The organism is Couchioplanes azureus, assembly GCF_014648355.1.
Classification (GTDB): domain Bacteria; phylum Actinomycetota; class Actinomycetes; order Mycobacteriales; family Micromonosporaceae; genus Actinoplanes; species Actinoplanes azureus.
In genome coordinates this window covers 171169-228839 of sequence record NZ_BMQY01000005.1, presented here as the reverse complement: position 1 = coordinate 228839, position 57671 = coordinate 171169, and the positions used below count along the sequence as shown (strand labels likewise).

Here is a 57671-nt window from a genome sequence, read left to right as displayed (position 1 = left end):
CGTACATGAGCTGCCAGAGCTGGCCGTTGCCGCCGACGGTGAAGTTGCCGCAGCGCTCGCACTCGGAGCTCTCGCCCACGGCGATCGAGTTGCGGCCGCCCAGCGTGTTGCGCGTCGAGCCGTAGCCCACGATCGGCGAGTCCGCGAACCCGTCCATGGCCCGCTCGACGAGGAACGAGCGCACGCCGTTGGACTTGCCGTTGTCCAGCCGGGCGTCGACCACGTCGCCCAGTGGGGTGGCGAGCAGGGCGAGGACGAGCCCGGCGGCGGCCAGCACGACCGCGCCGATGATCCACAAGCGACCCATGAGGACGTAGCGAGCCGCCACGTAGCAGACGACGACCCCGATGCCGATCCAGAGTCCCCGGTTGAGGGAGACGACCGCGGGCACGATGGCGACCGCGAGGCAGAGCACCGCGAACACCTTGTGGCGGGTACGGCGGGTCGCCCAGGCGGCCACCACGAGCCAGCCCATCAGCAGGCAGAAGTTGTTGCCCCAGGTGTTGGTGTAGCCCCAGGGCGCCGCCGGGCGGGGCTTCTCGCCGCCGACCAGGTCCATGATCTGCGCCGCGTACGGGTGCACCAGCGACTGCACGAAGCCCTTGCCGCGTACGCCGCTCGGCAGCAGCCACTCCACGGGCGAGGTGAACTCGAACCGTCCCGCGACGATGCCCAGCAGCCCGCCGGCCACCGTCACCACGAACAGCCAGCCGAGCAGCTTCACCAGGCGCCGGCGGGGCAGCTCCTCCTCGGTCAGGTTGCCGGTGTAGACGAGCAGGACGGTGAGCGACGCGTACATACAGAGCCGGTAGACGACCGCGACCAGGCGGTCGCTCGCGTGCTCGACCACCGTCCCGGCCGGGTCGGCGCCGAGCGCGGCGATGCTGATGAGCACCGCCGCCAGGAACAGCGCCCACCAGCCGAACCCGGGTGGCAGCCGCAGCGGGCGCCCGGCGGCCCGGCGGCGCACCAGCAGCACCAGCATCGGCACGGCCATGATCGGGAAGATCAGTACGCCGAGGCCCAGCGCCCACCACAGGGGATAGAGCGCGAGCACGCCGGCGACCGGCCACGCCGGTAGCCAGATGGGCCGCTGCGGTGCCGTGCCGTGTGCCGCCCGCTGCCTCGCGCCCGGGACGACCAGGGTCACTTGTCGTCCGGCTTCTCGGTGGTCCGGGCCGGGGTGGGGGAGGGCTTGGGGGTCAGGTCGATCACCGCGGTGACGTCGTCGGTGCCCTCACCCTGCCGCGGCGGCCGGACGGGGCCACCCTGTGCCAGGCGCAACGGCTGGGTGCGGTCCCCGTCGACGACCGCGTCCTCGGCCGGCTTCTGCGCGCTCAGCGCCACCACCGGCAGGTTCTCCTCGGCGGCCGACCGCTTCACGGTGGTGAGCTGGGGCAGCACCACGGCACCGAGCAGCGGCGTGCCGACCCGGCTGAGCTGTTCGGCCGCGTCGAGCAGGGCGGGCCGCTTGGCCCGGCGCAGCTCGACCGCGAGGATGGCGGCGTCGGCGAGGCTGGCCAGGCTCTGCGCGTCGGCGCTGCTGCTGGTCGACGGGGCCTCGACGACGACGTAGCCGGTCTGCCGGCGCAGGGCCTCCAGCGTGTCCCGCAGCCGCTGCGACTGCATCAGGCCCGCCGCGGTCGCGGCGCCGCCGGTCGTGATGACCCGCAGCGACGGGATCCGCGGGGTGCGCTGCAGCGCCTGGGCGAGCCCGATGCGGCCGGCGAGCAGGTCGGACAGGCCGGGCATGGCGGAGACCCCGAGCATGCGGGCCAGCGGCGCGGCGTCGACGACGCTGTCCGGCAGGTGCGCCCCGACGAGGACCACGTCGCTGCCGGTACGGGCCAGCGCGGCGGCCAGGTTGGCGGCGACGAGCGTGGTGGCCGAACCGCGGCTGGCGCCGGTGACGACGATGATCTGGTCGCCCGCGTTCAGGCTGGCCAGGATCTCGTTGCGGAGGCGGTTGAAGACCCGTCCCCCGGGCCCGTACGGCTGCAGCACGTCGTCGAAGTGCGGTGTGGTGCGCTCGTCCAGCGCGGCCAGCACCGGGATGCGGCCGCGGTCGCGGACGTCGGCGGCGGTCCGCAGCCGGCGGTCGAAGCGCTCCCGGACGAACGCCAGGCCGAGCCCGGCGAGCAGGCCGATCATCGCGCCCGCGGCGATGTTGAGCATCGCGTTCGGGCTGGTGGGCTCCTCCGGCTCGCGGGCGTCGCTGATGATGCTGCCCGCGCCGACGGTGGCCGTGGTCAGCTCGTTGAGCTTGCCGGTCAGGTTGTTGAACTGGTTCTGCGAGTTGTTCCGCAGGCTCTCCAGGTTGCTGCGCTCGGAGCTGCCGCTCGCCGCCTTCGCCAGCCGGTTGTTGAGGCTCGTCAGGGTGGTGGTGAGCTGCTTGACCTTGAGGTTGAGCGTCTTGATCCGCTGGTCCAGCACGGAGCGGGCGCTCTCCTCGCGGTTGCGCAGGTACGCCTCCGCGAACGCGTGCGAGCCGGCCTGCGCGTCCTTCGGGTTGTCGGCCTCGAAGCGGATCACCAGCACCGTGGTGTTGGCCGGTACCTCGACCGAGACGCTCTTGGCCAGCTCGATGGGCGAGACGGGGGAGCGCAGCAGCGCCGCCGCCTTCGCCGCGACCGCGCCGGAGCCGACGAGCTGGGCCTCGGTGTCGAGGTTGATGGTGCCCTTGGTGCGGCCGCCGGCGGCGTTGGTGTCCTGGTCGACGGCCTGCACCAGCACCGATGTGGAGGACTCGTAGACCCTCGGCAGGGCCTGGGTGACGGCCGCGCCGATCCCGAGGCCGGCGCCGGTGGCAGCCACCACGACCCACCAGTGCCGGCGGAACACCCCCAGGTAGTGGGAGAGGTCGGCGGACACCGGGCGAGTCGCTTCCATCGGTACGGCGGCCCTTTCGCAGGCGGAGTTGTCGGCAATCGGGCGTTTCGCCCCCGAGGGGTAAACGGCCCGTACGCCGATGCGTAACTACTCCGCCGGGACCGGTTACTTCATCTCGGGCTCCACCCAGCCACTCTCGACCAGATAGGCCAGCACGAGGTCGACGGCCTCCGGCACGGTCATGTCCGTGGTGTCGACGACCAGCTCGGCGTCGGTGGGTACCTCGTACGGGTCGTCGACGCCGGTCATGCCGCGCAGCTGACCGGCCCGGGCGCGGGCGTAGAGGCCCTTGCGGTCGCGCTGCTCGCACACCTCCAGCGGCGTGGCCACGTGTACGAGCACGAAGCCGGCCCCGGCGTCGGCGGCCATCTGCCGCACGGCCGCACGGGCGTCCGCGTACGGGGCGATCGGGCACGCGACCGCCATCCCGCGGTGGCGCGCCACCTCGGCCGCCACCCAGCCGATGCGTCGCACGTTGCGGTCCCGGTCGGCCCGGCTGAACCCCAGCCCGGCCGAGAGCTCGCGGCGCACCACGTCGCCGTCGAGGAACGTGATGGTCCGCTCGCCGCTCTCCCGCAGGGTGTCGGCCAGCCCGCGGGCGATCGTGGACTTGCCGGAGCCCGAGAAGCCGGTGAAGAAGACGACCAGGCCCCGGTGCCGGCGCGGCGGGCGGACCCGGGCCAGCTCCTTGGCGACGGCGGGCGGGGTGTGCCACTCGGGCAGCGGGAAGCCCCGGTCCAGCAGGTCCTCGATCTCCGCGGCGGACATCGCCAGCCGGCGGTTGCGCGGCGGGATGTCCTCGCGCCAGCGCCACTGGCCGTCGCGGTTGTCGTACGCCAGCTCGCGGGGCACCAGCACCCGCAGCCCGCCGCCGGAGAGCATCTCGCCGGTGGACAGCACATGGGTGACGCCGTACGCGGCGGCGACCCGCGCGCGCAGCAACGCGTCGCGCATCTCGTCGCCGCGGGTCATCAGCGGGACCGCGACGATGGTCGCGGGCGGCATCCGGTCGCGGGCCGCGAAGACGGCGCGGACCAGTGCCTCCGGCGGCAGCCCGTCGGGGCCCGGGCCGGTGACCGGGATGAAGATCAGCAGGTGCGCGGCGAGGGTGCGGGCGGCGTGCGCGATCTGCGCGAGCTGGGGCCGGTGCAGCGGGCGGTCCGCGATGACGCCGAGGACGCGCCCGGGCGGCAGCAGCGCCTTGACCTCCTCGGGGGTGCGGCGCAGTCGCTGGAACGGGCCGTGCCCGCCGTCGCCCATCCGGCGTACGGCGCCGCCGACCGCGTACCGTCCCTCGGTCGTGGGCCAGGCGTCGGCGATCTCGATGGCGGCGACCGGCGCGCCCTCCGGGTCGGTGAGCACGACCGTGCGCCGCGACGGGTCGTCGAGGTCCAGGCCGGCGGCAAGCTCGGCGGGAATCTCCAGCGTGACGGCGACCGGCCACGAGGAGCCGTCGGTGAGGCGGCCCTGCCGGCGCACGGACTGCAGGTCGGCGCGGCCGAGGAAGCCGGTCAGCGGCGTGTACGCCCCGGCCAGCAGCAGCTCGAGGTCGGCGAGTTCGTGCGCGCGCGGCGTGTACGTCGGCGCGTCACGCATGACGTCCTCGGGCAGCACAGAACCGTCGTTCACCTAAAACTCCCCCTGCCGTGACTTGAGGACAGTTTCGCAGCCGGACTCCCCGGGGTCGAGCGGGGCTCGGGGTCCGTCCGTTCTCGACGGTCGGCGCGGGTCGGCGCCGTCGGGTAGTCGACAAAAGGGATTTTAATGCCGATACTGGGCGATCGTGAGACGTGGACCGCGCCGCAGCCGCTTCCTGCACCTCGCCGCCATCACGACCGTCTTCAGCATCTCGGTCGTGGCCACCCTCTCCTGGGCGTGGACCGGGGGCGTCGACCAGCTCGGCCTGCCCTACGGCCCCGACCCGGTGGTGCTTCCCGGGCCGGCCGCGACCTCGGCGCCGGGCGCGTCGCGGGGGGTGCCGTCGCCCGCCGAGCCGGGAGTGCCGATGCTGCCCGGGGCGCCGCCCGCGTCCGGGGCGCCGTCGCTGCCGCCGTCGGCGTCGCCCTCGGCCGCCGGGGCCGCGCGCGGCGCTCCCGCGGCGCCGGCGCCGGCCGGATCCTGCCGTACGGGCAAGAAGCTCGTCCCCACCTGCGGGGTGCTCTGGGGTGTGGCGCCCGGAGCCTTCACGGACATGCGTGGCGAGCAGGCGCTGGCGCGTTTCGAGGAGAAGACCGAGCGGCACCAGGACGTCTTCCACGCGTACCACCGGGGCAACAACCAGCTCTTCCCGACCAAGGAGGAGATGGCGATCGCCCGCGAGCCGGGTCGCGAGCGGATCCTCTTCCTCAACTGGAAGCCGCGCGGCGCGTCCTGGGCCAAGATCGCCAAGGGCGACAAGGCGACGGACAAGTTCCTGGACAAGCTCGCCGCCCACATCAAGAAGGAGTTCCCGGAGGAGTTCTTCTTCACCGTCCACCACGAGGCCGAGGACAACGTCAAGGAGAAGGCGGGCTCCGGCTACACGGCGGCCGACTACTCGCGCATGTTCCGCTACGTCGTGGAACGGCTGCGCGCGGACGGGGTCGACAACCTCGTGACGGTGCTGGTGCACATGGCGTACGTGCCACACACCAGCCAGAAGTGGTTCGACGACATGTACCCGGGCGACGACGTGGTGGACTGGATCGGCTTCGACACGTACGCCTACAGCGACCCGGGCTACGGCCACGGCGACTTCGCGGAGCTGCTCAACCGCCAGTCCTCGGCCCGGCCCACCTGGCCCGGCTTCTACAACTGGGCGGTCGGGCGGCATCCGGGCAAGCCGCTGATGGTGGCAGAGTGGGGCGTGTGGTCGTCGAAGAAGAACCCGGGCCACAAGGCGGCGTTCTACACCGAGGTCGGCCGGCAGATCCGGCGCTTCCCGAGGATCCGCGCGATGGTGCACTTCGACACGCCGCACAACCAGGAGGGGCGGGAGTCGTCGGTGGATGCGACGCCGGAGTCGCTGGCGGCGTACCGCAAGCTGGGCAAGTTGCCGATCTTCCAGGTGGACGTCGTCACCAACCTCTCCTGAAGGGCGGTTTGTCCGGGTCGGGAAAGTCCTGCCGCGCGCCTGCGGGCGGGCCGACAATGGTGCTCATCCACCCGCTGTTCGCGCCGGGGCCGCTCCGGCGGCCACGGAAAGTCGGCGGCGCGGTTTCCACGGCGGGGTCCGGCGGCCTAGTACCGAGGTGATGAAGATGCGCGAAGGGAGCCCGGCAATGAGGCACGCCGACATGGCTGAGCAGGACGACCCGGGCGACATGTCCGCGGCCGACGCGCTCCGGTTCCTGACTCCGGACCTGCGTGACTTCCTCGCCGACCTCTACGGTGCGCCGGTGTCGATCGCCCAGGCCGCGGTGCAGTTGCTCCCCTTCGGCTCGCGCTCGGCCCTGTTGTCGACGGGCCTGGCGACCGCGGACGGCAGCGGCAGCGGGCCCGCCGGGGAGACCGGGCTGCGGCTGACCACCCTGGGGCTCGAGGTGATCGCCGAGGCGGCGATGCCGGCCGAGCCCGAGGAGGTCGACCGCCTCACCTCGCTGGCGGAGTCGATCGTCGCCGAGCACAACTCCTGCCGCTGAGTCAGGCGGCCAACGCCGCGGCCAGATAGGCCCGCAGCCGGCGCAGCGCCTTGCCCACCCCGGCATGGCTGAGCCCGAGAGCGTCGCCGGTGGTCCGGTTGCTGGGCGCCTCCCCGGTTCGCTGGATGTGGTCGAGCAGGTAGGTCGCCACCTTGACGGCGGTGACGTCCCCGTCGAGGCGGGCCCGCCGCATGGCCCGGCGCAGCACGTCGACCGTGGCCAGGCGGTCCAGGCGGGCCGCCGCCTCGGCGTCCGACAGCGCGGCCGCGGTGCCGTCCAGCTCCGCGGTGCCCCCTACCTTTCTGACCAGGGCGAAGCCGTTGTGCATGGCGATCCGCAGCAGGTACCCGGTGGGATTGCCGTCCGTGCTCAGCAGGCCGCGGCGGGCCGCGTCGAGGAACCTGGTGATCGCGTCCGAGGCGAGATCCTCGATGTCGCCGGGCCCCAGCTGTGCCGAGAACCGGCGCGCCAGGTAGTCGCGCAGCGCGGCGAAGCCCTCCTGGAAGCTTTCCGCCGGGACCTCGCCACTCTCGTCCAGCAAGGCGCGTACCAGGCGCAGGAGCGGATCGTCCGGCGCCGTCACCGTGGTCCTCGCGCCCGGCGCGACTCCAGCAGGCTGTAGAAGTCCGTCAGGGCGTCCTCGACGGACTCCTTGGTGAGCGGGCGGGCCGGCGTCCGCAGCCTGAGGGCGATCGCCGCCGGCAGCGGTGGTCTGCCGTCGAGCTCGGCCACGTCGAGGTAGTACGTGACGATGCGGAACTCGAGCTCCCGGCCGGCCGTCACGAGGTCCCGCATTCCCGCACGGATCTCCGCCGCGTCGAACTGGCCGTGGAAGACCGTCTCGGCGAACAGGTCGTCGTACTCGTGGCTGCCGGCCGGGATCGTGCCGGCCTCCTTGAGCCAGGCGAGCGCGGCCCGGTTGGCGTCGGCCCGCAGGCCCCGGACCGGTTCGCCGGCGGCGTCGCGCAACGGGCCGCTGTGCCACCGGTCGAGGACGTCGGTCACCAGCGCCTCGATGGACGCGTCGTCGATCCGGTCCGGGAAGCGGTCGCGCACGTGGGCGCAGATCTCCCGGAGGAGACGCTCCGCGGCCTCGGAGCTGAGGGATTTCCAGGCCGGACCCGGTGGCTGCCCGGCGTGGCGGCCCGACGCGTGTCGTTGATCCACCATCGCGAGTCCACCTCGACCCGTTATCTCGCTTAAGCCCGGCTTCTAGTTATTCATAGGCAAGCGCCGAGTCTACGGTGAGTTGTAGGGTCTGAACCTGAGATCATGTAAACCGCGGAGCAGGTCATGTCCCTTGTCCTGGCAATGGTGACGGCGGCGGTCTTCGCGGTGTTCGGGTTTCCCTTCAGCTCCTACCAGTTCTGGCACAGCTGGAGCCGCAAGGGCTTCTTCGCCGGATTCGCGTGCTACCTGGTCCTCGCGGGCGCCGGCGGTGGCTTCGTCGGCTGGCTCCCCGCGCAGCTGGGCATCCTCACGCCCACCCAGAACGATCTGATCAATGGCGTGATCTTCGGAGTCGCCGGATCGCTCGCCGTCCGCGCCGACTTCGGCGGCCGGAGCGGGGGCGGCCCGGCGGAGAGCCGCCGGGCCGCCTCACTGATCGGCAAGGGCATCGACTGGACCGCCGCGATGCTCGACCAGGTGGCCCGCCGGAGCATCGAGAACTGGGCGAAGAAGCTCTCCGACGGGCAACTGCTGGAGGTCACGCTCGACCTCGTCTACGGGATCGGCGACGCCTCTCCCGTCGCCGTGCCGGGCAAGACGAAACAGACGACGCTCAAGGCGATCACGGAGGCCATGGCGGCGCTCAGCAGCGAGCAGCCCGGCCAGCGCGCCGAGGCCCGGGCCCGCCTGACCCAGTTCTGCCTGCACTACCTCTGCGCCCGGCGCGCCCCCAAGCCGATCGGCGACACGGCCGGCGCGCGGGCCGGTGAGGCCGGAGTCCGGGGCCGGGCGGACGGTGCGGGACAGAGCGCCGGTTAGCTCGTCTCGCCGGCCACCGAGAACGACCGGAGGCGGTCCACCGAGGCGACCGCGCAGCCCAGCACGAAGATCGCACCCATGACCACCGCCACCGGCAGCGACACCTTGCCGGTGAGCAGCTCGGTCGGGGTGATCTTGTCGGCGATCGTGATGACGTACTGCTGGATGGACAGGACCCGGCTGCCGCTCACGAAGCGGCCCAGCAGCCCCTCCCACACCAGGATGTAGACCAGGCCCAGCAGGACCGGGCGCCGGGTCAGCAGGCTCATCAGCACGAACACCGACGAGTACGCGAAGGCGCCCACCGCCGCGGCCGCGGCGAGCGCGCCACCCAGCGCCGGGGAGTCGGCCAGCCAGCCGGCGACGAACAGCGGGATCGCGGCCGTCGCCGCGGCCACCACGACCGCCACGCCGAGCTTCGCCACGATGATGTCCCGCCGGGGCAGCGGCTTGGTCAGGATGTGCACGATCGTGCCGTCGTCCACCTCGGAGCCGAGCACGCCCGTGCCCACGATCAGCGACACGACCGGCAGCAGCACCGCCAGGCCGAGCCCGACGAGCACCGGCATGCCCCACTCCCGCGGCTCGACGCCGTACGTGCGGCAGATCCAGGCCAGGCCGACCAGCAGCAGCGGCAGCGGCAGGAGAAGCAGGACCCGCCGGCGGCCGAAGAGGCCCCGGGCGGTGATCCACGCGACCGTCGACATGTCAGGCCTCCAGCAGGTAGGAGAAGACGCTCTCCAGGGATTCGTCGGACGGGATCAGTTTGCGCAGCCGGATGCCCGAGTCCAGGGCGATGCGCGGCAGGGCGCGGGTGAAGCTGCCGTAGTCGCCGGCCCGGACCGTCATCCCGGTCGCATCGATCTCCACGCCGGTGACCGACTTCTCCGCGATGAGGGCGACCGCCAGGCGGCGGTCGTCCGACGACTGCACCGCGAAGACGTGCGGGCGGTTCGTCATCAGGCGGCGGATCTTGCGGTAGTCGCCGGAGGCCGCCAGCCGGCCCGCCACGATCACCTGGACCGTGCCGGAGACCTGCTCGACCTCCTCGAGGATGTGCGAGCTGAACAGGATGGTGTGGCCGCGGTCGCCCAGCTGGTGCAGCAGCGTCATCATGTGCATGCGCTGCCTCGGGTCCATGCCGTTGAACGGCTCGTCCAGCAGCAGCACCCGCGGCTCGTGCACCAGCGCCGCCGCCACCCGGGTGCGCTGGCGCATGCCCTTGGAGTAGGTCTCGATGCGGCGGTCCGCGGCCGGCGCCATCTCGACCATGTTCAGCGCCCACTCGGTCGCCGCCGCCGGGTCGGGCAGCTTCTGCATCTTCGCCGACGCGAGCACGAACTCGCGGGCGGTCAGGAAGCCGTGCACGGCCTCGCGCTCCGCCACCAGGCCGAGCTTGCGGTAGACCGACGGGTTGCGCCAGGTCGACTCGCCGTCGAGGGTCAGCGTCCCCTTCGAGGGGGCGAGGAAGCCCGCCATCATGTGCAGCACGGTCGTCTTGCCGGCGCCGTTCGGGCCGAGCAGGCCGGTCACGCCCGGCTCCAGGGTCATGCTGATGTCGTTGACGGCCACGACGTTGCCGTACCAGCGTGACACGTTCTTCAGGTCCACTGTGGTCACAGCGCGGCCACCCTCCGGTAGCGGGCGAGCAGGAGCAGCAGGCACGTCGCGATCAGCGTGACCGCCTCGATGGCGTACACCGGGCCGTAGCTGCCGATGTTGAGGCCCGTGTTGGCGGCCGGCACGAGCCACTGGCCGACGCCGCTCACCAGCGACATCGGGCTGACCAGGCCGGCCATCTCCTGCGCGGCCCGCGACGGCAGGATCATCATCACGCCGACGATCGGCGTGGTCATCAGGAACACCGCGACGATGCCGCCGGCCGCGAACGCCCGCTTGCCGGTCAGCGACGCGATGAGCAGGCCGATGCCGGTGAACACCAGCGCCCACAGCAGGCTGTAGCCCCAGCCGGGAAGCAGGTCGCCGAGCTCCTTCCAGACGTCCGACATCCCGTTCTTGGCGGTGAGGGCGGCACCCAGGAAGATGATGAACTGCGGTACGGCCAACAGCGCCCAGACCGCGGTCACCATCGCGGCGACCTTGGCGCCCACGTAGTCCGCGGCACGCAACGGGCGGCTGAAATAGAGCGGCAGCACCCCGGAGCGCATGTCCCGCGAGACCAGCTCCGGCGCGACGATGGCGACGAAGAAGATGATCAGCCAGCTCATCGAGTCGGCGAACTGGATGTAGTTGAGCGGCAGCAGCCCGGTCTGGGCCCGGACGGCGGCGAGGATCACCGCGACCAGGGTGACGATGGCGACCACCAGCCACGGGAAGATCTTCGCCTTGGCCGAGCGGCCGAGCCCGTACGCGGCCCGCAGCCCGTGCACGTAGATGGCACCGAGCACCGCGCCGCGGCCCAGCCTCGGGCCGGTGTAGCGCTGGTAGCCGATGTCATGGATGACGCTGGCCTCAGACATCTGCGGTCTCCCTGGGTGCGAAGAGCTCGGCCACCCGGTGGCGTCGCTGGTCGAGACGGTGCAACGGCAGGTCGAGGTCCGCCACGGCGCGCAGGATGCGGTCGTACGTGTCCTCGTGGTCCAGCGGCACGAGCAGCATGCGCCCGTCCACCCGGGGCGTCATGCCGAGGCCGGTCAGCGCGGCGGCGAGCTCCTCCATGCCCTCGGCGACCTCGACCGCGAGCACGTCGCTGGCCTCGGTCATGGCCGAGATGCGGTCGGCCCGCAGCAGTCGGCCGCCCTCGATCGCGACCAGCGAGTCGCAGATCCGCTCGACCTCGCCGAGCAGGTGCGAGCAGACCACGACCGAGATGCCGAACTCGGTGCCGATCCGGTGCACCAGCGCGAGCATGGCGTCCCGCCCGGCCGGGTCGAGGCCGTTGGTGGGCTCGTCGAGCAGCAGCAGGTCGGGGTCGTGCACCAGCGCCTGCGCCAGCTTGACCCGCTGCTTCATGCCGGTCGAGTAGCCACCGATCTGGCGGTAGCGCTCCTCGTAGAGGCCGACGTGCCGCAGGGCCTCGGAGGCGCGCTCGCGCGCGGCCGTCCGCGGCAGGCCGCTGATCCGGCCCAGGTGGGTGACGAACTCGGCGGCGGAGACGTCCGGCGGCAGCGCCTCGTGCTCCGGCATGTAGCCGACCTTCGCCCGGACCCGGTCCGGGTCGACCGTCGGGTCGATGCCGAACACCCGCACCTGCCCGGCGGAGGGCGGGATCAGGCCGAGCAGAATCTTGATGAAGGTCGACTTGCCGGCGCCGTTGGCGCCGACCAGGCCGATGATCCCCGGCTCGACGGAGACGCTCAGCTCGTGCAGGGCCGTCACCCGCCCGCCGTACGTCTTGGTCAACCCTTGGGTTTCGATGAGACTCACGGCTGACAGCCTAGGGAGACCTGTCATCTCCGCGGATCAGGTGTTCACCCCGAGTCACCCCTGAGACGGGCCTATGTCCCAGGGTGAACACCGCCCTGACCAGGCCCTCCTCAGCCGGTGTTGCGCATGCCGGCGGCGATGCCGTTCACCGTGGTGAGCAGCGCCCGCTCCAGCGCCGTCGAGTCCGACGGCACCCGGCGCGTGCCCGGTGCGGTGGCGGGCTGACGGCCGGCGTCGCCGAGGTCGCGGTACTGCCGCAGCAGGGCCACCTGGAGGTGGTGCAGCGGCTCCAGATACGTGTCGCGGACCCCCAGCGTGCGCGACAGCTCCGGCTGCGCGGCGAGCAGTCGCTCCCGCCCGGTGACGGCCAGGACCTCGCGCACCGTCTTGTCGTACTCCTGCTCGATGGTGGCGAAGATGGGCTGAAGACCCTCCGGCACCAGCGTCTCGACGTAGCGCCGGGCGATGGTGAGGTCGGTCTTGGTCAGCATCATCTCCACGTTCGAGACGAAGGTGCGGAAGAACTGCCAGTCGGCGTACATCTCCCGCAGGACGTCGGCGCCGCCGGCCTCGCGGACCGCGGCCAGGCCGGTGCCGACGCCGAACCAGCCGGGGACGATCTGCCGGGTCTGGGTCCAGCCGAAGACCCACGGGATCGCCCGCAGGCCGCCCAGCCCGGCGTCCGCGTTCGGGCGCTTCGCCGGGCGCGAACCGATGTTGAGCGCGCCGAGCAGCTCGGTCGGGGTCGCCGCCCAGAAGTACGCCGGCAGGTCGGGATTCTCCACCAGCGACCGGTACCGCCGGAATGCCGCCTCCGAGGCGGTGTCCATGGCCGCGTCCCACCGGGACAGCGACTGCGGGTCCACCGACGGCTCCGTGTGCAGCAGGGTCGCCTGGAGCACCGCGGCCACGGTCAGCTCCAGGTTCTCCCGGGCCAGCGCGGGCAGCGTGTACTTGTCCGAGATGACCTCGCCCTGCTCGGTCACCTTGATGGCGCCGTCGAGGGTGCCGTACGGCTGGGCCAGGATCGCCTCGTGGGTGGGACCGCCGCCCCGCCCGACCGTGCCGCCGCGGCCGTGGAAGAGGCGCAGGCGTACCCCGTGCCGGGCCGCCACGTCGCGCAGCGCCCGCTGCGCCTTGTGGATCGACCACTGGCTGGTGGTGATGCCGGCCTCCTTGTTGCTGTCGGAGTAGCCGAGCATGACCTCCTGCAGGTCGCCGCGCGCCCGGACGATCTCCCGGTAGGCCGGCAGGGACAGCATCTCGTCGAGCAGGTCACCGCCCGCGTCCAGCTCCGCCGGGGTCTCCAGCAGCGGCACGATGCCGATCCGCGCCCGCGAGGTGTGGATGTCGATCAGGCCGGCCTCGCGGGCCAGGACCGCCGCGGCGAGCACGTCGTCGACGCCGAGGGTCATCGAGATGATGTACGACTCGATCACGTCGGCGCCGAAGCGGTCCTGCGACTCGCGGATGGTGGTGAAGACGTCGAAGGTCTTGCGGGCGGAGTCGGTGAGCGGGATGTCCCCCGCCGCCAGCGGGCGCCGCCCGGTCAGCTCGGTGCTGAGCAGCTTGGTGCGCTCCTCGCGGCTCAGCGCGTGGTAGTCGTCCACCTCGCCGACCCGCGCGTACATCTGGGCCAGCACCTCGTGGTGGCGCTCCGCGTGCTCACGGACGTCGAGGGTGGCGAGCTGGAGGCCGAACGCGGAGGCCGTCCGGATGGCCGACGCGACCGTGCCGATCGCGGTGAGCTGCCCGGAGTTGCGGGCCAGGGACGCCCGGATCAGCTCCAGGTCGGCGATGAGCTCGTCGCTGCCCAGGTAGTCGCGGCCCGGCACGTGGGCGGTGCCGTGCTGCAGCCGCCGGCGGGTGTTGGCCAGCTTCGCCTTCACACACCGGACCTTGAGACGGTACGGCTCCTCGGCGTTCACCCGCCGGAAGCGCGGCGCCACCTCGGGCAGCGCGTCCAGGTCGGCCGCCAGGCTCGCCGACAGGTCCAGGGAGACCCCGCGCAGCCGCCGGGACACCGAGATCTCGTCGATGAGCGCGTCCATCGCCGCCTCGGTGGCCTGGATGCCGTGCTCGTGCTGGATGATCAGCACCTCGCGGGTGACCGCGGGCGTGACGAACGGGTTGCCGTCGCGATCGCCGCCGATCCACGAGCCGAAGGTCAGCGGCCGCGCCGTGGGCGCGGTCTCGACACCGAGCTGGCGCAGCGTCTCGGCGAGGTCGTCGAGGACCTGCGGCGCGGCCTCGGCGTAGAGGTCCTTGAGGTAGTAGACGGCGTTACGGGCCTCGTCCGTCGGGTCCGGCCGGTCCAGGCGCAGCTCGTCCGTCTGCCACAGCAGGTCGATGAGCTCGGCGAAACGGCGCGTCGACCCGGTCGTGTCGGTGGCGCCGTAGAGGATGGCGGCCGCGGCCTCGGCGTCCAGGGAGTCGGCGAGCTGGCGCAGCTTCGACAGGATCGAGCGCCGGGCCGCCTCGGTCGGGTGGGCGGTGAAGACCGGGCGTACGGCGAGCCGGCGGGCGGCCGCGGCGATCTCGTCGGCGGGCACGCCCTTCTCGGCGATCCGCTTCGCGGCCTGGTCCAGCCAGCCGCCGTCGCGGGCGCGGCGGCGCTGCAGGTCGCGCGCCCGGTGCACCTGCTCGGTGATGTTCGCCAGGTGGAAGTAGGTGGAGAACGCCCGGGCCAGCTTGGTGCCGGTCATGACGTCCATCGCGGCGAGGCGCTCGGCCGCGGCCGGTGCGTCCGTGCGCACCAGGGCCCGGACCTCCTCGACGAGGTCGAGCAGCGGCTTGCCCTCCTGCCGGGCCAGGGTCTGGCCGAGAAGCCGGCCGATGCGGCGGATGTCGGCGCGCAGGGCGGCGTCGGGGCCGTCGGGGTCGATCTGGCCGTGCTGGTCTGTCACCGGGGCGCTCCTTGGGCATGGCGTGCGGCGGACAGCGCTGTCCCGATATCCGCGATCGTATCCGGGCCCTGCTCCGGCTGTGTGGTTTGGGGCAAGTCTCATACCGCCTTACGCCGGCTTCACGTCGTTGGGACTTTCCTGAGCGGCACATGAGCCTCTGGGGAGGAAAAGCATGACAAGAAGGACTCGGTTGCTGACGGTGGGGGCCGTGACGGCAGCCGTCGCCCTCGCCGGCGCGGGCGTGGGCGTCGCCAGGGCGGCGGCCGACCCGCCGCCGCTGGCGTTCACCCTCGCGACGCCGGACGTCACGGTGGAGCGCTACGTCTGGGACGGGGAGGCCTCTCTCTATCTGGACCTGGGCGTCAACCTCATCGCGGGCAAAGACCCGTTCGAGATCCGGGCGACCCGCAAGTCGTACGCCGACCCGATCAAGGCCCAGCAGTACGTCGTCAAGAACGGCAAGCGGACGGCGGTGAGCCTGCCGGCCGGGATGGTCACCGACTGGAACGGGCTCAAGGACTTCACCACGGTCACCATCAAGAACGCCGCCGGCGCCCAGGTGGCGACATACCGGACCGACTTCTGCCCGAACTCCGCCAGCTCGGCGCGGACCCGGCGCGACGCCCCGGCGGAGAGCCCCTATCCGCGCGGCTGCTCCGGCGGCAACCCGTTCAACCTGGGTGCGGTCTGGGGAATCCAGGCCGGCTGGAACGCCGAGGTGGGCAGCAACCCGCAGGGCGAGCCCCTGGACCTGGCCGACGGCAAGTACACGGCGACCGTCACGCTGAACCCCCGGTACCGCGACCAGTTCAAGATCGATCCGAAGACCGCCACGCAGAAGATCAAGCTGACCGTACGCACGATCCGGGGCGGCGAGGGCGCCGCCCAGCTCACCCGGGCGAAGCTCAAGGCCGCGAAGGCCGGCGAGGACACCTCGCCGCAGGCCGCCCTCGCGGAGCACGGCGAGCACGCCGGCGAGGGCGACCCGAACCTGCAGATCTCGGCGTACAAGCCGGGCTTCCGGCCCCCGGCGAAGGCGCCGAAGGCGGTCAAGGCGTCGCGCATCGCCCCGGGCCCGCGTCCCGACCTGCGCTCGCTGCCCGCCTGGGGCATCTCCCTGTCGCAGGAGGGCAGGAAGTGGTTCGTCAACTTCGGCGCCACGGTCTGGAACGCCGGCACGTCACCCCTGCTGGTCGACGGCTTCCGGCGCACCGGCACCGAGCTGATGGACGCGTACCAGTACTTCTTCGACGCCAAGGGCAAGGAAGTCGGCTCGGTCGCGGCCGGCACGATGGAATGGGACCCGCGCGAGGGGCACCGGCACTGGCACTTCACCGACTTCGCGCAGTACAACCTGCTCCGGGCGGACAAGAAGCTGGCCGTCCGCAGCGGCAAGGAAGCCTTCTGCCTGGCCAACACGGACGCCATCGACTACACCATCCCGAACGCCAAGTGGCGCCCGGAGAACACCGACCTCTCCAGCTCCTGCGGCCAGAACACGGCCGTCGCGGTGCGCGAGGTGCTCGACGTCGGCAGCGGTGACACGTACACACAGGACCGGCCGGGCCAGTCCTTCGAGATCACCGACCTGCCCAACGGCACGTACTACATCGAGGTCAAGGCCAACCCGGACGGCAAGCTGGCCGAGCTGAACCCGAAGAACAACACCGCACTGCGAGAGATCAGGCTGGGCGGCACGCCCACCAAGCGCACCCTCAAGGTGCCCTCGGTCCACGGCCTGGACTGAAACCCCGGCGGTAGCCTCGGACCGAAGACGCGGCCGGCCACCGGCCGGCCGCCCTTCGCTCCGACCGTCAGCGGGAGCGTGACAGCGGCACCTCGCATACGCGTCCCGCCTCGTCGACGCCCGCAAGACTCTCGTCCAGCATCGGCGGCTGCTGGTCGCCACCGGCTGGCTTGCGCTCTTGCGCGCCACATTGCACATCGATCTGCGACAGGTGGCCGCCGCCGATGCGTACCTGTCCATCGCCGCGGAGCTCGCCGACCAGGCCGAGCATCGCGAGATCGCCGCCTGGTGTCTGGAGACGAAGGCGTGGGCGGTCCTGACGGCAGGTGACCACCGGCAAGCCGTCGTTCTGTCCCCGCACGCGCAGCAAGTCGCTCCTCGGGACGGCTCGGCCTTCGTGCAGGCGGCGGCGCAGGAGGGAAGGGCATGGGCGCGCCTCGGTGACCGGGCCGTGACCCGGCGGATCCTCGACCGGGTCGAGCGGCTCGCCGGCCATCGACGCCGACCGGAGCATCCGAGCACCACTACCAGTACGACCCCGCCAAGGCTCGCGCGTACACGGCGACGACGCTGGCCTGGGCGGGCGACCCGGCCGCCGAGGCGGTCGCCCGGGAGGTCGTCGCCGAGCTGGAGCGCGAAGGCGCCCGGCCACGGCGGGTGGCATCCGCCAGGCTCGACCTCGGCCTGGCGTTGCTCGCCCCCGGGAAACCGGACGAGGCGGCCGCCGTGGCCGCCGCCGCGATCGGCTCCGGCCGCATCGTGCCGTCGAACTGGTGGAGGGCATCGGAGGTCGTCGCCGGCGTCCAGCAGGCGGGCGTCGCCGAGGCGCGCGACCTCCGCGAGCAGTACGAGGCGTTCCGGCCGAGCGAGCCGGCGTAAGCCGCCTCGCCGCGGTCAGCGGGTGAGGCCGAGGGCGTACTCGGGCCACCACTGACCCGCCGGCGGTGCGCCGTTGCCGCAGGCGCCGTCGGACTCTCCCGGTCGTTTGATCCACAGGTACGCGTCCGCGAGCGGCACACCGGTGCGGGTGGTCGGCGGGTCGCCGAGTGCCCGGCCGGGTGGGTTGCACCAGTGCTGGTTGCCGGCGCCCTTGCGGGCCGGGCCGTTGCCGTTGCGGCTGGTGTCCACGATGTAGTGTGCGCCGCCGAGGAGGGCGGACAGCCGGTTGCCGTACGCGACGTTGTCGGCCGTGGTCTCGAAGTTTGCGACGTTCAGCGAGAAGCCCGAGGCCTTGGCGATTCCGGAGCTGCGCAGCGCGGCGAGCATCCGGGACGGGTCGGTGATCCAGGTGGGGTTGCCCGCGTCCAGGTAGACGAGGACTCCCGGGTTGGCGCGGAGCGCGCCGACCGCCTCGGCGAGCAGGGCGTAGCGTTCCTGGGCCGCCCGGGCGCCGAGGCAGCCCTCGACGGCCTGGGGGATCGCGTCCGGTTCCAGCACGATCAGCGCCCGGTGCCCCTGCAGGGCGGTTGCTATCGCGCGTACCCACGTCCGGTAGGCCGTCGCGTCGGCGGCGCCGCCCGCGGACTGGCCGGAGCAGTCGCGGTCCGGGATGTGGTAGAGCGTCAGGACCGGGAGCCGGCCGGCCGCGGTCGCCGCGGTCACCAGCTGCCGGGCCCGGTCGGCGTAGCCGGCCCGGTCGTCGGCGAACCAGGTGGCGACCGGCTGGTCGGCGATCCGCCGGATGCGGGCGGCGTCGGCCTGGCGTCCCGCGCCCTCCCAGGCCCGGACCTGTTCGGCGGCCGCGCCGTTCGGGTCGACGTAGAGCGGCTGACCGGCGAGGCGGCTGCCGTCACCACCGGCCCCCGACGGTGCCGGCGCGCTCTCGGCGGTGGGACCGCTGACGACGGGGGAGTCCTCGTCGCGCGACGACAGCACCACGATGGCGGTGATGACGAGGACCAGCGACAGCCCGGCCGCGGCCAGCGGCCACAGGCCGCGCGACAACAAGCCGCGCGCCAACAGGCCGCGCGGCCTGGCATGCCGCGACATCAACGCACCAGCATCCAGCGGCCCACGGACGGCAACCCCCGGTCGTCGATGAGGAAGAGCATGTACCAGCCGGAGGGTACCAAGCCCTTGGCCTTCGGTACCGACAGGGCCAGGCCGCCCGCGGCCGGCGTGATGTCGAGCGCCACCGAGCGCTGGTCCACGTCGGTGACGTGGGTGACCGCACTGGGCCGCACCAGCCGGGCGGCGCGGATGCGGGCGGCGTCCGGGGTCGCCACGCCGAAGGTGGTGCCGCGCTGCACCGCGTCCGGGTTCCGGCCGATCGTGGGCCGCTCGCCCTTGAACAGGTACGGCGGGGAGTAGACCTCGATGCGCTGCTCGAACGTGCCGGGGTTGCGCCCGCTCGGGTCGTAGAGCGGGTCGGAGCCCATCGTGATGACCCGCCCGTCGGGCAGCAGGAGCGCCTCCGAGTGGTAGTTGCGGCCGATGGTGGAGTCCGCCGCGGTCTCGAACCGTCCGCTGGCCGGACGGTAGATCTGGGCGTTGAACAGGTCGCTGCGGGTCTGGTCGCCGTACCGGCCGCCGCGGTATCCGGAGGAGCCGCCGGTGGTGAACACGGTGTCGTCGGGCAGCAGCACGGTGCTCAGGTAGCGCGCCGGCTTCGGCAGGTCCGGGCCGGTCTCGTAGGCCGGCTTCGGCGCGTCGAGGTCCGCGATGGCGGTCCGTGCCGTCGACACCGGGGACTCGCCGACCTCGCCGCCGCCGAAGATCATCACTCGCTGGTCCTGGGCCGGCGGTAGCAGCACCGACGAGCTGGTCTCCGTCATGCGTGCGTCCTCGAGACCCGGGACGACCCGGAAGGTGTTGTTCGTCAGGTTCCACAGGCCGGGCGTACGCCCCTCGGTGTCCGAGCCGTAGCCCGCGTTGGAGCCGGAGAAGAACAGCTTGCCGTCCGCCATGAGGTGCAGGGCCGGGTACGTCGGGAAGACCCGCTTGAGCTCCGGCGCGTCCACCCAGCGGCGCTGGTCCTTGACGTAGCGCTCGTTGTGCCCGGGCAGCATCCGGCCGAACTCGTCCAGGCCGGAGACCGCGAGCACGTCGCCGTTGGGCAGCTCCGCCAGCGTCGGGTACCAGCGACTCTTCACCATGTCGCCGGTGCGGACGTAGCGTTCGGTGCGCGGGTCGAACTCGTACGAGGTCTTGTCGCCGCCGTACTCCTGCTTCTCCCGGGTGATCTTGTCCGAGAGGCCGTAGATGTTCCGCTGGTCGTCGCCGGTGAGCCCGGCGACCGTGTACTGCGCCGGGTGGTCCACCACGGAACTGTCGCCGGGCTGCACGGCGTCCACCCACACCTCCGCCTCCCCGGCGTGGGTCATGACCTTGTCGCCGTGCTTCATCGCCGTCGCGGCCGGCACGGTCAGGTCGTCCCGGGTGCGGTAGGTGGTGCCGTCCTTGGCGAGCAGCAACGTGCCCTTCGGGAAGGTGCGCGGCCCGCCGGTCGCCGACTCGTTCTTGATCTTCATGACCCCGGCGGCGTGGGTCATGTCCTTCTCCAGCACCTCGTACGACTTGGTGCCGCCGGCGATCAGCAGGTTGCCGTTGGGCAGGAAGGTGTGCCCGGCGCAGAAGACGTCGGTGGGGGTGGGCACCTCGGAGAAGGAGTCCTTCGCGGGGTCGTACAGCACCGTACGGAAGGTGCCGGCCTCGAAGTTCTCCCGGTTGTTGCCGCTGCCCGCGATGATCAGCACCTTGCCGGTGTGCAGCAGCGCCGCGTGGATGGCGTTGACCCGGAAGCCCTGCGGCACGGGCAGGCGCGACCAGTGGCCGTACTTCTCCTTGTAGGACTGCCGGTTGATGGTGAAGTCGTGATAGGCGTCGGCGCCGAACGCGACCATCGGCCGGTTCACGAACACGAGCACGCTCAGGACCACCAGGGCGATCCCGGCGCTGAGCAGGCGGCGGGCCGTCGAGGGGCGGGGGCGGGGCTTCATGCGTAGGACTCCACGGGTGCTTCGATCTCGCTGTCCGCTACGGGCGCGAAGACGGGTACGGGTGCGGGCGGCGGCGCCGACGGAACCACGGCCCGGCGGCGCTGCCATTCCTGTGCGGCCCAGATGGCCGGCGGGGTGAGGCAGATGACCAGGTTGAGGCTCGGCCACACCCACATCGCGCCGTTGACGTGGCCGCCGATCGGCGCGGAGACGAGCAGGGCGACGTAGAACGCGGCCCAGCGCAGGCTCTGCCGGAAGGTGAGCAGCCGGTCGGGGCTGGCCGAGTCGCCCTTGGGCGTCACCACGAAACCGGTGCGCCGGCGCAGGACCGCACCGATGAACGAGGAGACGTAGATCGGCGTGGACAATGTGGACACCAGCATGCCCGCCAGCCCGGACGAACCGGCCTCCTCGTGCGGGCTGACGTTGTGCCGGCGGTTCCAGATGTAGAGGCCCACCTGGAAGATGGCCGCGTCGACGTAGAGCATCAGCCACACCTCCTGCGGCACCATGACGCCCTTGGCGCCGAGCACCATGTAGCAGGCGGCGTTGACGGCGCCGAGGATCCAGGCGAGCGCGGTGAGCGGGTAGTACGACATCAGCAGCATGTAGTGCAGGCCCCGGCGGAACCCGAGCTTCCAGGCGAGCTTCCCGAAGGACGTCACGGCGACCTCGTCGGTGCCGCGCGACCAGCGGTCCTGCTGGCTGAAGTAGTCGGTCCACGAGGAGGGGCCCTCGCCGACCGCGAGCACGTCCGGCGTGTAGACCGAGCGCCACCGCCGGCCGGACTCCGGGTTCTTGGCGCTGTGCACCACCAGGCTCGTGGCCATGTCCTCGGTGATCGAGTCCTGCAGGCCGCCGATGCTGCGCAGGGCCGCGATCCGTACGGCGTTGTTGGTGCCGACCAGCATCGAGATGCCGAGCCGGTTGCCGGCGCGCTGGAGCAGCGAGTGGAACAGGTACTGCTGCGACTCGGCCCAGCGGGTCACCACGTTGTCGTAGTTGCCGTAGATCTGCGGGCCGACCACGAAGGCGACGTCCGGGTCGCGGAAGTAGCCGAGCAGCCGCTCGCAGAAGTTGGGCAGCGGCACGTGGTCCGGGTCGACCGAGACGAAGACGTCGTAGTCGTCACCCTGCGCGTCGACCCAGGCGTTGTAGTTGCCGTGCTTGGTCTTCGCCTTGAAGGCGCCCGCCGGGGTGTTGTACTCCGCCTTGCCCTTGCGCGAGAAGTGCTTCACGCCGATCCGCGCGCACATCCGCCGGACCTCGTCGTCGTCGCCCTCGTCGAGCAGCCAGACGTCGAACGGGCCGGAGTGCCGGATGGCCCGGGCGGCGCGCAGGGTGCGTTCCACCATGGCGATCGGCTCCTTGCCAGGCACGATCGTGGTGAGGAACGCGACGCGCAGGCGAGCGTCCGGGACCATCGGCACCGGGTCGCGGGCCCACAGCGTGGCCAGGCACAGGGTCACGACGTTGACGAGCCGGAACAGCTCGATGAGCGCGGTCGCCGCGATCATGAAGACGGTGGCCGCGTAGAGCCACGTGTGCATCCCGCGGTCGGGAAGCTCGATCGAGGTGATCAGCCAGGCGAAGAACGTGCCCTCGAACGCGAACGCGAACAGGGTGATGAGCAGCGTGGTGAACGGGCGGCGCCGGGCCAGCGGCCGCATCCGCACCTGCTGGGGCTCGTCGGCGACGGTCTCCGCGGGCCCGGCCAGCACGCTGTAGCCGGCGTACTCGTAGCGGCCCGGCAGGGCGACGGTCGGCGAGTTGAGCGCTCGCGCGAGAGCCGGGTCCACCGGGGGTCGCGGCTCGCTCATCGACGTCCTCTCGCAAAGATTCGGAAAGTAACTGCGTGTGATGTATTGCGCGCACCCGCGGCGTGATTCGCCTTCATAACGCTAAGTAGCCTCACGGGGATCCATCGTGGATTAAGCAGCAACGATGCCACCGACGTCGGTGACAGACGGTTGCACGTCCACACGGATCGCGCCGCATTACGGATGGGTATGGTGATCACTCTCACGGGCATCGCGGTTCGATGTCTACGGAGAGCGACCACTCTCCTCGACATTCGCCATCCGTCGATGTCCGGATCGCGGCAATAGTCCTTAGGCCGACATGGGGGTGGCGGACCGCAGCCGCGGCGGCTGCTCCACGGCCGGCACGGGATTGCGCGGCCGGCCGAGCTGCCGCGGGCGGGCCGCGTTCTGCGGGGCCGGGGCGGCCAGCAGCAGACGCTCGGGCGTCGCCGTCCTCGCCTTGCCGACGAAGGTGCGCCGGGCGGCCGCGAATCCCGACCGGTCGCCGAACATGTCGCTGCTCATCTCGGCGAGCTCGCGGGACTCGTACACGTCCAGCGGCACCCGCTCGCCGGCGAGCCGCTTGGTCTTGGCCGCCCGGCGCCGCCCGGCCGTCCGCGGGTCGGCGTGCCGCAGGGCGAGCGCGGTCAGCCACTCGGCGTACGCCTCGGGGTGGCGGGGGCCGACCTCGTCCACGAGCCCCAGCGACGCGGCCTCCTGCGCGCTGACCGGCAGCTTCGCGTCGATGAGCCGCTGGGCGGTCTCCGGGCCGACGCGCCGGGGCAGCGTGTAGGTGTGCAGCTCGGAGCCGTACAGGCCCATGTCGTAGTACGGGTTCAGCACCACGCCCTCGCGCGCGGCCACGACGTCCGCGCCCAGGCCCAGCATCGCGCCGCCGGCACCGGCGCTGCCCGCGTACGCGGCCACCACGACCTGCCGGGTGCAGCGGATCAGGGCGGTGCACACCGCGTTGATCGCCTTGATGTTCGCCCACGCCGACGCGGCCGGGTCGGTGGCGGCCTCGATGACGTTGAGGTGGATCCCGTTGCTGAAGGCGTCGGTGCCCCCGCGCAGCACCAGGACCCGGGTGTCCTGCTCGGCGGCGTGCCGGAACGCGGCGAGCAGCCGCCGGCAGTGCCCGGTGGACATCGCGCCGTTGTAGAAGTCGAACGCGAGCCAGCCGACCGCGCCGGTGCGCCGGTAGCGGATCTGCCGGTACGACGGCGCCTCCGGCTCGATGCCGGCCGGCAGTGGCGACTGCGGCACGGTGCGCAGCCGCCGGCCGAGCAGCGTGGTGGCGGGCAGCTTGAAACCGCCGGGCCGGGACGCGTCGCGCAGGTGTCCGAGCCAGACACTGCCGTCGCCGGTGCCGACCAGCACCGCGCCCTGCCGGCGGGCGACGAGCGTGCCGGGGCGCACGCCGCGGGCCAGGCCCGCGTGCGCGTCGTAGGCGAAGACCGGCATGCCCGCGAGTTCGGTGCGCACGCCGGGAAAGCCGTCCGCCGCCCGGATCCGCCGGATGATGTGCTCGGTCGGCGCGGACCAGTCGAAGGCCCGGTCCGCCTGGGTCATCGCGGGCCGCGGCCGGGCGCCCTTCACCTCGACGGTCATCTCGGTGGCGGCGGTGGGCCGGAACGCCGGGTCGGCGGCCTTGGCGACGACCTCGAAGGCGCACTCCAGGGCGGCGTCGGCGACCGGGCCGTTGTAGAGGGAGGACTTGCGGGGCGCGGCCGGCATGGGGAAGGTGCGGGTGGCCCAGATGGGGCCGGCGTCCATCTCCTCGACGGCCTGCAGCGCGGTGACCCCCCACGCGGGGGCGGCCTCGGTGATGGCCCAGTCGAGCGAGGACGGACCCCGGTCGCCGACCGGCCCGGGGTGCAGGATCACCGTCCGCCAGTGCCGCCAGACCTCGGCCGGGACGCGATCCTTCAGGTACGGGCACAGGATCAGGTCGGGCTGTGCGGCGCGCACCCCGTCGATCATGACCTGCGGACTGGTCGCGTGCAGCACTCCGACGTCGTGGCCGGCCTCGCGCAGCGCGCACCACACCCGCTGGCTCAGGCCGTTGAACGCGGTCACGAGCAGAAGAACCCGCACATTGCCTCCCCAGACAAATGCCACAACAAACGGGCAGTCTTAGGTACCCGTTTGCCGCTTTGTCGGACATGCTGTCCGATAGCGGTCCGTCGCTCCGGGGGTGCCGGTCGGCGGACTAAGCTTGGCGCCATACCCCCCGTCCAACTGGCGTCGGGGTTTTTCGATGTGCCTTCGAGAGAGTCTTTTTGATGCAACTCAGTGGCCTCGTCCCGGCCGCCCTGCGTGACCGCGGGCTGGCGCGGGCCCGCGACCTGGCCCGCAAGGGCGGCGTCGACTCGGACGCGCTCGACCTCACGGCGCCGGCCGCGCTGCGCCCCTTCGTCGTGGCCGCCGTCGCCGGGCCGGCCACGATCGGCGGCGCCGCCCGGCCCGTCCTCGCCGTGACCGCCACCAGCCGCGAGGCCGACGACCTCGCCGACGCCCTCGGCTGTCTGATCTCGTCCGACGGCGTCGCCGTCTACCCCTCCTGGGAGACGCTGCCGCACGAACGCCTCTCGCCCCGCTCGGACACCGTCGGGCGCCGGCTCGCCGTCCTGCGCCGGCTCGCGCATCCCGGCGAGGCCGGCGTGCAGCCGCTGCAGGTGGTCGTCGCGCCCGTACGCTCCCTGCTGCAGCCGCAGCTCAAGGGCCTCGGCGACCTCGAGCCGGTCGAGCTGCGCCCCGGCGGCGAGGCCGAGCTCGAGGACGTCGCGCGCCGGCTGTCCGACATGGCGTACGCCCGGGTCGACCTGGTGACCAAGCGGGGCGAGTTCGCCGTACGCGGCGGCATCCTGGACGTCTTCCCGCCCACCGACGAGCACCCGTCGCGCGTCGAGTTCTGGGGCGACGAGGTGGAGGAGATCCGCACCTTCGCCGTCGCCGACCAGCGCACCATCGACCCGGCCGAGCGGCTCTGGGCGCCGCCCTGCCGCGAGCTGCTGCTCACCCCGCCGGTCCGGGCGCGCGCCGCCGAGCTGGCCCGGGAGCACCCCGAGCTGGCGGAGATCCTGGACAAGCTGGCCGAGGGCATCCCGGTCGAGGGCATGGAATCGCTGGCCCCGGCGCTGCTGCAGGGCACCGACAGCATGGAGCTGCTGATCGACTGCATGCCCGCCGGCACCCATGTGCTGCTCTGCGACCCGGAGCGGATCCGCACCCGGGCCCACGACCTGACCCGCACCTCCGACGAGTTCCTCGAGGCGAGCTGGGCCGCGGCCGCCGTGGGCGGGCAGGCCCCGATCGACGTCGGCGCCGCCGCCTTCCGCACCCTGGCGGACGTCCGCGCCCACGCCGCCACCCTGCACCAGCCCTGGTGGACCGTCTCGCCCTTCGGCCTGGCCGACGCCGACGAGCGCCCCGCCGCCGACCTGCCCTGGCTGGAGACGCCTGAGGTGGAGGTCAGCCCCGACACCGGGGACGCCGTCGCGCTGAAGGCCCAGCCGGTGCCGCTCTACCACGGCGACACCGCGCGCCTCGCCGCCGACCTGCAGCAGTGGGCCGGCGCCGGCTGGGCGATCGCGCTCGTCTTCGAGGGCCACGGCACCGCGCAGCGCGCCACCGAGCTGCTGCGCGACTCCGGTCTCGGCGTCACCCCGGTCGACTCCATCTCCGGCGCCGTGGAGCCGGGCCAGCTCCTGGTCACCTGCGGCGGGCTCAACCACGGCTTCGTCGACGAGGGCTCCCGGCTCGCCGTCATCACCGGCAACGACATCAGCGGCGGCCGCGGCGCGTCCACCAAGGACATGCGCAAGATGCCGAGCCGCCGGCGCAACACGATCGACCCGCTGGAGCTCAAGACCGGCGACTTCGTCGTGCACGAGCAGCACGGCATCGGCCGCTACATCGAGCTCGTGCAGCGCACGGTCAACGGCGCCGACCGCGAGTACCTGGTCATCGAGTACGCACCCAGCAAGCGCGGCCAGCCCGGCGACCGGCTCTTCGTCCCGACCGACCAGCTCGACCAGCTCTCCCGCTACGTGGGCGGCGAGTCGCCCGCGCTGCACAAGATGGGCGGCGCCGACTGGCAGAAGAGCAAGGCCCGGGCCCGCAAGGCGGTCCGCGAGATCGCCGCCCAGCTGATCCAGCTGTACGCGGCGCGCCAGGCTTCGAAGGGACACGCGTTCGGGCCGGACACGCCGTGGCAGCGCGAGCTGGAGGACGCCTTCCCGTACACGGAGACCCCCGACCAGCTCGCGGCGATCAGCGAGGTCAAGCACGACATGGAGCTGGCCGTCCCGATGGACCGCCTGATCTGCGGCGACGTCGGCTACGGCAAGACCGAGATCGCCGTACGGGCGGCCTTCAAGGCGGTGCAGGACGGCAAGCAGGTGGCGATCCTGGTGCCCACCACGCTGCTGGCCCAGCAGCACTACAACACGTTCGCCGAGCGGATGAGCCAGTTCCCGGTGAGCATCAAGCAGCTCTCCCGCTTCCAGACGCCCAAGGAGGCGTCGCTGGTGCTGGAGCAGGCCGCCGACGGCACCGCCGACATCGTCATCGGCACGCACCGGCTGCTGGCCAACTCGACCCGGTTCAAGAACCTCGGCCTGATCATCGTGGACGAGGAGCAGCGCTTCGGCGTCGAGCACAAGGAGCAGCTCAAGGCCCTGCGGGCCGCGGTGGACGTGCTCACCATGTCCGCCACGCCGATCCCGCGGACGCTGGAGATGGCGATCACCGGCATCCGGGAGATGTCCACCATCGCCACGCCGCCGGAGGAGCGCCATCCCGTCCTGACGTTCGTGGGCGCGCACGACGACAAGCAGGTCGCCGCGGCCGTCCACCGGGAGCTGCTGCGCGACGGCCAGGTCTTCTACCTGCACAACCGCGTCGAGTCGATCGACCGGGCGGCCCGCAAGCTCCGCGAGCTGGTGCCCGAGGCGCGGGTGGCGGTCGCGCACGGGCAGATGAGCGAGGAGCAGCTCGAGAAGGTGATGGTCGGCTTCTGGGAGAAGGAGTTCGACGTCCTGGTCTGCACCACCATCGTCGAGTCCGGCATCGACATCCCGAACGCCAACACCCTCATCGTCGAGCGCGCCGACCTGCTCGGCCTGGCCCAGCTGCACCAGATCCGCGGCCGGGTCGGCCGGGGGCGCGAGCGCGCGTACGCGTACTTCCTCTACCCGCGCGAGAAGCCGCTCACCGAGCAGGCGCACGAGCGGCTCGCCACCATCGCCCAGCACACCGAGCTCGGCGCGGGCATGTACGTGGCCATGAAGGACCTCGAGATCCGCGGCGCCGGCAACCTGCTCGGCGGCGAGCAGTCCGGCCACATCGAGGGCGTCGGCTTCGACCTGTACGTCCGCATGGTGGGGGAGGCCGTGCAGGCGTTCAAGGGCGAGCGGCCCGAGGAGGAGCCGGAGGTCAAGGTCGACCTGCCGATCGACGCCCACCTGCCGACCGAGTACATCGCGGTGGAGCGGCTGCGCCTCGAGATGTACCGCAAGCTCGCCGAGGCCCGCGACGACGCCCGCCTGGACGAGGTGGTCGCCGAGATGACCGACCGCTACGGCGACCCGACGGAACCGGTGGCCAACCTCATCGCGGTCGCCCGGTTCCGGCTCGTCGCGCGGGCGTACGGCCTCACCGACGTCTCGGTCCAGGGCAAGCACCTGCGCTTCTCGCCGCTGCCCCTGCCGGACTCGAAGCAGATGCGGCTCAAGCGCTACCACCCGGAGGCCGTCTACAAGCAGGCCAACGACCAGGTCAGCGTGCCGCGGCCGAGCACCCGCCGGATCGGCGGCGAGCCGCTGCGCGACCAGGCGCTGCTGCAGTGGTGCACGCAGCTGCTCAAGGACGTATTGGGTGACATCCCGGCCCCGGTGTCGGCCGTCACATCCGGAGCGTGAGAGAGTCATGACCATGCAGCGTGCCCGCCGACTCGCATCCACCGCCGTCGTCGCCGTCCTCGCCGTCACCGGCCTGACCGCCTGCCAGCAGTCGCCGGACGTCGCCGCGTACACCGCGGGCGGCACGATCACCGAGGACCGGATCCAGGTGCTCTACGACGAGGTGCGCGACCAGCTCACCGAGGCGCGTGAGCAGGCGCAGCGGCAGGGTGAGGCCGCCGGCGCCACCGAGGAGCTGCCGCCGCCGGTCATGCCGATCAAGCAGCAGGACGTGCTCAACACGCTGCTCAGCGTGGACATCCTGCGCAAGTCGGCGCAGGCGCACGGCGTGCAGCCGGCCGCCGCCCCGACCGTCGAGCAGGTCGCCCAGGCCCGCAACTACTCGCCCGAGTGGGAGTTCACCCGGCTCTACGCAGAGACCTACCGGCTGCGGACCGCGCTGCAGACCGCCGTCAAGCCCGCGCAGCTCACCGAGGGCGACCTGCGCGACGTCTTCCAGCGGCTGGCGAAGGGCGGCGCCACCGACCCGAACTCGACGTTCGAGGAGTTCCAGAGGACGCTCTCGCCCGAGAACAAGTCGCTGCTGGAGACGTACGTGGCGATGCGCCGCGAGCTCGAGCAGATCGTCGCCGACCAGCAGGTCAAGATCAATCCTCGGTACGGCGCCCAGCAGGTCACGCTCCTGTCCGCGCAGGGCGCCGACGGCAAGGACGTCCCGCTGGTGGTGCTCTCCCTCGCCGGTGACGACGCCGTGGACGCGTACGTCACGGACGTCTCCGCCGTGACGACCGTGGCCTGATGCGGCCCCGGCCCGGCGCCGAGGCGGACGACGCTTCCCCGATCCCCGAGCCGGACGCCCCTTCCCGGGCCCCCGGGCCCGGCCGGATCGTCCTGCTGGTCACCTCTCCGCGGCTGCCGGCCGGGATTCTGACGGCGGCCGCGTGGGACCTCGTCCGCGCCGGGCCCGTGCTGACCGCGGCGGACGGCGACCAGGCCGCCGCCCTGCGCGCCGCCGGCGTCACCGTCACCGTCGCCGAGCCCGACCCCGAGCGGCTGATCGGGCTCCTCGGGACGCACGGCACGGTGGTCTGGCTCGCCGGGGCCACCGGCGACGAGGACTTCGCCCGCCGGCTCGGGCTGCGGCTGGCCCGCGAGCCGTCCCTCGCCGAGCTCGAGCTCTGCTACGGGTCCTGGGATCCGCCGGGAGCCCGGCTGCTCGACGCCGTCGCCGTCATGGACCGGCTCTACTCGCCCGGCGGCGACCCGTGGAAGCGGCAGCAGACCCACGAGACCCTCGCGCCGTACCTGCTCGAGGAGAGCTACGAGGCGTACGACGCGATCGTCTCGCACGATCTCGCCGCGCTCCGCGAGGAGCTGGGCGACGTGCTGCTCCAGGTGGTGCTGCACGCGAGGCTGGCCGAGGAGCTGCCCGAGGACGAGCGCTGGACGGTCGACGACGTGGCCGGCGGCCTGGTGGACAAGATGGTCCGCCGCAACCCTCACGTCTTCGCGGGCGAGGACGTCGCGGACGTCGAGGAGATCATCGCCAACTGGGAGCGGATCAAGAAGCAGGAGAAGGCGCGCGACTCCGTCCTGGAGGGCATCGCGCTGAGCCAGCCCGCGCTGTCGCTCGCCGCCAAGATCCTGCAGCGTGCGGACCGGGCCGGTCTGGACGTGCCGCTGCCCGCCGGCGCCGACCTCGGCTCCTCGCTGCTGCGCACGGTGGCGCAGGCCCGCGCGGACGGTCTCGACGCCGAGGCGCTGCTGCGCCAGGCGGCCCTGCGGTACGCCGACGCCGTACGGATTCGGGAGGATGTCGCACCCGGCGAGTAGATTTCGCTTCATGCCGGAGTTCGTGCCGCTCGCCGAGCGCATCGTCGACGCCATCCTCGACAGTGACCCCGCCCTCGCCTCGTCCGCGGGCGACCACCGCTACGACGACCGGTTGCCCGACCACTCGAGCGGCGCGGTCGCCGCACGGGTCACCATGCTCAAGGACGCGGCCGACGCCCTCGCCGGCGTCGACCCGGAGGCCCTCGGCCCGCAGGACCAGGTCGACCACGCCATCCTCTCCGCCGTCGTGGAGCGCGGCGTCTTCGAGCTGACCGATGTGCGCCAGCACGAGTGGAACCCGCTGTCCCACAACCCGGGCCCGCTGCTGCACGCCCTGATGTCCCGCCCCTTCGCCCCGCTGGAGGAGCGGCTCGCCGGTCTCGGCGGCCGGCTCGCCGCGATACCGGACGCGCTGGCCACCGCCCGGGCGGTCCTGCGCGACGTGCCCCGGCTGCACGCCGAGGTCGCCGTCGCTCAGTTCGCCGGCGCGGCCGCGCTGGTGCGCGACGAGCTCCCCGGGCTGCTCGCCGAGGCGCCCGGCCTGCGCCCGGCCGTCGAGCCGGCGGCGGCCGCCGCGCTGGACGCGTTCGGCGAGTTCGACGGCTGGCTGCGGGCCCGGCTGGAGAGCGGCGAGCCGGGCCGTGACCCGCGCCTGGGCCGGCCGCTGTGGGAGGCCCGGCTGTGGCACACCCTCGACACCGAGCTGCCCGCCGCCGAGGTCCTCGCCCGCGCCCGCCGCAACCTCGACGACGCCGGCGCCCGGCTCCGCGAGGCGGCCGCCGAGCTGGTCGGCGGGCCCGCCACCGACGACACCGTGCGCCGGGCCCTCGGCGAGCTCGCGGCGCAGCACCCCGACGACGCCACGATCGTCGACCTGGCCAAGGTGACGATGGCGGAGGCCAGCGAGTTCGTCCGCGAGCACGGCCTGATGACGCTGGTCGACGACCCCTGCGTCATCGAGGAGATGCCGGAGTTCGCCCGCGGCGTGGCGGTGGCCTACTGCGACCCGCCCGGCCCGCTCGAGACGGCGGACGTCCCGACGTTCTACTGCATCGCCCCGGCGCCGGCCGACTGGCCACCCGAGCGGGTCGAGTCGTTCTACCGCGAATACAACGACCACATGCTGCGCAACCTGACCGTCCACGAGGCCATGCCGGGGCACTTCCTGCAGCTCGCCCACTCCCGCCGCTTCCGTGCCGCCACCCGGGTGCGGGCGCTGGGCTTCTCCGGGCCGTTCGTGGAGGGCTGGGCGGTCTATGCCGAGGAGCTGATGGCCGGCCTGGGCTTCGGCGGCCTGCCGGTGCGGCTCCAGCAGCTCAAGATGCAGCTGCGGATGAGCCTCAACGCGATCATCGACCAGCTCGTGCACTGCGACGGCCTGCCCGAGGCGGAGGCCATGGACCTGATGACGACGCGCGGCTTCCAGGAGGAGGGAGAGGCCGCGGGCAAGTGGAAACGGGCGCTGCTCACCTCCACGCAGCTCTCCACCTACTTCGTGGGCTACACGGAGGTCGCGGCGATCGCGGCGGCCCGCCCCTTCGGCGCCACCCCGAAGGCCTGGCACGACGCGATGCTCGCCCACGGCTCACCGCCGCCCCGCCACCTGGCCTTCCTCCTCGGCGTCTGACCCGCCGGGCCGGGCACGGGCCGGGGGTGCGGGTCCGGGGCTGTGCCGGGCCGGGTTCGCGGGTGGGGCCGGATGGCCGGGGCGGGGTCCGGTCAGCCGCGGCGGCGGTCGATCATCTTCGCCGCCTTGGGCAGGTCGAAGACGGCCTCGGACGGGCGGTCGGTGTAGTGCGTCATGGCGACCTCGACCCGCCCCTGGCCGAGCACCCCGCTGAAGCTTCCGAGCACCCCTTCGTTGGTGATGCAGGTGTCGAAGTCCCGGGCGGCCGCGTCGTCCACGCCGGTCAGCTTCACGCAGGTCGCGTGCCGCCCGGCGATCGTCGTGTCGTGCTGGGCGACCTCCGCGTCGGCGTCCATGGCCGCCTTGTTCAGCAGACCGAGGACCGTGACGGGGGTCACCATGCCGCTGGTGTCGGCGCCGCGGAAGACCGTGGGCGGCGGCGGGCTCGTGGGCGTCGCCGGGGCGGTCATCGTGCAGGTGGCCGGCTTGGCGCCGGTGCGGCACTCGGTGGTCGCGTCCGCCGTGACCAGCACCTTGCCGCCGGGGTACACGTACGCCGCCCGCACGGGCCGCTGACTCTGGGCGATCGTCGCGCTGCCACCGCCGGCGAGCTGGTACGTCGCCTCGTAGGTGCGCTCGGCCGCCCCGGAGAGCTGGGCCGCGAGGTCCGCCACGAGGTCGGTGTGGCTCAGGCCCTGCGCCGCCGACGCCTCGCCGGGATCCGAGCAGCCCGGGACCAGGATGAGCACGGCGAGTGCGGCGGCCGTCCGGCGCAGGGTGGTTCGAAGCACCCGCCCACCTTGGCCGATGCCCGCAACACACGCAAACCGGCTCAGGCGCGCGTACGGCTCAGCAGCTGCTGGCGCATCACATAGCGCCGGATGATCCGGGCCAGGGACTCGTCGACGTCGAAGAGGGCGACGATCTCCACCGACATCGGCCCCGGCGGCACCTGCTGGGGGAGCATGGCCACGCGCAACGCCACCGCGGGGATGTCGATGATCTCACCGCCGAGCTGGATCCAGAGCTGGAGCTCCTCGCCCTCGGTGACGTTCGCGCCCTCGAAGTGGGCCCGCAGGCTGTGCTCGCTGATGTCGCGGATCCAGCCGTGGGCGTCGTTCCAGCCCGGCCGGCGCATGATGATCCGCTCGCCGCCTCCGCCGCGGACGAACTCGCGGTGCTGCTCGACCTGGGCCTCGCCGGCCGTGCGCACCTCCAGCCGGTTCTCGTCGGCCTCGACCACCGCGCAGGGCAGGGCGTACCTGCCCCGGGGGGCCGCCGACCAGCGCAGGGTCACGGTGGCCCCGACCGGCGGCACGGCGGCCAGCGGCGAGGACAGGGTCAGCACCGCGCTGTCCGCGGAGACCACGCGGACGCGGGCGGCCTGCTCGTCGGCGTCGGTCATCTCGACGTACGAGCCGGCCTCGGGGAGGTGCGCGGGAGTAGTCATGGCAACCGGGGTGATCGGCAGTCCGGTCCCCGGCCTGAGGCATGTGGCCGGCGAAGTTCACCAGCCGCCGCCACGGCCGTCAGCGCGGCTCGATACCCTCAGGGTCGTGGTCGGCCGCAGGGGCGCGGTCTGAGGAATCCATCCGAACGAACATGAGGGAGCCACGGCAGATGGCCACCATTGAAGCGATCGTCGCCCGGGAGATCCTCGACTCGCGGGGCAACCCGACCGTCGAGGTCGAGGTCGGTCTGGACGACGGCAACACCGGCCGCGCGGCCGTCCCGTCCGGCGCCTCCACCGGCGCGTTCGAGGCGATCGAGCTGCGCGACGGCGACAAGGGCCGTTACCTCGGCAAGGGCGTCGAGAAGGCGGTCAGCAACGTCGAGGACAAGATCGCCGACGAGCTCGTCGGCTACGAGGCCAGCGAGCAGCGCCTCATCGACGAGAAGATGCTCGACCTCGACGGCACCTCGGACAAGTCCGAGCTGGGCGCGAACGCGATCCTCGGCGTCTCCCTCGCGGTGGCCCGGGCCGCCGCGGCCAGCGCCGAGCTCTCACTGTTCCGCTACGTCGGCGGCCCCAACGCGCACGTGCTGCCGGTGCCGATGATGAACATCCTCAACGGCGGGGCGCACGCCGACTCGAACGTCGACGTGCAGGAGTTCATGATCGCTCCGATCGGCGCGCCGTCGTTCCGTGAGGCGCTGCGCTGCGGTGCGGAGGTCTACCACGCGCTGAAGTCGGTCCTGAAGAAGAAGAGCCTGTCGACCGGCCTGGGCGACGAGGGCGGCTTCGCCCCCAGCCTGCCGTCGAACGCCTCCGCGCTGGACCTGATCGCCGAGGCGGTGCAGGCCGCCGGGTTCTCCCTGGGCACCGACATCGTGCTCGCCATGGACGTCGCCGCGACCGAGTTCTACTCCGACGGCGCGTACGTCTTCGAGGGCACGCCGAAGTCGACCGAGGAGATGATCAACTACTACGCCAAGCTCGCCGAGACGTACCCGATCGTCTCCATCGAGGACCCGCTGTCGGAGGACGACTGGGCCGGCTGGACCGCGATGACCTCCCAGCTCGGCGGCAAGCTCCAGATCGTCGGCGACGACCTGTTCGTGACCAACCCGACCCGCATCGGCCGGGGCATCGCCGAGGGTGCCGCCAACGCGGTCCTCGTCAAGGTCAACCAGATCGGCTCGCTGACCGAGACCCTGGACGCGGTGGACCTGGCGCACCGGGCCGGCTTCAAGACGATGATGAGCCACCGCTCCGGCGAGACCGAGGACACCACCATCGCCGACCTGGCCGTGGCCGTCGGCAGCGGACAGATCAAGACCGGCGCCCCGGCCCGTTCGGACCGGGTCGCGAAGTACAACCAGCTCCTGCGCATCGAGGAGGAGCTGGGCGAGGCCGCGCGGTACGCCGGGGCGGGCGCGTTCCCGCGTTACCGCACCGCGTAACGCTGCGTCGACGGATCATGGAGTTGTGGCGCCGCGCCGCGGGGGCATAGCCTGGCGGGCAGGTGCCGCAACTCCATGGTCTTTGGCGAGTGCCGGGGGAGGGCAGGGATGACGCAGCGCCGCACACCGAGTGGGCAGGGTCCGACCCGCCGGCCCACCGGCCAGGCGGGGCGTCCGGGGGTCCGCGGTGGCGCCCGATCCGGCCGTGTCCGCGACACCGGGGCGACCCGCATCGAGCCGCGCCGCATTCCCACCGCGCGCACCACCGGCAGCATCAACCGCTCGGGCAGCAGGCCGGCGGCCGCGCGGCGCGCCGCGGCGGCCGGGGCCACGAAGCGTACGGTAGCGACCCGCCCCAAGGCCTTCACCGGGCGCGCCACCGTCCTCATCGTCGTGCTGGTCGCGCTGGCCCTCGCCTACACCTACCCGGTCCGCGTCTACCTCGCCCAGGAGTCCCAGATCGCCCAGATGCGCGCCGACCAGGCCGCGCAGCAGGCCAAGATCAAGGGGCTGGAGGAGGAGGTCGACAAGTGGAAGGACCGCGAGTACATCCGCATCCAGGCGCGGGACCGGCTGTTCTACGTCAAGCCCGGTGAGGTGCCGCTGCTGGTGCTGAACGACCCGGCCGGTGCCGCCCGCGACGCGGCCGGCACCGCGGCGCCCGGCCCCGACCGGTGGTACGACACACTGTGGGGAAGCGTCGCCGCCGCCAATGCAGAATCCCGAGAGTAGATGACGACTCCTTCCGAGACCGATCTCGAGATCGTCGCCGAGCAGCTCGGCCGCCGCCCCCGCGGCACCCGCGCCGTCGCGCACCGTTGCCCGTGCGGCAACCCCGACGTCGTGGAGACCGAGCCGCGGCTGGACGACGGCACACCGTTCCCGACGATGTTCTATCTGACCTGCCCGCGCGCGACGGCGGCGTGCAGCCGCCTGGAGTCGGCCGGCGTGATGCGCGAGATGCAGGACCGGCTCGCCGCGGACCCGGAGCTGGCGAAGCGTTACCAGGCCGCACACGAGGACTATCTGGCCCGGCGCGAGGCGGCGCGGCACGTGCCCGAGATCGCGAAGGTCTCGGCCGGAGGCATGCCCGACCGGGTCAAGTGCCTGCACGTCCACCTGGGCCACGCGCTGGCGGCCGGCCCCGGCGTCAACCCGTTCGGCGACGAGGTCCGTGCGGCCGTCGGCGCGTGGTGGTCCGGTGGCCCGTGCGTCGCCCCCGGGGGCGGGTGAGCCGGTGCGGATCGAGATCCGCCGGGCCCGAACCGCCGACGTGAAGGCCATCCGGGCGCTCGTGGACACGTACACCGAGGACCGCAGGCTGCTCAGCAAGGCCACCGTCACGCTGTACGAGAGCGTCCAGGAGTTCTGGGTCGCCGTGGACGCCGAGCGGGACCGGGTCGTCGGGTGCGGCGCCCTGCACGTCATGTGGGAGGACCTGGCGGAGATCCGTACGGTCGCCGTCGACCCCGCCCACCGCGGCATGAAGATCGGCCACCGCCTGGTCGAGGAGCTGCTCGGCGCGGCCCGGGAGCTGGGCGTGGCCCGGGTCTTCTGCCTGACCTTCGAGACCCGCTTCTTCGGCTCGTTCGGTTTTACCGAGATCGACGGCGCCCCGGTGCCGCACGCCGTCTACGAGCAGCTGCTGCGCTCGTACGACGAGGGCGTTGCCGAGTTCCTCGACCTCGAACGGGTGAAGCCGAATACCCTCGGCAACAAGAGGATGTTGCTGCATCTATAGGAGCCCTGCGTGAGAGTCGCCGCCATCGACTGTGGCACCAACTCGATCCGCCTGCTCATCGCCGACGTGGCGGGAGGAAAGCTGACGGACGTCGCGCGCCGGATGGAGATCGTCCGGCTCGGCGAGGGCGTCGACAGCACGGGACGGCTCGCGCCCGAGGCGATCGACCGCACCCGCAAGGCTCTGGTCGGGTACGCGGCGGAGATCGCCGAGCTGGGCGTCGACCGCGTCCGCATGTGCGCCACCTCGGCCTCGCGGGACGCCTCCAACGCGGAGGAGTTCCGCACCATGGTCCGCTCGGTGCTCGGCGTGGAGCCCGAGGTGATCACCGGCACCGAGGAGGCCCGGCTCTCCTTCACCGGCGCCCTGCACGGCCTGGACGCCGAGCCGCCGTACCTGGTCGTCGACATCGGCGGCGGGTCGACCGAGTTCGTGGTCGGCTTCCGCGAGGTGAAGCACGCCGTCTCCGTGGACATCGGCTGCGTCCGGATGACCGAGCGGCACCTGCACGGCGACCCGCCCACCCCGGCGGAGATCCGGGCCGCCGAGCGCGACATCACCAAGACCGTCGACAACGCGCTCCGTGCGGTCTCGGGCCACGGCGCGGCGACCCTGATCGGCCTGGCCGGCTCGGTCACCACCGTCGCGGCGCTGGCCCTGAGACTTCCCGAGTACGATCCCGGGCGGATCCACCATGCCCGGATCCACCGCGACGACGTGACGAAGGTGACCGCCGACATCCTCGGGTCGACGGTCGCGGACCGGCTCGACCTGCCGGTGATGCATCCGGGCCGCGCCGACGTGATCGGCGCGGGCGCGCTGATCCTGCGCATCGTCATGGAGCGGGCCAACAAGGCGTCGGTCATCGCCAGCGAGCACGACATCCTCGACGGGATCGCCTTCTCGCTGGCCTGAGCCCGAGCTCCGGCGGAGCGCGCCAGTGCCCGGGGTCGATCTTTGACACTACTTCGTATCGCGAAGTACTGTGCTGCGCGTGGATACCACCCAGCTCCTCAAGGGTGTCCTGGACCTGGCCGTGCTCGCCGCCCTGCGCGAGGACGACGGTTACGGGTACGACATCCTGCGCCGCCTGCGGACCGCCGGGCTGGCCGAGGTCGGGGACGCCAGCGTCTACGGCACGCTGCGCCGGCTGTTCAACGCCGGGCTGCTCACCACCTATGTCGTGCCCAGCATCGAGGGGCCGCACCGGAAGTACTACTCGCTGAACAGAGCCGGCCAGGCCGAGCTGGAGCGGTCGGGCAAGATCTGGCACGAGTTCGCTTCCACGATGAACGATCTGCTTCGCGAGCGGGGGACGGCGTGAAACCCACGGCCCAGGACGAGATCACCGCGTACGTCTACGCGGTCCGCGCGGCTCTCGGCGACCTGCCCGAGGCGCAGCGTGACGAGCTGCTCGAGGACCTGACCGAGCACCTGACGGAGGTCATGGCCGACGGTGAGGGTTCGCTCACCGACCGGCTGGGCAGCCCCGAGGCGTACGCCGCCGACCTGCGCGGCGCGGCTCCCTTCGTGGGTGGCTTCCCCGACCCGCCGAGCAGCCGGCCGCGAGTCATCGGCGAGCTGCGCGACCAGATCACGCCCGCGCTGCGTGACTACGTCCTGCCGCCGCTGCGCAAGGCCGATGTGCGCTTCGGCAAGGCCGTCGGTTACGAGCGGCTCAGCGACTTCCTCCGCCTCCTGCGCCCGGCCTGGTGGGTGCTGCGCGGCTATCTCCTCGCGATGGTCGTCGCCGGGATCCTCGACAACAGCGGGCAGCCGCTGGGCCTGCTGCCGCGCATCGGCGACAGTGTCCTCGTCGCGCTGATCCTGCTCACCGTGGCCGTGCTCGGCTCGATCTGGTTCGGCCGGCGGGCGCCGCGCCTGCGCCAGTGGTCGCGCCTGTCCCTGTACGGAGCCACCGCCGTACTCGCCATGGTCGCGGTGGCCGGCTTCTTCGACGTCGACAGCAGCGCCCGCCAGTCGTACTACTCGGACGTCAACTACGACAACCCGTACAGCGGCGTGCAGGACGTGTTCGTCTACGACCAGCAGGGCCGGCTGGTGACGAACGCCCGCCTCTTCGACCAGAACGGCGAGCCGGTCCACCTCGGCGACCCGTACTGCTACGACGAGAGCGCCGAGATCGGCGAGGAGAAGCAGGCCGGCGTGTATCCGTACTGTCCGGGCGGCGCTCCGTTCCACATGCCGGGCGCCTCCTCCTCGCCCGTCCCGTCGTCGAAGGGCCCCGCGAAGCCGTCCCCCACGCCGAGCCGCTAGGGAGAAGCCGGAGCGCCGCCGAGTCGTTAGGTCCCCCGGGAGGGAGGACCCGACGTGAGGAACCTGCTCGTACGGCGCGTCGCGGCGGTCGTGGTGGCCCTGGCGACGCTGGGCATCGTGGTGTCGCTGCTGACGACCGGCGACGCCGCCGAGGACGCCGCCGTCGGCGACTGCCTGGCCGCCTCGGTGGCCCGGCCCGGCGCGAGGGTCGTCCGCTGTGCCGAGGCCACCGCCGCCTTCACCGTGGTGGGCCGCGTCGACGGCGAGAGCGACTCGGCGAGCCGGTCCTGCGAGCGGTTCTTCGAGGCCGACGAGGAGTACTTCCTCTACACCAGCACCGCGGGCGGCGGCTACCTGCTCTGCCTGCGGCGGGCCGGTTGACGCCACCCCGGCTCCCGGGGCCGTACGCCCGGATGCTCTGCTGGACGGGTGCGCAGCCGTACCCCTGAAGACGTCGCCGCCCACGCGGCCGCCGCGCCGGACCTGGCCGTGCTGGACGCCGGCGTCGCGGACTGCTTCGCCTGCCCGCGGCTGGTCACGTGGCGTGAGGACGTGGCGGCCACGAAGCGTGCGTCCTTCCGGGACCAGACCTACTGGGGACGGCCCGTCCCGGGCTTCGGGGCCGCCGACGCGCCGATCGCGATCCTGGGTCTGGCCCCCGCCGCGCACGGCGGCAACCGCACCGGGCGGATCTTCACCGGCGACCGCTCCGGGGACGTCCTCTTCGCCGCCCTGCACCGGGCCGGCCTCGCCAACCAGCCGACGAGCGTCTCCGCCGACGACGGCCTCGCGCTGCGGCACCTGCGCATCTTCTCCGCGGTCCGGTGCGCGCCGCCGGACAACAAGCCGCTGCCCGCCGAGCGCGACACCTGCGCGCCGTGGCTGCACCGGGAGGTCTCCCTCATCCGGCCGAGCCTGCGGGTCGTGGTCGCGCTCGGTGCGTTCGCGTGGGCGGCATGGTGGCCGGTCCTGCGCGAGGTGTACGGCCGGAGACCCCCCGTACCCCGGCCCGCGTTCGGCCACGGCGCCCACGTCGTCCTCCCGGGCGTGCCGGACCTGCTCGGCTGCTACCACGTGTCGCAGCAGAACACCTTCACCGGCCGGCTCACCCCCACGATGCTGGACGACGTGTTCGCCAGTGCGAAACGGATCGCGGGCCTGGCATGATGCGTGTCCTGCCGACATCCCGCCGATCACGGATCAGAGCCTGAGCATTGGATCTCGCCGCGCTGCGTCGCTGGTGGCCCCTGGCCGCCGTCCTCGCCCTGCTCTTCCTCGCCTCGCTCGCCGCCACCCGGTCCGCGCCGCAGCTGGAGCGCTTCGACCCGAACGCCGGGATCGAACTCGCGGAGACCCCCGCGCCGCTGCTGCCGCCGACCCCCGAAGCGGCCGAGTCGGCGACGCGAGAGCCGGTGGAGGCCGCCCGCGAGCTGCCGGAGTGGGTGGGCACCGCGGCCTGGTTCGTGCTCGGCCTGGCCGCGGTGGTGGTGCTCCTCCTGGTGGTGTGGGCCCTGCTGCGCGACCGGAGCCGCAGGCGGGCGCGCCGCGGCGGCCGCCGGGCCACGGCCCGGTCCGAGACGCGTACGGCGGAGGACCTGGTGGCCGCCCTCGACGCCGGCCTGCAGGAGCTCTCCGACACCGACCGTGACCCGCGCCGGGCGGTGATCGCCTGCTGGGTGCGCCTGGAGCAGGCCGCGGCGGCGGCGGGCACCCCGCGGCACGCCGGCGACAGCCCCACCGACCTGGTCGCCCGGCTGCTCGCCGAGCAGCGCGTCGAGGCCGCCGTGCTGACCCCGTTCGCGGACGTCTACCGCCAGGCCCGGTATGCCACCCACACCGTCGACGACCAGATGCGCCAGCAGGCCGTGTCCGCGCTGGAGCGGCTGCGCGCCGACCTCGGCGCCGGGGTACCGACGTGAGCCGCCACCCCGACGGCGGCCTCGACGACCTCTTCGGCGGCCGGGCCGAACCCGCCGTCGCCGCCGAGGAGCCGGCCGGGGCCGGCGCGCGGCCCCGCTCGCGGACCGCCCGGATCGCCGGCAACGTGCTGCTGGTCGCCCTGGCCACCACGGTCGCCGTGGCCGTCCTGCGGTCGCAGGGCATCAAGGTCTCGATCCCGCTCGTCGTGGCCGCTTTCACGGCGTTGCGCCTGCTGATGGGCGCGGTGTCCGAAGTGGCGCCGCCGCCGGCGCCCCGGGGCCGCCGGGCCTCGGACCTCGGCGCCGGCCAGGGGGCCGGCGACGACTCGTTGCGGGCGGCCGTACGCCGGTGGGAGCGGCACCTGGACTCGGCGCAGCACGACGCCGACCGGTTCTCGCGTATCGTGCAGCCCGCACTGGCGGAACTCGCCGACGAGCGGCTGCGGCTGCGGCACGGCATCACCCGTTCGTCGGATCCGCGACGGGCACGGGAACTGCTGGGCGAGCCGCTGTGGCGGATGCTGGAGGAGCCCGGGCGCCGGCCGCCGAAGTCCCGGGAGCTGTCGGCGTGCGTCGACGCGCTGGAGAAGATCTGAGAAGGGTGGTTCGGTGACGGACGCGAGCGTGGAGGCCATGCCGCCCTACGAGGTGGGCCGGCTGGCCGGCGCGGTCCTCGACTCGGTCGGCAGCGTGGTGGTCGGCAAGCGGGACGCCCTCGAGCTCGTGCTCGCCGGCATCCTGGCCGGCGGCCACGTGCTGCTCGAGGACCTGCCCGGGCTGGGCAAGACGCTGACCGCCCGGTCCTTCGCGCAGGTGCTCGGCCTGGACTTCCGCCGGCTGCAGTTCACCCCGGACCTGCTGCCCGCCGACGTGACCGGCTCCTTCCTGTACGACCAGAGCAAGGGCGACTTCGCCTTCCGGGCCGGCCCGGTGTTCACCAACATGCTGCTCGCCGACGAGATCAACCGGACGCCGCCGAAGACCCAGGCGGCGCTGCTGGAGGCGATGCAGGAGAAGCAGGTCTCGGTCGAGGGCGTCACCTACCGGCTCGACCCGCCGTTCCACGTGCTGGCCACCGCCAACCCGATCGAGTACGAGGGCACGTACCCGCTGCCCGAGGCGCAGCTCGACCGCTTCCTGCTGCGGGTGTCGTTCGGATACCCGACCCAGGACGAGGAGTGGGACGTCCTGCGCCGGCGCATGTCGCGCCGCCAGGAGGAGGCCCAGCTCGCCCCCGTGGTGAACGCGCGGACCCTGCGCGCGATGCAGGCCGCGCTGGAGTCGGTCGCGGTGGAGGACTCGATCGGCCGCTACATCGTCGCGCTGACCGCCGCGACCCGCGAGCACGCCTCCGCGCTGGTCGGCTCGTCGCCGCGCGGCTCGCTCGCCCTGCTGCTGCTCGCCCGGGCCCGCGCGGTCATGGCCGGGCGCGACTACGTGGTGCCCGAGGACGTCAAGGACGTCGCCGTGCCGGCCCTCGCCCACCGGATCACGCTGCGGCCGGAGATGTGGCTGCGCCGGGTGGACCCGTCGTTCGTGGTCCAGGAGGTGCTGCGCAACGTCCCGGCGCCGGCCAGCGGCGCGCTGCCCACGTACGCCGGCGGGTACGCCGAGCAGTGACCACCACCGACCCGCCGCCGCTGCGGGCCGCGGTGCCTCCGAGCGAGGACGCGGCCGGCGCGGTCTGGGCGCCCCCGCCGGTCTGGGTGCCGACCCGGGCGCTGGGGCGTGCGGTGCTGCTCACCGGCCTGCTGCTGGTCCTCGGCGTCGCGCTCGGCCGGGTCGACCTGGTGCTGCTCGCCGCGCCGTTCGCGATCGGCGCGGCGGTGGGCCTGCGCCGCATGCCGCGGTCCGCGCCGGAGCTGCGGATCGACGCCGACGAGGAGCACATCGTCGAGGGGGGCGCGGTCGCGGCGTCGGTCACCGTCGCCAACCCCGACGTGATCGCGTACGACCTGGTGGTGCTGCGGACCCGTACCTCGCCGTGGCTGCGGCTGCGGGACGCCGACCGGCCCTTCGCGGTCAGCGTCGCGCCGGACGCCTGGACCGCCGTCGACCTGCCCGGCACGGCGCGGCGCTGGGGCCGGCACGACGTGGGCCCGGCCGCGGCCCGGGTGGCCGCGTGCGGCGGGCTGCTGGCCTGCCGCCCGGTCGTGGTCCCGCCCCGGGGCGTGCGGGTCTACCCGGAGACCGAGCCGTTCGCGGCCACCGAGGCGATGCCCGCGGCCGCCGGGCTGGTCGGCAACCACCGGTCGCGCCGTCCCGGCGAGGGCGGCGAGCTCGCCGGGGTACGCCCGTTCGCGCCCGGCGACCGGCTGCGCCGGATCGACTGGCGGGTGTCGCTGCGCACCCGGGACCTGCACGTGGCCTCGACACTGTCCGACCGCGACGCCGAGGTGCTCATCCTGCTCGACGTGCTGGGGGAGGCCGGTGCCTCGGGCGGCGTGCAGGGCGAGGCGTCCGTGCTGGACACGACCGTGCGGGCGGCCGCCGCGATCGCCGAGCACTACCTGCAGCGCGGCGACCGGGTCTCGCTGGCCGAGTACGGCGCCTCGGCCCGCCGCCTGCGCCCCGCGACCGGCCGCCGGCAGTATCTGACCGTGCTCGAGTGGCTGCTGGACGTCCGGGCGGACGACGGCGACCAGGAGCAGCACGTCTTCGGCGCGCACAACGTCTCCTCCGACGCCCTGGTGATGGTGCTGACCCCGCTGGTCGACCCGCGGGCCGCGGACATGCTGGCGGGCCTGGTGCAGTCCGGCCGCTACACCGTGGCCGTCGACACGCTGCCGGCCGGCGCCGCGCCGCCGCAGCGCAACCCGTGGACGCCGCTCGCGACCCGGCTGTGGCGGCTGGAGCGCGAGAACGTGCTGGGCCGGCTGCGCGAGCACGGCGTACCGGTGGTGAGCTGGGCCGGCGCGGGCAGCCTCGACCTGGTGCTGCGCGACGTGGCGCGGCTCGCCTCCGCGCCGAGGGGGCGCTGACGTGCGCGCCGGCATCACGGGCCGCATCGAGCGGGCGCGTACGGCGGTGGCCCGGGCCAGCGTGCTGCCCCTGCTCGTCCGCGGCGGCATCGGCCTCGCCTTCCTCGCGGCGCTGCTCGTCGCCTGGCCGGTGTCGCTGGTCCTGAGCCGTTCCGTGGTCCTGCTGGTGGTCGTGGCCGGGTACCCGGCGATCGCGCCCCGGGGACGCGGCCCGACCGTCGCCGCGCTCGCGGTCGTCGCCGGCTGGATCCTCGACACCACCTGGTACGACGCCCGGATCGCGCTCTGGCGGGTGCTCGCGGTCGCGACCCTGCTGTACGCCGGGCACACCCTGTCGGCGCTGGCGGCCGTGCTGCCGTACGACGCGGTGGTCACCGCGGACGTGGTCACCGGCTGGCTGCTGCGGGCCGGCGCGGTGGTCCTCGGCTCGGCCGTGCTGACCGTGATCGCCCTCGGCCTCACCGCCGAGCTGGCCGGTCCGGCCTTCGTCCTGGCGACGCTGGTGGGGCTCGCGGCGGCGGTCGGCCTCACCGTGCTGCTGGCCCGGTTACTGCGCCGAGCGTGACGGGAAGCCCACCCTAAGTTCTCAGCGAAATGAAACCGAAATATCGCCGTGGCCGCTCTTGACTTCGCCGTTTGGGATTGGTCACAGAACGAGGCGTCGATCGGGCCGGGGCGGAACAATGACTACGTGAAACCGCAACGCATCGTGGTAGTCGGCGCAGGTCACGTGGGGCTGTACGCGGCCCTGCGCCTGTCGAAGAAGGTCAACGCCCGCCGGGCCGAGGTGGTCGTCATCGACCCCCAGCCGCACATGACGTATCAGCCGTTCCTGCCCGAGGCCGCGGCCGGCAACATCTCGCCGCGTCACTCGGTGGTGCCGCTGCGCCGGGAGCTCAAGCGCTGCCACATCGTCTCGGGTGAGGTGACCCGGATCGAGCACGCCCGCAAGACGGTCACCGTGCAGCCGATCGAGGGGCCGATCAAGGAAATCGCCTACGACCACATCATCGTGGCGCCGGGCTCGGTCTCCCGCGTGCTGCCCATCCCCGGCCTGCGCGAGCGCGGGATCGGCTTCAAGACCATCGGTGAGGCCATCTACCTGCGCAACCACATCCTCGACCGGCTCGACGTCGCGGCCGTCACCCCCGACCCCGAGGTGCGCCGGGCCTCGCTGTCGTTCGTCTTCGTCGGCGGCGGCTACGCGGGCGTCGAGGCGCTCGCCGAGATGGAGGACGTCGTCCGCGACGGCCTGAAGTACTACCCGGAGCTGAAGAAGGAAGAGGTCAAGTTCGTCCTCGTGGAGGCGTCCAACCGGATCCTGCCCGAGGTCGGCCCGGAGATGGGCGCGTACGCCGCCCGCCAGCTCCGCAAGCGCGGCATCGACATCCGCCTCGAGACCCGCATGGAGTCCTGCGTCGACGGCGAGGTCCACCTCTCCGACGGCGACGTCTTCCGCGCCGAGACGATCGTCTGGACGGCCGGCGTCAAGCCGTCGCCGATGCTCGACCAGACCGACCTGCCCCGCGGCCCTCGCGGCCACGTCACCTGCCTGCCCACCCTGCAGGTCGTCGACGGCGACCGGGTCCTCGACGGCGCCTGGGCGGCCGGCGACTGCGCCCAGGTCCCCGACCTGACCAGCCCGGGCGCGTGGTGCTCGCCGAGCGCCCAGCACGCCGTCCGCCAGGCCGCGGTGCTCGCCGACAACATCCGCCAGGTGATCTACGGCGGCACCCCCAAGGACTACCGCCACAAGTACGCCGGCAGCGTCGCCAGCCTCGGCCTCTACAAGGGCGTGGCGAAGATCTACGGCGTGAAGCTCAAGGGGCTCCCGGCGTGGTTCATGCACCGCACGTACCACATGAGCCGCATCCCGTCGTTCAACCGCAAGGTCCGCGTGCTGGCCGACTGGACGCTCGCCTTCGTGCTCAAGCGCGAGGTGATCTCGCTGGGCCAGCTGCACGCGCCCCGTGAGGAGTTCACCCACGTCACGCCGCCGGTGGGCGACGAGCGCAGCCCGGAGCCGGTGGCAGCCGCCACCCGCTGACCACCGCGACCAGGCCAGGCCCGGCACCACCCGCGCCTGGCCTGGCGCCGCGCGGTGGTCCCGCCTCGCCCCGCGGCCTGGCCCTGCGCCGTGGCCTGGCCCTGCGCCGTGGCCTGGCCCTGCGCCGTGGTCCGGCCTCGCGTCTTGGTGTGGCCTCGGGCCGGACGGGCGCCGGGGGCGACTCCGAGGCGGCCGGCTCGTGTGCCGGACGGTCGGATGGTGCCCGGGGCGGGTCTCGAACCCGCACGCCTTTTGGGCAGCCGCTTTTAAGGCGGCCGTGTCTGCCGTTCCACCACCCGGGCCGGGGCGCTGGCCCTCACCGTATCGGGTCGGACCCATCCGGCACGACGCCGGATCGGCCGGAAACCGGGCACCGCCGGCTCAACCAGGCAAGATATCCCGGACGTGCGGGGTTTTCAGCTCGTTCACAGCCTCGCAGGACGGCTTACCGCTGGTAAAGCGCTTACTCTTATAGGGCACGACCCCTCAACCTCAAAGGGAGACTGGACACAGTGAAGACTTCGAACCCGGTGCTTTCGCGCCTCGGCCAGGCGGCCGAGCGGGAGCGCGCGGCCGGATACGGACCGTACGGACCGCCCGCCGGTCAGCCGGGTTACGGTCAGCCGTACCCGACGGCCACGGGCTACCCGGCCTCGCCGCCGGCCGTGCAGCCCATGACGATCGACGACGTCGTCGTCAAGACCGTGACGCTGCTCGGCATCACCGGCATCTCCGCCGTCGCGGCCTGGAACCTGATCCCGGACAGCCTGATCGGCCCCGCCTGGATCGGCGCCGCGATCGTCGGCCTGGTGCTCGGCTTCGTCATCTCGTTCAGCCGGATGGCCAACCCGGCCCTGGTCGTCACCTACGCGGTCGTCGAGGGCACCTTCGTCGGCCTGGTCAGCAAGTTCTTCCAGGTGATCGCCGGCTACCAGGGCGTCGTCCTGCAGGCGGTGGTCGCCACCTTCGGCGTCTTCTTCCTGATGGCGGCCCTCTACCGGGCCCGGGTCATCCGGGCGACGCCGAAGTTCGCCCGCGGCATGATCGCGGTCATGGCCGGCCTGTTCGGCGTCATGATGATCAACTTCGTGCTGGCGCTCTTCGACGTCAACACCGGCCTGCGCGACAACGGCCCGCTCGGCATCGTCTTCAGCCTGGTGTGCATCGTCGTGGCGTCGCTGAGCTTCATCCTGAGCTTCAACGAGGTCGAGGAGGGGGTCCGGATGGGCCTCCCGCAGCGCTACTCCTGGACCGCCGCCTTCGGCATCCTGGTCAGCCTGGTCTGGCTCTACATCGAGATCCTGCGCCTGCTGAGCTTCCTGCAGGGCGACGACTGACCATCGCGCTCCAGGGCGACGACCGACGTCGCGCCCGACGACACCGAAACGCCCGGTCCGCCTCGTGCGGGCCGGGCGTTTCGCTGTCGGTAGGGTCGTGCCCGTGGCTGCCGAAGAACTCCGGACCCTGGTCCAGCGCCTGCTCGCCCAGGTGGGCCACTGGGAAACCGGCCGCTGGTCCGCCTCCGCGGGTGTACTCACCCGGGGCGACCTCGTCCACGGGCTGGTGCAGCGCCTCGCCGACCTCGGCGCCGAGGCGGAGCGCCGGCCACCGCGCGAGGTGCCCCGCGAGGCCGACACGACGCTGCCCGACCAGCTCCGCGTCATGACCGACGACCTGCTCGCGGCCCCGGCACCGGACGACCTTCTGAGTCGGGCCGCCGAGGCCGTGCGCGCCACGCGCGAGGCCCTCTGAGCGCAGCGACCGCGACCGGCGAGCCGACGACCGGCCAGGGCCGGACGGCCCGGACCGCCCGGACGGCCCCCACGGCCCCACGGCCTCACGGCCCCACGGCCCCACGGCCCCGACGGCGAGACGGCGAGACGGCGGCCTTGACGGCCGGTGATCGGACGGCGCTAACGGCCGGTGAAATGAGGTCCGCCGAGCCCGGCGCCCTCTGCGGCAGCCGGACCCGGCGGAAGATTGCGGTGCGGTGGGTCAGCTCAGGCGCTCGAGCACCATCGCCATGCCCTGGCCGCCGCCGACGCACATCGTCTCGAGGCCGATGGACTTGTCGTGCCACTCCAGGGAGTTCAGCAGGGTGCCGGTGATGCGGGCGCCGGTCATGCCGAACGGGTGGCCGACGGCGATCGCGCCGCCGTTGACGTTGAGCTTCTCCAGCGGGATGTTCAGCTCCCGGTACGAGGGGATCACCTGCGCCGCGAAGGCCTCGTTGATCTCCACCAGGTCGACGTCGTCGATGGTCATCCCGGCGCGCTCGAGCGCCTGGCGGGACGCCTCCACCGGGCCCAGCCCCATGATCTCGGGGGAGAGGGCGGTGACGCCGGTCGACACGATCCGGGCGAGCGGGGTGATGCCGAGCTCGCGGGCCTTGGTGTCGCTCATGATCACTACGGCCGCCGCGCCGTCGTTGAGCGGGCAGCAGTTGCCGGCGGTGATCCGGCCGTCGGGGCGGAACACCGGCTTGAGGCCGGCCACGCCCTCCATGGTCACGCCCGGCCGGGGGCCGTCGTCGGTGGAGACCACCGTGCCGTCCGGGGTGGTCACCGGGGTGATCTCCCGCTGCCAGAACCCGTTGGCGATGGCCTTCTCGGCGAGGTTCTGGCTGCGGACGCCGAACTCGTCCATCTCCTCGCGGCTGACGTCGTACGCCTGGGCGAGGTTCTCCGCCGTGTAGCCCATGCCGAGGTAGATGTCGGGGAGCTGGCCGTCCTCGCGGGGGTCGTGCCAGACGCCGCCGTTCTTGGCGGCCTCGGTGGTGCGTACCCGGGCCTCGGCGAACTTGGGGTTCTCCCAGCCCCCGCCGACGAGCTCCTGGGCCTCCGGCGGGAGGGCGTCGGAGTTGCCGCGGGCGTAGCGCGACACGGTCTCGACGCCGGCGGAGATGAAGACGTCGCCCTCGCCGGCCTTGATCGCGTGGAACGCCATCCGGGTGGTCTGCAGCGAGCTGGCGCAGTAGCGGGTGAGGGTCGCGCCCGGAAGCCCGTCGAGGCCGAGCAGCGTGGCGACCACGCGCGCCATGTTGAAGCCCTGCTCGCCGCCGGGCAGGCCGCAACCGAGGTAGAGATCCTCGATGAGCGCCCGGTCGAGCTGGGGCACCTTGCTGAGCGCGGCGTCGACGATGGTGGCGGCGAGATCGTCGGGGCGCAGGTCCTTCAGCGACCCCTTGACGGCGCGGCCGATGGGGGAGCGGGCGGTGGCGACGATGACAGCTTCCGGCATGACCACACGTTAACGCGCCGGTAACTTATCGCGGAAGCGCCACTTCGTCACACCCAAATGTCCGATCTATGGAGGGGGGTCCTACTCCTGGATGGAGCGCCGGCCCGCCGCCTGGGCGGCCTCGAACACCGCGGGGTAGAGCGCATGCGCCCACACCCGGTAGCCGTCCGCGGACGGGTGGAAGCCGTCGTAGCAGAGCGTCCCCGCGTCCGCCCGGAACACCGCCCCGGTCTCGCCGGCGAGGTCCACGACCACGCCGCCCGCCTCGGTCACCGCCGCCGCCTGGGCGCGGCTCATCCGGCGTCCCAGCCAGGCCGTCACCTGACGCAACGGCTGGGCGATCGAGCGTACGGCGCCGAGGTCGGGGCAGGTGCCGACGACGACCTGGACGCCGGCGTCGCGCAGCCGGCGTACGGCCTCGCCGAGGTAGCGGGCCGACTCCTCGGGACCGCGCAGAGCGGTGGTGTCGTGCGCGCCGATCAGCACCACCGCCACGTCGGGGCGGTCGCCGAGCAGCGCGCGAGCCACCTGGGTGGCCAGGTCGGTGGAGCGTGAGCCCGCCACGCCGACGCTGGAGAGCAGCACGTGCCGCCGGCCGGTCTCCGGGGTGCCGTCGGCCAGCAGCCGGGCGAGCTGGCCGCCGACCGTCTCGGACAGCCACTCGACGCCGACGCCGATCGCGGCCGAGTCGCCGAGCAGCACCAGCCGCAGCGGCGGCGCGGCGGACGGGCCCATCGACGTACGCAGCGCCAGGCCCATGGTCGGCTTCGCGTACCGCCGGCTCTTGGCGGCCAGGGCCTCACCCGCGAGCAGGGCGACACCGCCCACGGCCGAGGCGAACAGCGTCGTGGCCGCCGCCCTGCCGATCCGTCCCGTCAGGCCCGTCATGTCGCCTCCCTGCCGCGTGCTGAGCCCTGCCGCGGCCGTCAGTCGACGGTCGCTTGATGATCCTCCGGTCTCCAGCCTACGGCGCTCGCGGCCGTCCGGCCCGACCCACGGGCAACGCGAGCGCTCATCCGGCTTGCCACGTGCGCTCCCGCCCGCTTGACCCCGGCAACCGCACCGCTGCCCGAGAGCCCCCCGAGCGCGCTGCCGCCGAGCAGGAACCGGCTCGCCGAGCTGCCGCCGAGCGAGAATCCCCCCAGCGAGCTGCCGCCCAGCGAGAACCCCCCGATCGACTGGCCGCCGAACGAGAACCCCCCGATCGACCCGCCTCCCGCGGTCCCGCCGTCGGCCTTCCCGCCGGGCGTCGCCCCGTCGGACGTCGCCTCGCCGGGTGTCGCTGCCCCGGGTGTCGCCTCGCCGGGTGTCGCAGCCTCGGGCGTCGACCCGTCGGCAGTCGCCTCGCCGGTCGCGGTGCCGCCGGACGCCGATCCGCCGGTCGCAGGCTCGCGGTCGGCCGGCCCGGCCCCCGCACCCACCGTGCCCGACGGCAGAAACGCCAGGGCGCGGTGCCCGAGCCAGCTCCGCGGCTCGCCGAACCACGGGTGCCGGCGCAACTGCGCCCACCGCCCCGCCGGCCCACGCTCGCGGCCGTTCACCCGCGTCCCGCTCACCTCGGTGCCCGCGGCGCGGACCGCCTCGTGGGCCGCCTGCGGCAGGCTGCGGACGCCGTCCAGGCCGTTGGCCGGCATGCGGTCCTCCTCCTCGCCCAGCACCGCCATCAGCGTCGGCATGATCACCGCGGCCGCGCGGGCGTACCCCTCGACCGAGGGGTGGAAGTGGTCCGAGCCGAACATGCGCACGGGATCCGCCACGAACGCCGGACCGAGCAGATCGCCGAGCGAGACCGTACGGCCGCCCGCCTCGACCACCGCCACCGTCTGCTGGGCCGCGAGCTGGCGGCTCCAGCGCCGGGCCAGCCAGCGCAGCGGCGGCTTGATCGGCTGGATGGCGCCGATGTCGGGACACGTACCCACGACGACCTTGCAGCCGACGGCCCGCAGGCGCCGGACCGCGTCGGCGAGGTGGCGCACGGCCGCCGTACGGGCCGACACGTGGGTGACGTCGTTGCCGCCGATGATGATCACCGCGACCTCGGGGTCGTACTCCAGCGCCGCGTCCACCTGGTAGGGCAGGCCCGCCGAGGTGGCGCCGACCACGGCCACCCGGTGCAGGCGGACCGGCCGGTGCAGCCGGCGGGACACGCCCATGGCCAGCAGGGCGCCGGGCGTCTCGCGCGGGCGGTGCACGCCGTATCCGGCCGCCGACGAGTCGCCCAGGATCACCATGCTCAGCGGCCGGCCCGGGAACTTGGGGCCGTACAGTCCGTCGCCGCGAGGCGGTGGCGCCTCGGCCAGCGGGATGACCCGGCGGGCGTCCGCCGCCTGGTGCAGCAGCACCCCCGCCGACAGCAGGCCGATCCCGGCCGCGGCTCCCGTGACACCACCCGCGACCTGGCCGGCGATCCTGATCCGCCGGCGATCCGCCGCTGTCAGATTTCGCAGCTGTCGCATGCTCTCCCTCGCTCTCGCCCGGGTGGGGATGGCCCGTCGACCGTCGGTGGGGACCGGTTTCCGGCGATGGGTGGGGTCTTCGAGGCTAACGCGGTCGTGCGACGGACGGCTGAACCCCCCCGCCGAGCGGGCACAACTGGCGGATGGACGTCATGCTGGAATCGGCGAAAGGGGACGACCATGGCCAAGGCGTTGCGACGGACCGCCGCGTTCACCGCGCTCGCGAAGGCGCTGATGGCAGGGGCCCGCGGCGGCCCCTCGATCGGCCAGCGCCTGGCGGCGCTGCCTCGGATGATGAAGGCGACCGCCCGCGGCGAGTACGACGGCGGCGTGCGGGTGGCGATGATGGCCGCCGCGACCGCGTACGTGATCTCGCCCATCGACGTGATCCCGGAGGCGGCTCTGCTGATCTTCGGGCTGGTCGACGACGCCGCGATGATCGCGTGGCTCGCCGGCAGCGTGCTCAGCGAGACCGAGCGGTTCCTCGCGTGGGAGAAGCAACGCGACTCGGTCCTGCTCGGGAAGATCGTGCCCTGAGCCGTAGGCTGACCTGATCAGTCACAGGTCAGCACCGAGAAGGGCACAAAGACGTGCGGTACTACGACAACGTCGTCGAGATCATCGGGGACACCCCCCTCGTCCGGCTGCGTAGCGTCACCGACGGCATCGCGGCGACCGTTCTCGCCAAGGTGGAGTACTTCAACCCCGGCGGATCGGTCAAGGACCGGATCGCGCTGCGGATGGTCGAGGACGCCGAGAAGGCGGGCATCCTGAAAGAGGGCGGCACGATCGTCGAGCCGACCAGCGGCAACACCGGCGTGGGGCTGGCCCTCGTCGCCCAGCTGCGCGGATACCGGTGCATCTTCGTCTGTCCCGACAAGGTCAGCGAGGACAAGCAGAACGTGCTGCGGGCGTACGGTGCCGAGGTGGTCGTCTGCCCGACCGCCGTGGCCCCCGAGGACCCGCGCTCCTACTACAACGTCTCGGACCGGCTCGCCCGCGAGATCCCGGGCGCCTGGAAGCCGAACCAGTACAGCAACCCGGCGAACCCGCGCTCGCACTACGAGGAGACCGGCCCCGAGCTCTGGAAGCAGACCGAGGGCCGGATCACCCACTTCGTGGCGGGCGTCGGCACCGGCGGCACGATCAGCGGCGTCGGGCGCTACCTCAAGGAGCAGGGCAGCGTCAAGGTCATCGGGGCCGACCCCGAGGGCTCGGTCTACTCCGGCGGCACCGGCCGGCCCTACCTCGTGGAGGGCGTCGGCGAGGACTTCTGGCCGACGACGTACGACCGCGAGGTCTGCGACGAGATCATCGAGGTCTCCGACTCGGACTCGTTCGAGATGACCCGCCGCCTCGCCCGCGAGGAGGGCCTGCTCGTCGGCGGCAGCTGCGGCATGGCCGTGGTGGCCGCCCTCGAGGTCGCCCGCAAGGCCGGCCCGGACGACGTCGTCGTGGTCCTGCTCCCGGACGGCGGCCGCGGCTACCTGTCCAAGATCTTCAACGACAACTGGATGGCCCGCTACGGCTTCCTCTCCACGGGCGACGGTGCACCGACCGTGGCCACGGCGCTCGAGGCCAAGGGCGGGACGATGCCGCCGCTGGTCCACGTCCACCCGACCGAGACCGTCCGTGACGCCATCGACTACATGCGCGAGTACGGGGTCAGCCAGCTGCCGGTGCTCAAGGCGGAACCGCCGGTCGTGACCGGCGAGGTGGCGGGCTCCATCTCGGAGAAGGCGCTGCTGGACGCCCTCTTCACGGGCCAGGCGCATCTGCACGACACGATCGAGCGCCACATGGGCCACCCGCTGCCGATGATCGGCGGCGGCCAGCCGGTGAGCGAGGCGGTCGCCCTGCTCGAGAAGTCGGACGCGGCGATGGTCCTCATCGACGGCAAGCCGGCGGGGGTTCTGACGCGCCAGGATCTTCTTGCGCACCTGAGCTGAGGGTCAAGAGCAAGATCAAGGTCAAGAGCGGGATGTCGTAGCGGGGTGGTGGGTACAGACCGCTGCTCCCGCCGAGGGCCGGGGCGGGCCGAGCAGGGCGCGGGGCGCCCAGAACGCTCGGCCCGCCCCGACGACCTGCGTGAGTGGTCCGGCCCCGAAACCCCCTCGCATCGCGGACGCCGGTTCAGTCGAGTTCTGTGGGGACTGTGACGACGTCCACCAGAGCGTTTCTGCGGAGCAGAGTCATCGGGAGGTTCTTGCCGATGGCGGGGCCGAGCATGAGGCGCTGGAGGGCCTGGACGGTCTGGATCGGGGTGCCGCCCGCCGTGAGAAGGATGTCGCCCAGGTAGATGCCGGCGAGGCCGGCGGGGCTGTTCGGCACCACCTCGACGACGCGGAGGCCGAGTTTCTGGCCCAGGCGGTCGGCCAGGGGTGGGGGTAGGGGCACCGGGAGGCCGGCGACGCCGAGCCAGGCTCGGCGCACCCGGCCCGAGGTGACCAGTTCGCCGATGATGTGGCGCGTCGTTCTGTTGACGGGGACGGCGAGGCCGAGGCCGTAGCCGGCCACGGCCGTGTTGACGCCGACCACGGTGCCGGTGGCGTCGGCGAGGGCGCCGCCCGAGTTGCCCGGGTTGAGGGCCGCGTCGGTCTGGATGACGTCGTCGATGACGCGGACCCGGCGGCCGTCGCGGGCGGGCAGGGAGCGGCCGAGGCCGGAGACCACCCCGGCGGTGACCGAGCCGGCGAGGCCCATCGGGTTGCCGACCGCCACGACCAGTTGGCCGATGCGCAGGCCGTCGGCGTCGCCGAGCGGTGCGGCCGGGGCGCCCGCCCGGTGGACGCGGACGACGGCGAGATCCGAGAGCGGGTCCGCGCCGGCCACGTCGAACCGGGTCTCGGTGCCGTCGGCGAACGTGGCGGTGCCACCCGTGGCGCCGGCCACCACGTGGGCGTTGGTGATCAGGAACCCGTCGTCGGTGAAGGTCACCGCCGAGCCGGCGCCGGAACCCCGGGCGGTGCGAACGCTGAGGGCGGCGACGGACGGCAGAAGTGCGGCGGCTACTCCGGTCACGACACGGCTGTAGGCATCAAGTGCCCGGCCTTCGACATCCGTGTGTTCGGTATCCATGGCACTACCAACATCGGCGGCGGCCGCATCGATGTCCGTCCCCCGTCCGCCCCTGGCGAACAGCCCCCCGTAATTCTCCTTCGCCACCAGGCCGATGCACTACATGGCTCGAGCGCGACCAGAGTCGCACTGCGCCCTCCTCATCGGCTCCCAGGGGCGCAGTGCCCGCTGAGCGAAGCGAAGCCATGGAACAGTCACGGATAGTTGCGGGGGTCGCACACTCAGTCCGACCGGCGGTTCGGTGCCCGGGGTTGTATGGGGTACGACAGAGCTACGCATCCGGACGGAGGTTCGTAGAACATGGTCATCGTCGACCAGGCCGCGTCGGCCGGCATCGTGGACCGGTTGCTCTGGCAGGATGCCCAGCGGATGCTCGGCCGTCACGCCGAGGCCAGTCACGACGGCAACTGCGTCTGGTGCGGGTGGCGGTGGCCGTGCGCACCCCGGCGCATCGCCGAACGAGCCGATGCCGCCTCCCGGCGCCCGTGGCGCGAGGCGTGGACGCTGCGCCACGACCTCAACAGCCTGCGGGACGTCCCCGGTGTCTTCGACGACAACCGGGTCCGCCGGGAGATCCGCAAGACCGACGAGCTCAACCGAGGCCGTTTCGACTGATCGACAAGGCGTCGAGCGGAAGCGTGACCGTCCCCCGGCAGACCCGCTCCCGCGACGCCTCACCGCGGTGACACCGCCGTAGCCCCGCCAGCACGCGGTGTCCCGCACCCCGGACCCGCCCCGCCGATCGACCGGCACGCCTCCGCCGGTCGGCGCCTCCGGCCAGGCGCACAACCCGGTAGGGGCGGGCGCGGTAGGCGGGAGTGCGTGACCACAGGTTCCCCCGCATTCACTCGGTCACGCGCTCCCGCCCTCCCTCCGCTCGCACGGCCAACGTGGCGTGGCACTCGGACAGTCCCCGGTCCTGCCCAGCGCCGCACAATGGAATGCCATCCGCTCAGCGCATGCGGTGCGCCCTCTGAGCCAGGGCGTGCCCTCTGAGCCACGGCGTGCCGTCTGAGCACGCGGCGCCTCAGAGCACCCCGGCGCGGTCAAAGCACGCGGCGCGCTCGCAGCACACGGCACGCAGCACGCGGCGCGCTCAGCGCACGTGACCCCGTCAGCGCGGCACGTGAGGAGCTCGGAGCGGGCGCGAGTAGCGCAGCATGCGGACGGTGTCGCAGCCCATCGAGTCGGTGCGGGAGACGCCGTCGGCCGTCCAGCCGCCACGCTCGTAGAAGAGCCGGGCCCGGGCGTTGCCCTCCAGCACCCACAGCACGGCCCGGTCGGCGATGCGGGCGAGCGCGGGCAGCGCGTCGCGCATCAGCGCCCTGCCGACTCCGGTGCCGACGAACTCCGGCGCCGCGTGGATCACCGAGAGCTCGGCGAGGCCGTCCTCGGCGCTCGGCCCGAGATAGGAGAAGCCGGCCAGCTCGCCGTCGACGGTGGCGACGGTGAGCCGGTGCGTGTCCCGTTCCCACTTCCAGCGTTCCGTCCACCACTCGCCCATGGCCGCCGGGCTGCCGAAGGAGAGCGCGGCGGGGGAGAGCAGGCCGGCGTAGGCGGTGGCCCGCGACCGGTGGTGCAGCTCACCGATGCCGGCGAGATCCGTGTCGGCCGCGGGCCGCAGCAGCACGCTCATGGACCGGTCCGGGTGGGAAGTGCGGGCGTCTCACCGGCGGCATGACCGGGATCGCCTGCCTCGTGGCGTGCGAACGCCGGCTCCGGCCGGTGCGGTTCGGCTGCTTCCTGGTGTGCCGGCGCCGGCTCCGGCCGGTGCGGTTCGGCTGCTTCCTGGTGTGCCGGCGCCGGCTCCGGCCGGCGCGGTTCGGCTGCTTCCTGGTGTGCCGGCGCTGGTTCCGGCCGGTGCGGTTCGGCTGCTTCGCGGCGGGGCGGCACCGGTACCCGCATCAGGTCCTCGGCGAGCACGATGTCGCCGTCGAACTCCGCTCGGGCCTCGTCGAGGAAGCGGGTGCTGTCCCCGTACCGTTGGGAGAAGTGGGTGAGCAGGAGCGTGCGTACCCCCGACTGGCGGGCCACCGACGCGGCCTGGCCCGCGGTCAGATGGCCGACCTGCGCGGCCATCGCGGCGTCTTCCGCGAGGAACGTCGACTCGATGACGAGCAGATCGGCGCCTTCCGCGAGCGCGAAGACGTTGTCGCACAGGCCGGTGTCCATGACGAAGGCGAACCGCTGGCCCGGCCGCGGCGCGCTGACGTCGTCCAGGGTGATCCGGCCCGACCGGCCGGTCCGCTGCAGCTCGCCGATGGCGGGTCCGGCGATGCCGTGCGCGGCGAGCAACGCGGGGATCATGCGGCGGCCGTCCGGTTCGGCCAGGCGGTAGCCGTACGTCTCGATCGAGTGCCGCAGCGGCAGCGCGGTGAGCGTGCCCGCGGCCGTCTCTGTGCGGTATCCGTCGCCGACCGGCTCCTCGACGAGCTGCGCGACGTCGTAGAAGCTGGTCGCGTGCCGCAGCCGGGTGAAATAGTCCCGGCCGCCGGCGGGGTAGTGCACGTGCACCGGATGCGGCACCCGGTCGAGCGAGATGCGCTGGATGATGCCGGGCAGGCCCAGCGCGTGGTCGCCGTGGAAGTGCGTGATGCAGATGCGCCGCAGCGGCGTGACGGCCAGCCCGGCCATGAGCATCTGCCGCTGGGTGCCCTCGCCCGGGTCGAAGAGGATGACCTCGTCGTCCCAGCGGAGCAGGTAACCGTTGTGGTTGCGGTGCCGCGTGGGCACCTGGCTCGCCGTCCCGAGGACGGTCAGCTCACGCATCGCCTGCGTTCCCCCGCCAGTGAAGCGCCCGGGGAGTCTCCCCGGAAATGAAGCGACCCCCGGGGACTTCCACGCGCCGTGGCGGAGCGTGGTCCGGTCGGACAAGGCCGGATCCCCGGGGGTCGGGTGGCTGTCTGGTATTCGCCGTACCGCTGCCACACGGTCTCGACGTCCTGCAAGAAAATTTCTACGAAGCTGTCGAGGACAGCGGCTAGCGGACAGCCACCTCACGAGTCCCGTTGCTATACAACTTCGGACCACCTCCCTTCACGTGTAAGGCCACGGTAGCGATCCGTGAGGCCGTCGACAACGTCTTATCGGTCACCTGCGGAGCGGGAATAATCCGCCGGGCAAACCGGTCATTCCGGGCTCGTGCCGCCGGGTGCCGGTGCCGGATCGACGATCATGCAATTCTTGACCGGCCGATCGAAGGGGAAGACATGGACGCCTTGACGAAGACGCTGGCCCGGCTCTCCGGAGCGCGGGTGCATGGCCTCCATGTCCCCGCTTACCTCGACGGGAAGACGCCGGTCGCGCGGGCCGTGACCACCTCCTACACCCTCTACTTCGAACTGGACGAGGGCTTCCTGCGGCTCA

The 57671-nt window shown here is 72.7% G+C and carries 49 protein-coding genes, 1 tRNA gene and 3 pseudogenes (2 of these 53 only partly in view); 30 read left to right on the top strand and 23 right to left on the bottom strand.

Annotated features, from left to right (window positions below):
- From IEY99_RS19575 to cysC, 3 genes are all read right to left on the bottom strand, one after another.
- Nucleotides 1-1150: the 5' portion of an O-antigen ligase family protein gene (locus tag IEY99_RS19575; protein WP_189205231.1), read on the bottom strand. It extends 227 nt beyond the left edge of the window; 1150 of the gene's 1377 nt are visible here — the first part of the coding sequence; it begins with the start codon at nucleotides 1148-1150; its stop codon lies off the left edge, out of view.
- Nucleotides 1147-2889, bottom strand: a complete 1743-nt coding sequence (locus IEY99_RS19570; protein WP_189205229.1) for a Wzz/FepE/Etk N-terminal domain-containing protein — start codon at nucleotides 2887-2889, stop codon at nucleotides 1147-1149. Before IEY99_RS19570 ends, IEY99_RS19575 begins: the two co-directional genes overlap by 4 nt.
- A 105-nt stretch (nucleotides 2890-2994) precedes the next feature.
- Entirely contained in the window at nucleotides 2995-4518 is a 1524-nt protein-coding gene (gene cysC, locus IEY99_RS19565) for an adenylyl-sulfate kinase (protein ID WP_189205227.1), read from the bottom strand.
- A 154-nt stretch (nucleotides 4519-4672) separates the two neighbouring features.
- Here cysC and IEY99_RS19560 point away from each other — a divergent pair, with 154 nt between their 5' ends.
- Both IEY99_RS19560 and IEY99_RS19555 read left to right on the top strand, forming a co-directional pair.
- Complete coding sequence (locus IEY99_RS19560; RefSeq protein ID WP_189205225.1) at nucleotides 4673-5962, top strand: glycoside hydrolase family 26 protein; 1290 nt, start codon at nucleotides 4673-4675, stop codon at nucleotides 5960-5962.
- Nucleotides 5963-6164: 202 nt separating this feature from the next.
- On the top strand, nucleotides 6165-6509 hold the full coding sequence (locus tag IEY99_RS19555) for a hypothetical protein (RefSeq protein ID WP_189205223.1): 345 nt from the start codon (nucleotides 6165-6167) through the stop codon (nucleotides 6507-6509).
- A gap of 1 nt (nucleotide 6510) precedes the next feature.
- On the opposite strand, the gene IEY99_RS19550 is transcribed toward IEY99_RS19555, so the two are convergent.
- Both IEY99_RS19550 and IEY99_RS19545 read right to left on the bottom strand, forming a co-directional pair.
- Entirely contained in the window at nucleotides 6511-7092 is a 582-nt protein-coding gene (locus IEY99_RS19550) for a hypothetical protein (protein WP_189205221.1), read from the bottom strand.
- The gene (locus tag IEY99_RS19545) at nucleotides 7089-7679 is read right to left on the bottom strand and encodes a hypothetical protein (protein WP_189205219.1); all 591 of its coding nucleotides are present in this window, start codon (nucleotides 7677-7679) and stop codon (nucleotides 7089-7091) included. Before IEY99_RS19545 ends, IEY99_RS19550 begins: the two co-directional genes overlap by 4 nt.
- 123 nt (nucleotides 7680-7802) lie before the next feature.
- Here IEY99_RS19545 and IEY99_RS19540 point away from each other — a divergent pair, with 123 nt between their 5' ends.
- A complete protein-coding gene (locus tag IEY99_RS19540) occupies nucleotides 7803-8498 on the top strand; it encodes a hypothetical protein (protein WP_189205216.1) in 696 nt (231 codons plus the stop codon).
- On the opposite strand, the gene IEY99_RS19535 is transcribed toward IEY99_RS19540, so the two are convergent.
- The 5 genes from IEY99_RS19535 to ppc all read right to left on the bottom strand — a co-directional run bounded on the left by IEY99_RS19535 (nucleotide 8495) and on the right by ppc (nucleotide 14791).
- A complete protein-coding gene (locus IEY99_RS19535; RefSeq protein WP_189205214.1) occupies nucleotides 8495-9205 on the bottom strand; it encodes an ABC transporter permease in 711 nt (236 codons plus the stop codon). The two genes, IEY99_RS19540 and IEY99_RS19535, sit on opposite strands and share 4 nt — an antisense overlap.
- Nucleotide 9206: 1 nt before the next feature.
- Entirely contained in the window at nucleotides 9207-10118 is a 912-nt protein-coding gene (locus IEY99_RS19530) for an ABC transporter ATP-binding protein (protein WP_189205213.1), read from the bottom strand.
- Complete coding sequence (locus IEY99_RS19525; protein WP_189205211.1) at nucleotides 10115-10978, bottom strand: ABC transporter permease; 864 nt, start codon at nucleotides 10976-10978, stop codon at nucleotides 10115-10117. The genes IEY99_RS19530 and IEY99_RS19525 overlap by 4 nt, the downstream gene beginning before the upstream one ends.
- Nucleotides 10971-11885: an ABC transporter ATP-binding protein gene (locus IEY99_RS19520; protein ID WP_189205209.1), complete on the bottom strand. Its 915-nt coding sequence runs from the start codon at nucleotides 11883-11885 to the stop codon at nucleotides 10971-10973. The genes IEY99_RS19525 and IEY99_RS19520 overlap by 8 nt, the downstream gene beginning before the upstream one ends.
- A 110-nt stretch (nucleotides 11886-11995) precedes the next feature.
- Entirely contained in the window at nucleotides 11996-14791 is a 2796-nt protein-coding gene (ppc, locus tag IEY99_RS19515; protein WP_189205207.1) for a phosphoenolpyruvate carboxylase, read from the bottom strand.
- 208 nt (nucleotides 14792-14999) lie between these two features.
- On the opposite strand from ppc, the gene IEY99_RS19510 reads away from it, so the two are divergent.
- Both IEY99_RS19510 and IEY99_RS34345 read left to right on the top strand, forming a co-directional pair.
- The gene (locus IEY99_RS19510; protein ID WP_229798971.1) at nucleotides 15000-16538 is read left to right on the top strand and encodes a lysyl oxidase family protein; all 1539 of its coding nucleotides are present in this window, start codon (nucleotides 15000-15002) and stop codon (nucleotides 16536-16538) included.
- An 82-nt stretch (nucleotides 16539-16620) separates the two neighbouring features.
- A pseudogene (locus IEY99_RS34345) lies at nucleotides 16621-17417 on the top strand (NsdA family TPR-like regulatory protein); the annotation flags it as partial.
- A 15-nt stretch (nucleotides 17418-17432) separates the two neighbouring features.
- Here the strand turns inward: IEY99_RS34345 and IEY99_RS19495 are convergent.
- From IEY99_RS19495 to IEY99_RS19480, 4 genes are all read right to left on the bottom strand, one after another.
- Nucleotides 17433-18527 carry a glycoside hydrolase family 6 protein gene (locus IEY99_RS19495; RefSeq protein ID WP_189205199.1) on the bottom strand — a complete coding sequence of 365 codons (1095 nt, stop codon included), beginning with the start codon at nucleotides 18525-18527 and terminating at the stop codon, nucleotides 17433-17435.
- Entirely contained in the window at nucleotides 18527-20476 is a 1950-nt protein-coding gene (gene glxA / locus IEY99_RS19490) for a radical copper oxidase GlxA (RefSeq protein ID WP_189205197.1), read from the bottom strand. The genes IEY99_RS19495 and glxA overlap by 1 nt, the downstream gene beginning before the upstream one ends.
- Complete coding sequence (locus IEY99_RS19485; protein WP_189205195.1) at nucleotides 20473-22296, bottom strand: glycosyltransferase family 2 protein; 1824 nt, start codon at nucleotides 22294-22296, stop codon at nucleotides 20473-20475. Before IEY99_RS19485 ends, glxA begins: the two co-directional genes overlap by 4 nt.
- Before the next feature lie 291 nt (nucleotides 22297-22587).
- Nucleotides 22588-24375, bottom strand: a complete 1788-nt coding sequence (locus IEY99_RS19480) for a hydrogenase maturation protein (RefSeq protein ID WP_189205193.1) — start codon at nucleotides 24373-24375, stop codon at nucleotides 22588-22590.
- Nucleotides 24376-24563: 188 nt separating this feature from the next.
- On the opposite strand from IEY99_RS19480, the gene mfd reads away from it, so the two are divergent.
- Genes mfd through IEY99_RS19460 form a run of 4 tightly spaced genes read left to right on the top strand, consistent with a single transcriptional unit; the run spans nucleotide 24564 to nucleotide 31662 of the window.
- A complete protein-coding gene (gene mfd, locus IEY99_RS19475) occupies nucleotides 24564-28202 on the top strand; it encodes a transcription-repair coupling factor (RefSeq protein WP_189205191.1) in 3639 nt (1212 codons plus the stop codon).
- Nucleotides 28203-28209: 7 nt separating this feature from the next.
- A complete protein-coding gene (locus IEY99_RS19470) occupies nucleotides 28210-29001 on the top strand; it encodes a hypothetical protein (RefSeq protein ID WP_189205189.1) in 792 nt (263 codons plus the stop codon).
- Nucleotides 29001-30035: a nucleoside triphosphate pyrophosphohydrolase gene (locus IEY99_RS19465; RefSeq protein WP_189205187.1), complete on the top strand. Its 1035-nt coding sequence runs from the start codon at nucleotides 29001-29003 to the stop codon at nucleotides 30033-30035. Before IEY99_RS19470 ends, IEY99_RS19465 begins: the two co-directional genes overlap by 1 nt.
- 10 nt (nucleotides 30036-30045) lie before the next feature.
- On the top strand, nucleotides 30046-31662 hold the full coding sequence (locus IEY99_RS19460; protein WP_189205185.1) for a DUF885 domain-containing protein: 1617 nt from the start codon (nucleotides 30046-30048) through the stop codon (nucleotides 31660-31662).
- Nucleotides 31663-31754: 92 nt separating this feature from the next.
- Here IEY99_RS19460 and IEY99_RS19455 read toward each other — a convergent pair whose 3' ends face one another.
- Complete coding sequence (locus IEY99_RS19455; RefSeq protein ID WP_189205183.1) at nucleotides 31755-32453, bottom strand: hypothetical protein; 699 nt, start codon at nucleotides 32451-32453, stop codon at nucleotides 31755-31757.
- 41 nt (nucleotides 32454-32494) lie between these two features.
- On the bottom strand, nucleotides 32495-33112 hold the full coding sequence (locus IEY99_RS19450; protein WP_189205181.1) for a hypothetical protein: 618 nt from the start codon (nucleotides 33110-33112) through the stop codon (nucleotides 32495-32497).
- A 170-nt stretch (nucleotides 33113-33282) separates the two neighbouring features.
- Here IEY99_RS19450 and eno point away from each other — a divergent pair, with 170 nt between their 5' ends.
- The 15 genes from eno (at nucleotide 33283) to IEY99_RS19375 (ending at nucleotide 45531) form a co-directional block, all read left to right on the top strand.
- On the top strand, nucleotides 33283-34566 hold the full coding sequence (gene eno / locus IEY99_RS19445; protein WP_189205179.1) for a phosphopyruvate hydratase: 1284 nt from the start codon (nucleotides 33283-33285) through the stop codon (nucleotides 34564-34566).
- Between the two features lie 108 nt (nucleotides 34567-34674).
- Nucleotides 34675-35298, top strand: a complete 624-nt coding sequence (locus IEY99_RS19440) for an FtsB family cell division protein (RefSeq protein ID WP_189205177.1) — start codon at nucleotides 34675-34677, stop codon at nucleotides 35296-35298.
- Nucleotides 35299-35799, top strand: coding sequence for a DUF501 domain-containing protein (locus IEY99_RS19435; protein WP_189205175.1), 501 nt, complete (start codon nucleotides 35299-35301; stop codon nucleotides 35797-35799).
- A 10-nt stretch (nucleotides 35800-35809) separates the two neighbouring features.
- Complete coding sequence (locus IEY99_RS19430; RefSeq protein ID WP_189205818.1) at nucleotides 35810-36307, top strand: amino-acid N-acetyltransferase; 498 nt, start codon at nucleotides 35810-35812, stop codon at nucleotides 36305-36307.
- 9 nt (nucleotides 36308-36316) lie between these two features.
- Entirely contained in the window at nucleotides 36317-37222 is a 906-nt protein-coding gene (locus IEY99_RS19425; protein WP_189205173.1) for a Ppx/GppA phosphatase family protein, read from the top strand.
- A gap of 79 nt (nucleotides 37223-37301) precedes the next feature.
- Nucleotides 37302-37631, top strand: a complete 330-nt coding sequence (locus IEY99_RS19420; RefSeq protein WP_189205171.1) for a PadR family transcriptional regulator — start codon at nucleotides 37302-37304, stop codon at nucleotides 37629-37631.
- Nucleotides 37628-38584 carry an HAAS signaling domain-containing protein gene (locus IEY99_RS19415; protein WP_189205169.1) on the top strand — a complete coding sequence of 319 codons (957 nt, stop codon included), beginning with the start codon at nucleotides 37628-37630 and terminating at the stop codon, nucleotides 38582-38584. Before IEY99_RS19420 ends, IEY99_RS19415 begins: the two co-directional genes overlap by 4 nt.
- Nucleotides 38585-38638: 54 nt before the next feature.
- Nucleotides 38639-38965, top strand: a complete 327-nt coding sequence (locus IEY99_RS19410) for an LppU/SCO3897 family protein (RefSeq protein ID WP_189205167.1) — start codon at nucleotides 38639-38641, stop codon at nucleotides 38963-38965.
- A gap of 48 nt (nucleotides 38966-39013) precedes the next feature.
- A complete protein-coding gene (locus tag IEY99_RS19405) occupies nucleotides 39014-39751 on the top strand; it encodes a uracil-DNA glycosylase (protein ID WP_189205165.1) in 738 nt (245 codons plus the stop codon).
- A 47-nt stretch (nucleotides 39752-39798) separates the two neighbouring features.
- On the top strand, nucleotides 39799-40503 hold the full coding sequence (locus tag IEY99_RS19400) for a DUF4129 domain-containing protein (protein WP_189205163.1): 705 nt from the start codon (nucleotides 39799-39801) through the stop codon (nucleotides 40501-40503).
- Nucleotides 40500-41099, top strand: a complete 600-nt coding sequence (locus IEY99_RS19395; RefSeq protein ID WP_189205161.1) for a hypothetical protein — start codon at nucleotides 40500-40502, stop codon at nucleotides 41097-41099. The genes IEY99_RS19400 and IEY99_RS19395 overlap by 4 nt, the downstream gene beginning before the upstream one ends.
- 37 nt (nucleotides 41100-41136) lie before the next feature.
- The gene (locus tag IEY99_RS19390) at nucleotides 41137-42123 is read left to right on the top strand and encodes an AAA family ATPase (RefSeq protein WP_189205817.1); all 987 of its coding nucleotides are present in this window, start codon (nucleotides 41137-41139) and stop codon (nucleotides 42121-42123) included.
- On the top strand, nucleotides 42120-43484 hold the full coding sequence (locus IEY99_RS19385) for a DUF58 domain-containing protein (protein WP_373293392.1): 1365 nt from the start codon (nucleotides 42120-42122) through the stop codon (nucleotides 43482-43484). The genes IEY99_RS19390 and IEY99_RS19385 overlap by 4 nt, the downstream gene beginning before the upstream one ends.
- Nucleotide 43485: 1 nt before the next feature.
- Complete coding sequence (locus IEY99_RS19380; protein ID WP_189205159.1) at nucleotides 43486-44049, top strand: hypothetical protein; 564 nt, start codon at nucleotides 43486-43488, stop codon at nucleotides 44047-44049.
- Between the two features lie 126 nt (nucleotides 44050-44175).
- Nucleotides 44176-45531, top strand: a complete 1356-nt coding sequence (locus IEY99_RS19375) for an NAD(P)/FAD-dependent oxidoreductase (protein WP_189205158.1) — start codon at nucleotides 44176-44178, stop codon at nucleotides 45529-45531.
- A 217-nt stretch (nucleotides 45532-45748) separates the two neighbouring features.
- Here the strand turns inward: IEY99_RS19375 and IEY99_RS19370 are convergent.
- A tRNA-Leu gene (locus tag IEY99_RS19370) sits at nucleotides 45749-45833 on the bottom strand.
- A 210-nt stretch (nucleotides 45834-46043) separates the two neighbouring features.
- Between IEY99_RS19370 and IEY99_RS19365 the strand changes: the two genes are divergently transcribed.
- Both IEY99_RS19365 and IEY99_RS19360 read left to right on the top strand, forming a co-directional pair.
- A complete protein-coding gene (locus tag IEY99_RS19365) occupies nucleotides 46044-46868 on the top strand; it encodes a Bax inhibitor-1/YccA family protein (RefSeq protein WP_189205157.1) in 825 nt (274 codons plus the stop codon).
- A 103-nt stretch (nucleotides 46869-46971) separates the two neighbouring features.
- The gene (locus IEY99_RS19360; protein WP_189205156.1) at nucleotides 46972-47283 is read left to right on the top strand and encodes a hypothetical protein; all 312 of its coding nucleotides are present in this window, start codon (nucleotides 46972-46974) and stop codon (nucleotides 47281-47283) included.
- A gap of 243 nt (nucleotides 47284-47526) precedes the next feature.
- Here IEY99_RS19360 and IEY99_RS19355 read toward each other — a convergent pair whose 3' ends face one another.
- From IEY99_RS19355 to IEY99_RS34340, 3 genes and pseudogenes are all read right to left on the bottom strand, one after another.
- Complete coding sequence (locus IEY99_RS19355; protein WP_189205155.1) at nucleotides 47527-48771, bottom strand: acetyl-CoA C-acetyltransferase; 1245 nt, start codon at nucleotides 48769-48771, stop codon at nucleotides 47527-47529.
- A gap of 81 nt (nucleotides 48772-48852) precedes the next feature.
- Nucleotides 48853-49659 carry an SGNH/GDSL hydrolase family protein gene (locus IEY99_RS19350; protein WP_189205154.1) on the bottom strand — a complete coding sequence of 269 codons (807 nt, stop codon included), beginning with the start codon at nucleotides 49657-49659 and terminating at the stop codon, nucleotides 48853-48855.
- Between the two features lie 587 nt (nucleotides 49660-50246).
- A pseudogene (locus IEY99_RS34340) lies at nucleotides 50247-51227 on the bottom strand (SGNH/GDSL hydrolase family protein); the annotation flags it as partial.
- A 180-nt stretch (nucleotides 51228-51407) separates the two neighbouring features.
- On the opposite strand from IEY99_RS34340, the gene IEY99_RS19340 reads away from it, so the two are divergent.
- Nucleotides 51408-51764: a YkvA family protein gene (locus IEY99_RS19340; protein ID WP_189205152.1), complete on the top strand. Its 357-nt coding sequence runs from the start codon at nucleotides 51408-51410 to the stop codon at nucleotides 51762-51764.
- Between the two features lie 53 nt (nucleotides 51765-51817).
- Nucleotides 51818-53176: a cystathionine beta-synthase gene (locus IEY99_RS19335; RefSeq protein ID WP_189205151.1), complete on the top strand. Its 1359-nt coding sequence runs from the start codon at nucleotides 51818-51820 to the stop codon at nucleotides 53174-53176.
- A 184-nt stretch (nucleotides 53177-53360) separates the two neighbouring features.
- On the opposite strand, the gene IEY99_RS19330 is transcribed toward IEY99_RS19335, so the two are convergent.
- Entirely contained in the window at nucleotides 53361-54248 is an 888-nt protein-coding gene (locus IEY99_RS19330; RefSeq protein WP_229798970.1) for a S1C family serine protease, read from the bottom strand.
- Between the two features lie 357 nt (nucleotides 54249-54605).
- On the opposite strand from IEY99_RS19330, the gene IEY99_RS19325 reads away from it, so the two are divergent.
- On the top strand, nucleotides 54606-54920 hold the full coding sequence (locus IEY99_RS19325) for a hypothetical protein (RefSeq protein WP_189205147.1): 315 nt from the start codon (nucleotides 54606-54608) through the stop codon (nucleotides 54918-54920).
- Nucleotides 54921-55419: 499 nt separating this feature from the next.
- Here IEY99_RS19325 and IEY99_RS19320 read toward each other — a convergent pair whose 3' ends face one another.
- The gene (locus tag IEY99_RS19320; RefSeq protein ID WP_189205145.1) at nucleotides 55420-55941 is read right to left on the bottom strand and encodes a GNAT family N-acetyltransferase; all 522 of its coding nucleotides are present in this window, start codon (nucleotides 55939-55941) and stop codon (nucleotides 55420-55422) included.
- A 242-nt stretch (nucleotides 55942-56183) separates the two neighbouring features.
- A pseudogene (locus IEY99_RS19315) lies at nucleotides 56184-57074 on the bottom strand (ribonuclease Z); the annotation flags it as partial.
- Nucleotides 57075-57514: 440 nt separating this feature from the next.
- Between IEY99_RS19315 and IEY99_RS19310 the strand changes: the two are divergent.
- Nucleotides 57515-57671, top strand: partial view of a hypothetical protein gene (locus IEY99_RS19310; RefSeq protein ID WP_189205143.1) — the start only. The gene runs 377 nt beyond the window's last position; 157 of the gene's 534 nt are visible here — the first part of the coding sequence; the start codon lies at nucleotides 57515-57517; its stop codon lies beyond the right edge, outside the window.

What these genes read in the sequence shown, in the direction of transcription:
- IEY99_RS19525 (WP_189205211.1), bottom strand. Translation starts at nt 10,978, where the DNA reads ATGTCTGAGGCCAGCGTCATCCATGACATCGGCTACCAGCGCTACACC.
- IEY99_RS19320 (WP_189205145.1), bottom strand. Translation starts at nt 55,941, where the DNA reads ATGAGCGTGCTGCTGCGGCCCGCGGCCGACACGGATCTCGCCGGCATC.
- IEY99_RS19390 (WP_189205817.1), top strand. Translation starts at nt 41,137, where the DNA reads ATGCCGCCCTACGAGGTGGGCCGGCTGGCCGGCGCGGTCCTCGACTCG.
- IEY99_RS19535 (WP_189205214.1), bottom strand. Translation starts at nt 9,205, where the DNA reads ATGTCGACGGTCGCGTGGATCACCGCCCGGGGCCTCTTCGGCCGCCGG.
- IEY99_RS19495 (WP_189205199.1), bottom strand. Translation starts at nt 18,527, where the DNA reads ATGTCGCGGCATGCCAGGCCGCGCGGCCTGTTGGCGCGCGGCTTGTTG.
- IEY99_RS19570 (WP_189205229.1), bottom strand. Translation starts at nt 2,889, where the DNA reads ATGGAAGCGACTCGCCCGGTGTCCGCCGACCTCTCCCACTACCTGGGG.
- IEY99_RS19555 (WP_189205223.1), top strand. Translation starts at nt 6,165, where the DNA reads ATGGCTGAGCAGGACGACCCGGGCGACATGTCCGCGGCCGACGCGCTC.
- IEY99_RS19350 (WP_189205154.1), bottom strand. Translation starts at nt 49,659, where the DNA reads ATGACGGGCCTGACGGGACGGATCGGCAGGGCGGCGGCCACGACGCTG.
- IEY99_RS19470 (WP_189205189.1), top strand. Translation starts at nt 28,210, where the DNA reads ATGACCATGCAGCGTGCCCGCCGACTCGCATCCACCGCCGTCGTCGCC.
- eno (WP_189205179.1), top strand. Translation starts at nt 33,283, where the DNA reads ATGGCCACCATTGAAGCGATCGTCGCCCGGGAGATCCTCGACTCGCGG.
- IEY99_RS19545 (WP_189205219.1), bottom strand. Translation starts at nt 7,679, where the DNA reads ATGGTGGATCAACGACACGCGTCGGGCCGCCACGCCGGGCAGCCACCG.
- IEY99_RS19485 (WP_189205195.1), bottom strand. Translation starts at nt 22,296, where the DNA reads ATGAGCGAGCCGCGACCCCCGGTGGACCCGGCTCTCGCGCGAGCGCTC.
- IEY99_RS19325 (WP_189205147.1), top strand. Translation starts at nt 54,606, where the DNA reads ATGGTCATCGTCGACCAGGCCGCGTCGGCCGGCATCGTGGACCGGTTG.
- IEY99_RS19465 (WP_189205187.1), top strand. Translation starts at nt 29,001, where the DNA reads ATGCGGCCCCGGCCCGGCGCCGAGGCGGACGACGCTTCCCCGATCCCC.
- IEY99_RS19355 (WP_189205155.1), bottom strand. Translation starts at nt 48,771, where the DNA reads ATGCCGGAAGCTGTCATCGTCGCCACCGCCCGCTCCCCCATCGGCCGC.
- IEY99_RS19440 (WP_189205177.1), top strand. Translation starts at nt 34,675, where the DNA reads ATGACGCAGCGCCGCACACCGAGTGGGCAGGGTCCGACCCGCCGGCCC.
- IEY99_RS19435 (WP_189205175.1), top strand. Translation starts at nt 35,299, where the DNA reads ATGACGACTCCTTCCGAGACCGATCTCGAGATCGTCGCCGAGCAGCTC.
- IEY99_RS19460 (WP_189205185.1), top strand. Translation starts at nt 30,046, where the DNA reads ATGCCGGAGTTCGTGCCGCTCGCCGAGCGCATCGTCGACGCCATCCTC.
- IEY99_RS19340 (WP_189205152.1), top strand. Translation starts at nt 51,408, where the DNA reads ATGGCCAAGGCGTTGCGACGGACCGCCGCGTTCACCGCGCTCGCGAAG.
- glxA (WP_189205197.1), bottom strand. Translation starts at nt 20,476, where the DNA reads ATGAAGCCCCGCCCCCGCCCCTCGACGGCCCGCCGCCTGCTCAGCGCC.
- IEY99_RS19540 (WP_189205216.1), top strand. Translation starts at nt 7,803, where the DNA reads ATGTCCCTTGTCCTGGCAATGGTGACGGCGGCGGTCTTCGCGGTGTTC.
- IEY99_RS19450 (WP_189205181.1), bottom strand. Translation starts at nt 33,112, where the DNA reads ATGACTACTCCCGCGCACCTCCCCGAGGCCGGCTCGTACGTCGAGATG.
- mfd (WP_189205191.1), top strand. Translation starts at nt 24,564, where the DNA reads ATGCAACTCAGTGGCCTCGTCCCGGCCGCCCTGCGTGACCGCGGGCTG.